We start from the raw sequence: 46,151 nt of genomic DNA, 5'->3' as shown, positions 1-46,151 counted from the left end.
CGCGGCCCGCCTGCGCCTGGCGACGGTCCCCACGCCCGGCACACCCGGCCTCGGGGTCGTCCCGTCGTTGACGACGGTACTGGCCGACCGGGTCGCGGCGGCCCGGGAGATCGCCGCGACCCTCACCTGATTCAGCCGGCAGCCGATTCGGGTTCGGTCTTGTCCGAGCTGCCCGTTGCCAACTCGTCCTCGACGTGGGCGACCGACGCATGCTCGATCTCGCTGAGGTGACCCAGGGCGGTGCGGGCATACACCTGCTGTTCGGTGACGGCCAGCTGGGAACGGCCGCGGGTGGTGAAGGAGAAGAACCAGTTGATGAGGGTGTTGAGGCGGTTGCGGAAGCCGACCAGGTACACCAGATGCAGCGCCAGCCAGCCGAGCCACGCGAAATAGCCCTCGGTCTCGAACTTCTTCTTGGTTCCGGGGATGGGTACCTGCATCACCGCGCTGAAGCGTGAGATGGTGGCCATCGACCCCTTGTCGTAGTAGCTGAACGGCTTACGCTGCTCGGGAGTCTGGCCCTTGGACAGTTCGGCCTTGATGGCGTCGGCCGCGTACCGGCCGCCCTGGATCGCGCCCTGTGCCACACCCGGCACACCGTCGACGGCCATCATGTCGCCCACCACGAACACGTTCGGGTGCCCGGGAATCGACAGGTCCGGCTCGACCTTGACGCGGCCGGCCCGATCGAGTTCGACACCGGACTGCTCGGCGAGCTGCTTGCCCAGTGGGCTTGCCTGCACGCCGGCTGACCACACCTTGCACTGCGATTCGATCCGCCGCGTCGAGCCGTCCTTCTCCTTGACGACGAGGCCGTCGTAGTCGAGGTCGACGACCATCGCGTTCAACTGGATCTCGACGCCCATTTTCTCCAGCCGTGCCGCTGCCTTCTTGCCGAGCTTGTCGCCGAACGGCCCGAGCACGGCCGGTGCGGCGTCGAGCAGGATCACCCGGGCCTGGGTCGGGTCGATGTTGCGGAACGTGCCCTTGAGGGTCTTGTCACCCATCTCGGCGATCTGGCCGGCCAGCTCGACACCGGTCGGGCCGGCCCCGACCACCACGAACGTCAGCAGGCGTTCGCGTTCGGCCGGGTCGTCGGACAGTTCGGCCTGCTCGAACGCGCCGAGGATGCGTCCGCGGAGTTCGAGCGCGTGGTCGATCGTCTTCATGCCGGGCGCGTACTCGGCGAACTGATCGTTGCCGAAGTAGGACTGGTCGGCGCCCGCGGCGATGATGAGCTTGTCGTACGGGGTCGTGGTGATGCGCTCGAGCAGTCGTGAGGTGACGGTGCCGGCCTTGAGGTCGATCGTGGTCACATCGCCGAGCACGACCTTGACGTTGCGCTGCTTGCGCAGGATGACCCTGGTGGCGGGCGCGATCTCGCCCTCGGAGACGATGCCGGTGGCCACCTGATAGAGCATCGGCTGGAACAGGTGATGGGTGGTGCGGGCGATCAGCGTGATGTCGACATCGGCCTTGCGCAGGCGCTGGGCAGCGAACAGTCCGCCGAATCCCGAACCGATGATGACGATATGCGGGCGGCTCATATGTGGACGACTCCTGTCAGGTGGTGCATGGCGGTCGTGACGGGCACACGTGTGCCCTGTGTGCGAGGCGGGAGGTACCGACTCGCACAGTCGTTACGGTAGCCGCTTATCCGGCTTCGGTCGCGATGAAGGGAAACTCGGTGGTGGCAGCGCGGCGGTGACGGCCACCGGATACCGCATCCTTGGTGCTGTGACCTGTGGCGATGCGGCGAAATCGGACCGTCGGTGCCTGCCCGAGTTCCCACTGGGCACGGGAGAGTTCGTATTCGACGTCCGCGAGGTCGGGGTCGGCGCAGTCGTCGGGCATCGCCACCCAGGTCAGACACATGCCGAGCTTTTCCATCACCCGCCGCGAACCGACGTTCGCGGCGGTGGTCGTCGCGAACACCCGCTGGGTACCCAGCGTCCGGAAAGCCATCGTGATGAGCGCGCCGGAGGATTCGGTGGCCAGGCCCGATCCCCACCATCGCCGCCCCAGCCGGTAGCTCAGTTCCAGTTCGGACTGCCGGCTGTGCCCGGGGTGCCGCAAGGACACCCAGCCGACGAAGTGATCGCTTTCGCGCTGACGGGCCACCCACAGTCCGCCGCGGGAGGACCGCAGGTGCGACTGCGCGCGTGGCAGAACCCAATCAACGATCTCGCCGCGCGGGGTGGGCGCGCCACCGCTGACGTAGCGCATCACCTCGGGGTCGCTGTCGAGAAGCACCAGGTCATCGACGTCGGCAGCGCAAACCGGGAGCAGGCGGGTGCGCGGGGTCTCGATGATCACCGGTGGCCCCCTTCGCCGAGTCCTGCTCTCCGCAGCTCGAACCCGCGTCAGCACGCCGCCCGTGGCAGCCTCCGGGTGAGTCTACGTCTCCGCGCGCGCACCTGTGGGTGCGTTCGGGTGTATCTCGCGTCACGGAGACGATGAAGGGGTGACGGTACGACCGGCGGGCCGCAAGGTCGCACCGAGCCGTTAGGGTTTGCCGTGTGCGCGAGAACAGCCCTTCACAGGTAGACGGTGATTCGCAGATCGAAGAGACCGAGCCCACCGACGGTGGCCCCGGCGGTGAGATCGTCAGTGAGGAACGGGTCGCTATCCGTCGGGCACCCGACGGCGGGATCGACATTCCGGTGTCGCTGCGCTGGGGCGACGTGGATCTGAACAACCACGTCAACAATGTGGTGATCGCCCGGATCTTCGAGGAGTCCCGCATCCGGGCGCTGGCCACCTGGTTCCGCAACGACAGCGGTCTGCGGCGTCCGGTCACGGTGGTGGCCCGTCAGGACATCGAGTTCCGCGCACCACTGATGTACAGCTTCGCCCCGGTGCGGGTGGTCGTCTCGGTCGGCCGTATCGGCGGCAAGTCGGTCACCATCGGGTGCCGGCTGTACTCGGCCGATGGGGAGCTGTGTGCGATCGCGCGCACGGTTCTGGTCGGCATCGAGCGGTCAACCGGGGCGTCGCTGCCGTTGTCGGACGAGGTGAAGGCCATATTCGGGAACTGGCGTGGTCCGATGCCGGATCTGCAGAGCATCTAGCGGCGGCAGGGGGAACCGACACCGATGCTGATCGTCCACCGCGCCGAACGCACCGATGTACTGGCCGACGTGCTTGCCGGCGTCCTGTCGGCACCGACTGCACCGGCCGATCCGTTCGCGCCCGAGATCGTCAGTGTGCCCGCACGCGGCGTGGAGCGCTGGTTGCAGCAGCATCTGGCCCGCCGACTCGGCACCGGTTCCACCAGCGACGGGATCTGCGCGAACATCGATTTCCCGTCGCCGGCCGACCTGGCCGATCGGATCGTGGCGGCGGTCCATTCGGGGTCGTCGTTCACCCTGACCGGCACCGGTCGGGTGGACGATCCGTGGCGTCCGGGCCGGCTGGTCTGGCCGGTGCTGCGTGTTCTCGACGCGAGTGTCGACGACGACGCGTTCCGGGTCATCGCCCGGCACGTCGGAGCGCACACGACCGGGCGCGACGGTCGCAGTGGGCCCGGCGGTGCGCAGGCTCTCGCCGATGCCGAGTACCGACAGGGCCGCAGGTACGCCACCGCGCGACAGATCGCCGACCTGTTCACCCGCTACGCGACGGCCCGGCCGGCCATGCTCGCCGCATGGGCCGCCGGGCCTACTGCCGGCGGTACCGACCTCGACGGCACCGGCGAACCGGTCGCCAAGGGTATGATCTGGCAGCCCGGCTTCTTCCGCGCGGTGCGCGCCGAGATCGGGGTGCCGCATCCGGTCGAGTATCTGGACCAGGTGTGTGCCCGTCTGCGCGAGGATCCGCAGGCAGGCGACCTGCCCGCACGGTTGTCGGTGTTCGGGCCCACGCGCATCTCCGAGTCGCTGCGCCGGGTTCTCGCCGCCGCCGCCGAACATCACGACGTGCACCTGTACCTCGCACATCCGAGTCCGGTGCTGTGGGAGCGTGGTCCGTCGTCACTGCGCACCGCGGGCGCTCCGCGACTGCTCACGCCGCCGGTGCCGCGCGGACAGTGGAAACGGTGCGTGCCACGGCATCCATTGCTGGCCAGTCTGGCCCGCGATGTCGGCGAGTTGCAGGAGCGGCTCGCCGGACTCGCCGACCGCGACCTGCACCACGCGACGGCCGACGGCCCGCGCGAGTCCCTTCTCCACACCCTGCAGGCGGGGCTGCGCGAGGATCGCCCGCATCCGGGCAGCGCCGCAGACGACGGCACCGTCGAGGTGCACTCGTGTCACGGTCCGCAGCGACAGGTGGAAGTCCTTCGCGACCGGTTGCTGCACCTGTTCTCGGCCGACCCCACCCTGCAACCGCGCGATGTGCTGATCATGTGCCCCGACGTGGAGACCTTCAGCCCGCTGATCCGCGGTGCCTTCGGCCAGTCCGGACTCGGCCATCCGGCGTTCTCCCTGCGGGTGCGTATGGCCGATCGTGGTGTGCGGCAGGTCAATCCGGTGTTGGAGGTGATCGCGCACGTCGTGGCGCTGGCCGCGGGCAGGGTCACCGCGAGCGAGGTTCTCGACCTCGCGTCAGCCGAACCCGTGCGGGTCCGGTTCGGTTTCGCCGACTCCGACCTGGACACCATCCGGGAGTGGTTGGGCCGCAGCGGTATTCGTTGGGGTCTGGGGGTCCGGGAACGACAGCGATTCAGTATGGGGGCGTTCGCGCAGGGCACCTTCGCCGCAGGTCTGGACCGGATCGCGCTTGGGGCCGTGGCCGACGAGACCGACGGGCAGTGGCTGGGTGCGGCGCTGCCGCTCGACGCCGTCGAAAGCACCGCCATCGACCTGTTCGGCCGGTTCGCCGAATTCGTCAACAGGCTTGATCATGTTCTGTCGCAGATGGACTCGTCTGCGACCCCGGCGCGCTGGGCAACTATCCTGGCCGACGGTGTACGTGCCCTGACCGCCGCGGTCCCCGGCGAGGACTGGACCACCACCGCGGCGCTGCGAACCATCGGCAGGGTTCTCGACGATGCTCCCGCCGAACACGGTGCGCTCGCTGCGACTTCATGCGAGTTGCGTCTGGCCGATGTGCGTGACCTGATGTCGGGGCTGCTGGTCAGCCGTGCCGGGCGCTCGAACTTCCGTACCGGCGAACTCACGGTGTGTTCGATGGTGCCGATGCGTTCGGTTCCGCACCGGGTGATCATCCTGCTCGGCATCGACGCCGATACCTTCCCGCGTGCCACCCGCATCGACGGCGACGATGTCTGCGGAACCCGGCCGCTGGTCGGGGAACGTCATCCGCGCGACGAGGACAGGCAGGCCTTTCTGGACGCCATCTGGGCGGCGACCGAGACTCTGCACGTGTACTTCACCGGTGCGGATCCGATCACCGGTCGCGCGATCCCGCCGGCAGTCGTCGTCAGCGAACTGGTCGATACCCTGGATACTCTCACCGGCGCCGACGGCCCGGCCGCAGGTGCGGGTGTGGTGCGCCGGCATACCCTGCACGCCTTCGATTCCCGCAATTTCACCGACGCCGCGGTGCGCGGTATCGCAGGTCCGTTCAGTCACGACACCTCGTTGCTCGACGGGGCGCGTGCCCTGCGATCAGCGCATGGTGAGCACGCCGTGGCAGTCCCGGCACGGTGCGTCTTTGCCGAGCCCACGCACGAGCCCGTCGCGACAGGTGCCCGGGACATCGACCTGGCCGATCTGATCGCCTTCCACAACTCGCCGATCGAGGCATTCTTCCGGCAGCGCTTGCAGATCTGGATTCCGCAGGAGGAGCAGGCGCACGCGGACGAGCTGGACATCACCCTGGGCGGACTCGACGAGTGGGGTGTCGGCGACAGGCTGCTTCGGCGCATGCTCGACGGTGCATCGTTGCTGGACTGTCAGGCCGCGGAGCTGCGCCGGGGTACGTTGCCGCCCAGGATGTTCGGTTCCCGGCAACTGCGCACGATTTCGGACGCGGTCACCGACGTGCACGACGCGGTGGTCCCGTTGCGTCGGCACGCGACCGGCGACGGCGGCCACAGGACTGCCGATGTGCTGGTCCCGCTCGCCGATGGCAGACGCATCCACGGCACGATAGCCGACGTGTTCGGTGAGAACATCGTCACTGCAACATTTTCCAAACTCCGCCCCAAACAGCGGTTGGCCGCCTGGATCGGTCTGCTCGCCCTCGCCGCGACGCCGACGGTCGGTTCCGGCTCCGCGGCGCCGTCGGTCACCTCGGCGGTGGTGGTCGGCCGCCGCAGGAGCAGGACCGGAGGGGTTGCCCTGTCCCGGTTCGGTGTTCCCGACGATCCGGTACCGATTCTGGAAGAGCTTGTCGCGGTGCGTGATCTGGGACTGCGGAAGATCCTGCCGGTCACCGCGGACCTGGCCGCCGAGTTCGTCGAGTCCGGCCGCCGTTCCGGCGGGCTGGTGGGGCTGTCGGCCGCGCGGCGATCGTTCGGGCACGAATACGGCGAGTCGTGGAACCGGTTCGTGCGGATGGCCTTCGGCGGGGATGTGTCGGCGACCGTCGACTTCGATGACCTGCTCATCGACCGAATCGGCGATCGCGACGACATCGATTGGGGTGCAGTAGGTCTGGAACCGGATCCCGATCTCGGTGATGACGCCGGAGCCGTGTTCTGCGCACTCGCCCGGAAGCTGTGGATTCCGTTGCTGAACCACGAGGTGGACGCATGAGCAGAACAACCGGTGCCGGCGGACCCCGGTCGTTCGACATCACCGCACCACTGCCGCCGGGCACCACAGTGCTGGAGGCGAGCGCCGGTACCGGCAAGACGTACGCCATCGTCGGCCTCGCGGCCCGTCATATCGCCGAGGGTACGGCGATCGACGAGGTCCTGCTGGTGACTTTCAGCCGCGCGGCCAGCGCCGAACTGCGCGAGCGGATGCGGGAACGGGTGCGCGGACTGTGCGTCGCACTCGCCGACCCCGCGTCGGCATTGCGCTCACCGGACCCGCTTGAGCGGTTCCTCGCCTCGGGCGATCCGGCGCAGGTGGCCGGGCGGCGCGACAACCTGCAGCGGGCACTGTCGGACTTCGACGCATCCACCATTGCCACGACCCACACCTTCTGCAACCGGATGCTGGAAGCGTTGGGCTTTCTCGGGGAACGGGACCTGGTGGCCGCCATCGTCGAGGACGTCGACGAGATGGTCGCCGAGGCCGCACGCGACCTGTACATGGATGGTTTCAAAGACGCAGACAGCCCCGAATTCGGTTTCGGCGCCGCCGAGGACATCGCCCGCGATGCAATGCGCAATCCCGCGGCCGAACTGTCCCCGGACGAGTCCGAACTGGCCGATCCCGGCTCCCCGGCAGCGCAGGCCGTGCTTCGCCGGGTGCGATTCACCCGCAAGCTCCGGACAATCGTCGAACGGCGCAAACGGGCCTCGCGGGTCCGCACCTACGACGATCTGCAGGCCATCCTCTACCGGATCGTGTGCGACAAGGACGTCGGCGCGCAGGCATGCGCGCGTATCCGTGAGCAGTTCGGGGTGGTGCTCATCGATGAGTTCCAGGACACCGACCCTCAGCAGTGGGAGATCGTGCGGCGCTGTTTTCACGGTCATCGGCCGCTGGTGCTGGTGGGCGATCCCAAGCAGTCGATCTACGGCTTTCGCGGCGCCGAGGTCCTGAGCTATCTGTCCGCGGTCCGGTCCGCCGATCAACGGCTGGCACTGGATACCAATCACCGCTCCGACGGTGATCTGGTGGCCGCGCTCGCCCGAATCTATGGAGGTGCACAGCTCGGCCACCCGGAGATCGTCGCGCGTGCGGTCGGCGCCGCCCGTCCGGGCAGCCGATTGCACGGCGCGGCACCGCTGCGGATCCGCGCACTGGTCCGCGCCGACTTCACCGTGTTCGGCGACAGCGGATTCCCGTCCGTCGACTACATCCGGCCCCGGGTGATCGAGGATGCCGCCGACGACATCGCCGCCCTGCTCTCATCGCCGGTGCGCCTCGGCGATGAGAGTCGTCCGGTGCGACCCGGCGACATCGCCGTGCTGGTCCGGACCAACAAGACGGTTGAGCCGCTGCGGCGTGCGCTCGCCGAACGCGGTATCGCCGCCGTCGTGGGTTCGGGCGCGAGCGTGTTCCGGACCGCCGCTGCCCGGCACTGGTTGTGGGTGCTGACCGCGATCGAGTCGCCCGCCCGCACCAACAGTGTCCGGCTGGCCGCGACCACTTCGCTCATCGGCTGGTCGGCGGCCGATCTCGCCGACGCCGACGACCAGCGGATCTCGGCGTTGGCAGCGCACATCGCCGAATGGGGCAGGGTGTTCGTCGAAGCCGGCTTCTCGGCGATGGCCGCGTGCATCGTCGACCAGATGGCGGTTGCCGCGCGGGTGCTCGCGGCCCCGCACGGCGAACGCGCGATGACCGATCTGTTGCAGGTCGCGGCGATCTGCAACAGACAGGTGATGGATCAGGGCTGGGGCATCAGCGAACTCACCGAGTGGTTGACCGATCGGGTCGCCGACGTCGTCTCACACGCCCGCACCGAGGATCAGACCCGTCGTCTCGAATCGGATGCGCAGGCGGTACAGATCATGACGGTGCACGCCAGCAAAGGACTGCAATTCCCGATCGTCTACCTGCCCTTCGCCTGGGACAGCCTCCACATGCCCGACGACAAGACGATCATGTATCACGATCCGGACGGCGTTCGTCGCCTCGACGTCGGAGGCAAGAGTGCCCCGGGCCGGGCACGCCGGTGGGCGCAGGCACAGGCCGAAACGGTCGCCGAGGAATTGCGGCTGCTGTACGTCGCCGCGACACGGGCACAGTCGCAGGTGGTGATGTGGTGGGCACCCGCATTCGGTACCCGAAACGCACCACTGCACCGGCTGACCTTCGGCGGGCCTACGGCCGGTTCCGGGCCGCGCACCCAGGCGTGGCCGGTGCCCGATTCGGTCGATGTCCCCGACGACGGCGCGGTGGTGGCCATCTTGCGTGGCGTGGCCGCCGGCACCGCGATCTCGGTCGAACCTGCCCGCGCGGCGCACACCACGTGGACCGATCCCGCCCGCGATCAGCCTGCCGGTGCGCTGTCGGCCGCGACCTTCACCCGCGAGATCGACCAAACCTGGCGCCGCACATCCTATTCCGCGATCACGGCCGGGGCCCATGGCGCGGCGTCACCGGTCACCGCCGGCAGCGAACCCGACGGTGACATGCCGGGGGACATGCGCGTGCACACCGACGACGATTCGGGGCAGGCCACCGATCCGGTCGCCGAGCCGGTGGCGGTCGGTGACTCGCCCACGGCGTCGCTGATGAACGGCCTGCCGTTCGGTGCGGCGTTCGGCACCGTCGTGCACGAGGCCTTGGAATACGTCGACACGTCCGCCCCCGACATCGACGCACACGTACGCGAGCTGGTCGCCGAATCGGTGGGGGCCGCCGACATCGACATCGACGTCCTGACCCGGGCGATCGTCGGAGTGCTGACGACGCCGCTGGGTTTCGGTGACCTGTGGTCGATTCCGCCGCGAGACCGGCTCTCCGAGCTCGACTTCGAGTTCCCGCTCGGCGGCGAGGACGGCGCGGATGGCGGCTTCACGGTGGCCGTGGTCGCCGACTTGCTCGATCGGCACCTTCCGGCGGCTGATCTGTTGGCCGGGTACTCGGCTCACCTGCGGGAGCTGCCCGCTCAGACCTATCGCGGATTCCTCACCGGCAGTATCGATTCGGTGCTGCGCCGGCCCGACGGCCGGTTCACGATCGTCGACTACAAGACCAACCGGCTGCGGCCGGGTGATCTGCTGGCCGAGGATTTCACTGCCGAGGCCATGGCCGCCGAGATGATGGCCAATCACTATCCGCTGCAGGCACTGATCTATTCGGTTGCGCTGCACAGGTTTCTGCGCTGGCGGCTGCCCGGGTACGAGCCGCGGACACACCTTGCCCCGGCGCAGTATCATTTCGTGCGCGCCATGATCGGACCGGAAACACCCCCTGGATGCGGAGTGTTCGAATGGGAGATCCCGGTGGAGTTGGTTGTGGCCCTGTCCGATCTGATCGCCGGATCCGAACTGATCGCCGGCGCCGCGGAGGTTGCCCGATGACCGACGGTACCGCCGGGCAGGACCGGTTCGCCGACGACCTGGTGTTCGGTGCCGATCCGGTGCTCGAACCGTGGAACCGGGCCGGTGTGCTCTCGGCCGCCGATCTGCACGTCGTCGACCGGCTGGGCAGATTGTCGGGGGAACGGATTACCGATGACGCCAAACTCGGTGTGGCGCTGGTCGTGCGGGCGGTGCGGCAGGGGTCGACCTGCCTGGCGCTGGACGGCGTCACAGAATCGATTGCCGGGTCTGCCCCCGAGGACGTGCGCGTGCCGTCGGCTCAGGCTCTTGCCGACGCGCTGGCGAGGTGCCCGCTGGTGGCCGGTGCCGGCACCGGACCGTTGCGTCCACTGGTGCTGGCCGACTCCGACGACGGTCCGCTGCTGTACCTGCACAAGTACTTTCGCCAGGAACACGTCATCCGGTCGGTGCTCGACGACCGCGCCGCACGCGCCCCCGAGGTCGACCCGGATGCGTTGCGGGAGGCCGTGTATCGCGCTTTCGGCGAACCTGGCGCCGCGGATGCGGATGGTTCCTCAGATGATGTCGCGACGGTCGACGCACGGCAACGACTGGCCGGTTTCGTCGCGGCGGGCCGCTGGATCACCGTCCTGGCCGGTGGTCCGGGAACCGGCAAAACCTTCACCGTCGCAAGGATTCTCGCGACCCTCGAACATCTCGCCGAGCATCGTCTGCGGATAGGACTGTGTGCGCCGACGGGCCGCGCCGCCGCACAGTTGGAGTCGTCGGTCGCCTCCTACCGTCGCGATGCCACTCCTATCCGCGCGGTCACCGTCCACTCGTTGCTGTCGTGGCGGCCGGGTGCCAACCCGCGGTACAACCGGACCAACACCTTGCCCCACGACGTCGTGGTGGTGGACGAGACGTCGATGCTGTCGATGACGGCGATGAGCTACGTGCTCGACGCGATCCGCCCCGACGCCCGGATCATCTTTGTCGGCGATCCGCATCAGCTCGAATCCGTCGACGCCGGTGCCGTTCTCGCCGATCTCGTTGACAGGGTCGAAGCGGGGGCTGCCACCACGACCGCCGACGCGCGGGTGCGGGCCGCCGAGGCGGCCACCCTGGCCGGTATGCGCGTGTCCGACGACGCCGGCGGGCCCCCGGACCCCGACGCGGTGGTCGATGACACGGACCCCGACGCGGTGGTCGATGACACGGACCCCGACGCGGTGGTCGATGACACGGACCCCGACGCGGTGGTCGATGACACGGACCTGTCCCGGATCAGCGCGGGCGTGATCACTCTCCGCCGCGGCCACCGCAACAGTCCCGGCATCGCCGCGCTGGCCACGGCCATCAACGACGGTGACGCGGACCGGGTCGCCGATCTCGTCCAGTCGGGTCTGCCGGGTGTCGCGCTCGTCGACCCGACACGTCCGGACCCGGTGCAGGAGGCCGTGACCACCTGGGGCCGTGACCTCCTCGTCGCCGCGGATCAGGGTGACGAGGTCACAGCGCTGGCCGCACTCAACCGGCACCGCGTGCTGTGCGCGCACCGGGAGGGCCGGTGGGGTGTGCAGGGCTGGACCGACCAGATCACCGACTGGATCGCCGGCGGCCACACATACCTTCCGCTGACACCGGCGACGGCGATGTCGCGTCCGGGCCGTCCGATCCTGGTGACCGTCAACGACAAGGAGACCGACACCTCCAACGGCGACTGCGGCGTGGTGATCCGGGATGTGCGCGCGACACCGGGACCGGGTGACCTGACATCGGGTGCGGAGTTGCCGCTGACCGTCGCGTTCGCGCGCGGAGATTCAGGTGTGCATCGGGTGCATCCGGCGCGTCTGTCGGATGTGGTGCCCGCCTACGCAATGACGATCCACCGCAGCCAGGGCAGCCAGTACGGGGCCGTGACGGTGGTGCTTCCGCCGGTCGGTTCGGAACTGCTCACCCGAGAGCTGCTGTACACCGCCATCACCCGCGCCCAGGAGCAGGTGTGGATCGTCGGCACCCTCGACGTCCTCAAGGCAGCGGTCAACCGGCGTGTCGCCCGGGCCAGTGGTCTGCGTTCGCGTATCCGCCAGGTCAGTCAGTGAGCCGGGTCGCGGTCTACCGGGAGCGCTCGGCGAGTGCGAACTCCGGATCGTAGAGATCGTTGCGCTGCCCGGTCACCAGGTCGGCGGCCAGTTCACCGTAGAACGGCGCGAACTTGAAGCCCCGGCCCGAGAACGCCGTCAGGAGCACCATCCCCGAGTCCTCGTCGAGGTCGATGATGGGGAAATCGCCTGGTGCACAAAGATCGTGGTGCATCGAATGACGCACCGGCTCGGGATTGAGATCGGGCAGATACCGGGCCGCCCACCGCCCGATCTTGCACAGCTCCGGACGGTCGAACTCCGGGATCTCGTCGGGATCACCGATGGCTGCCCACTGCGGATCGCTGGCGACCTTGACGCTGTACGAGTCGTGGGTGGGTGTGCCGTACAGGTGCACCCCGTCGGAATCGCGGATGAACACCGGGAACCGGTCGGAGGTGAACATCTCCGGATGATGCGGCATGAACCACGTCAGCGCGAACGGCAGCACATGCAGGTAGCCCTGCAGGTCAGGGCGCAACCGCATGGTCCATGAGCCGGTGGCGACGACCACCTTCTCGCAGGTGATCGGTCCGCCGGAGGTATGCAGTCGCAGCCGGCCGCCCTCCTCGTCGAAGTCGAGCACCTCGGTGTTGGTGGCCACTTGTGCGCCATGGGTTTTGGCGGCCTGCACCGCGGCGAACACGGAGGCCTCGGGGTAGAGGCTGCCCGCCCGCAGATCGAGGACGGCGGCGTCGGTGTCCTCGACACGATGCTGCGGATACCGGGCCCGCAGGGCGTCGGCGTCGAGTAACGCGTACGGCAGCCCGTACTGCTGGGCGCACGCGAGCGAGTTGGCGAGCGAACCGGATCCGGCGGGACCGATCTGCAGCGCGCCGCATTCGTCGTACAGGTGACGGCCGGTTTCGGCCTCCAATTCAAACCACAGCTCGCGGGCCCGTTGCAGCATCGGTACATAGCGGGGGCCTTCGTGCACGGTGGAGCGGAACAGCCGCGAATCGCCGGCATAGGAGCCGCGTGCGTGCCCGATGCCGAACTGTTCGACACCGAGCACCTTCACTCCGCGTTTGGCCAACTGCCACAATGCCATCGAGCCTGCGGTACCGAGCCCGACCACCACGACCTGGGCGTCCATGTATTCCTTTCGTTACGAGTGGGGGACCGGCCGGACAGGTCAGGCCATCGCCGGTGACTGCCAGAGGTTCAGCGGGGTTCCGATACCCTTGGCGCGCGCGGTGCGGTAGAGAGTGGTTCCCCACGCGACGTCCTCGACCGGCAGGCCACCGATCCCGAAGATGACGATCTCGTCGTCGTTGCGCCGCCCGATCTGCGCGCCGGCCGCAACCGCACCCAGATCGACGAGCTCGTCGCGGGTCATCTTTCCGTCGTGGATCATGTCGGTGAACTTACAGCCGATGATCGGGACCAGGTTGTGCGTCGGATAGCCCTCCTCGGCGGCCCACGCGTCGAAGACGCCGATGTTATCGACGACCTTGCGCACGTCGGGGGCCTGCAGGCCTTCGTCGATCTCCAGTCCGGCGGGCATCGACAGCATCGCGCCCGGCTTGACCCATTCACGTTTGATCAGCGGATAGGTCGAAGGATCGTCGGGAACGGTGGTGGTGCAGAAGGTGATCAGGTCGCTGTCGCGGACCGCTTCCTCGAACGTGTCGACCTCGGTGATCGTGGTGATCCGGGGATGGTTCTGGCGTACCCAGGCGATGAACTTGTTCATGCTGGCCCGGCCCCGGCCCTTGACCTTCACGGTGTCGATGTTCGGGCAGGTCGCCAGGAACGCCTCCAGCGTGGTCCGGGCCATCACGCCCGGTCCGGCAACGCCGACGGTCCTGGCGTCGGGACGGGCCAGCAGACGGGCACCCACGCCGGGGACGGCGCCGGTCCGGTAGGCCGAGAGCAGGTTGGCCGACATCAGCGCAAGCGGTGCTCCGGTGTCGACGTCCGAGAGCATGAACATGAGAATCGAACGGGGCAGGCCTCTTTCGCGGTTCGCGACGTTCGAGCCGTACCACTTGACGCCGAAGGTGCCGAACGAACCGCCGAGGTAGGCGGGCATCGCCATGAGCCGTCGGTCGGGTGTGTTGAGCGGCATCGTCGGGAAGGGCGGCGGATCGGGGAATGTGATCATCGCGCCGTGCGAGTCACTGTTGGGGCCGGCCATCCGGTAGTCACCGGCGTAAAGCAGCTTGAACATCTCGTGCATGGTGTCCACGCACGCGGCCATGTCGGTGACCCCGGCGGCGATCATGTCGGGTTCGGACAGATAGATGAAATCGATTGCGGTGTCCATGATGTGCTCCTCGTGGTGTCAGCTGAGCAGGCGGTCGCGGATACCGGTGGTGACCGCGGCGTCGATGAGGGTGCCGGCCAGCGCGATCGCGCCCTGCCCGATCGCTTGTTCGGCGGCAGGAGTGAGCGTGGCGGCGGCGAACTCGGGTTGATGATTCACCGCGGGCAGTGAATCGATACCGATGTACGGATGGATCGCGGGCAGGGTCTGCGACACATTGCCCATGTCTGTCGACGCCCGCGCCATCGTCGCGTCGGCGCCCGACCCGAACGTGCGGCCGACCGCCGTCGCACGCCGCTCATAGCAGGCGAGCAGTTCGTCGTCGGTGCGGAACTCGGCGTACGGCTTGGATTCGGGGGTCACGGTGAGCCGCGCACCGGTGGCCAGGGCACCGGCCTCGAAACACCGCATCACCCGTGGTTCGACCTCGGCGAGTTCGGTGAGCGTTTCGGCCCGGACGTACCAGCGGCCCTCGGTGCGTTCGGCGATCGAGTTGGGCGCCTCACCGCCGCGGGTGAGCAGCCCGTGCACCCGCACCGACGACGGCAACTGCTGACGCAGCAACCCGATGGCCACCTGGGCGAGGGTGAAGGCGTCGGCGGCATTGATACCCCGATCGGGGTAGGCCGCAGCATGCGCGGACTTGCCCTGATATTCGATATGGCTGTGCGACACCGCGAACGGCCTGGCCCGGGCGACGTCGACAGGGCCAGGATGGACCATCGCCGCCGCGTGCAGGCCGTCGAATCCGCCGCGTTCGAGCATCTCGATCTTGCCGCCGCCACCCTCCTCGGCCGGGGTGCCCAGCACGTGCAGGGTGATGCCCAGGTCGTCGGCCAGGGGGGCGAGTGCGGTGGCCGCTCCCACAGTGATCGCCGAGATCAGGTTGTGCCCGCACGCGTGCCCGAGGCCGGGCAGCGCGTCGTATTCGGCGCACAATCCGAGATGCAGCTCACCCGATCCGACGGTGGCGGAGAAGGCGGTCGGCAGGTCGCAGTAGCCGCCGGTGACGGTGAACCCGGCGTCGGCGAGTTGATCGGCGACGCGCCTCGCCGACCGTTCCTCCTCCCAGGCGATCTCCGGGTGGTCGAACAGGTCGCGGGACAGTCCCACGAGTGCGCGATGGGCCCCGGTCACCGTGGTGGTGACCGCCGTGTCGAATTCGATGGTGTTGTCCGGCATGGCTATTCGTCTCCCGGGACACCGTAGGACGGCGCGCTCGTCGGGTCGACGCCACGCACCCGGTAATCGTTCTTCTGTGGTTTCCACACGTCCCACAGCGCGGCCAGGTCATCGAGCGGGGTGTCGCTGTGGTCGACGCGCAGGTCGGTGACCGGCCACGGAACGTCCTCCACCACAAGCATTCCCGCCGAATGCAGGGGACCGGCCTCGCCGCCGGCGGCCAACGCGGCCCGGAAACCGTCGAGCAGGCGTTCCTCCATAGCCGCAGCGGTGCTTGCCGCATACCCGCCGAGCAGCTCGGCGATCACCCGTTCGTCGGCGAGGAGATTGCCCGCGGCCACCGCGTTCTCACCCTCCAGGTGCGTGTTGATGCCGAGGCTGTTGGCTCCCGAGTGGACCGCCGTCGCGCCCGCGGCGTCGACGACGGTCACCTGGCGGTACTCGCCGAACTTCTCGTCGGCCAGGACCTGAGCCAGCGCGGTGGGGGCGTCCGCGCCCGCTGCGAGGGCGTCGAGAACCGAGGGCCCCAGCGCCGGGTTGGTGACGTTCTGGGTGGCCACCACGCCGACTCCGGCGCGGGCGTGGGCGCAGCGGGAGGCCACCGCCGGACTCGATGAACTGATGATGATCCCGAACGCGCCGGTCTCCTCGTCGCGAACCACCAGGGAGAATGTCACGGTGCCGTCGCCTCCGGTGTGCTGAGTACTGCCGTCGCGTCGATCTCGACGAGCCACTCGGGACGGGCCAGCGCCTCCACGACCAGCCCCGTCGACACCGGGTACACCCCTTTGAGCCAGCGGCCCATGATCCGGTAAACGGTCTCGCGATAGCGGATGTCGGTGAGGTACACAGTCACCTTGACGATGTCGGCGAGCGAACTGCCGGCCTCGTCGAGCAGCATCGCGATATTGCTCATCGCCTTCTCGGTCTGCACCGCCACATCGCCGATACCGACCGATTCGGGGGTGTCGAGGTCCTGGCCGATCTGGCCGCGCAGGTACACCACACCACCGGCGACGACGGCCTGGCACAGGTCGTTGTCGAGGTTCTGCTCGGGGTAGGTGTCCTTGGTGTTGAACGGCCGGATGCGGCGGTGGGTGCCAGGCATGTACGTGAATCCTTGTCTGCCCGTGTGGGGCTCGCGGAGGGTGATTGAGACGGTAGGCCCGATCGGGGCCGGGTCAGGCGAGTTCGGGAACCGGATCACCGATGTTCTGGAACTTCGAGCGCATGAGCACGTAGTAGAGCGGGCAGATCACGGCCAGACCCACCAGCCAGGAGATGTCGACACCGTCGATGGCCTCGGCCGCGAACCCGGTGAAGATCGTCGTCGACAGGAACGGGATCTGGATGGCGATGCCGAGGAAGTAGCACGCGATCGCGATCCAGTTGAAGGTGCCGTACACGCCACCGTCGCGCTCGAACAGCGACGGGATGTCGTACTCGCCGTGCCGCAGGACGTAGTAGTCGACGAGGTTGACCGCCGTCCACGGGATCAGCACGCACAGCAGCAGGGCCAGGAAGTTGGCGTAATTGGCCAGGAAGTCGTCGGCGCTGAACAGTGCCGGGATCATCGCGATGCCGAACAGGATGACCGCGGTGATCGCGCGGCTGACGGCGCCGGCCTGCCATCCCGGGAAGATGTTCTGGCCGATGGTGATGGTCGAGAGCGACCCGCAGTACAGGTCCATCGAGTTGGTTGCTGCGACACCGACGGCGAAGACGATGAAGACGCCGGTGGTGACACCCTGGGTCAGGGTGCCCATGCCATCGAGGGTGTCCGAGTTGGGCAGGGCGGCGCCGACTAGTGCGCCGAGCAGCATGGGCAGGGTCGAGCCCAGCACGCAGCCGGCGTAGGTGGCCCAGAACGCGGCGCGCACCCCGGTGTCCTTGGGCATATATCGGGTGTAGTCGGAAACGTAAGGGGCATAGGCGATTTGCCACAGAGCTGCCACCGAGACCGTGGCCATGAAGCCGGCGACACTGAATCCGTCGGAATGGAAGGTGTGCTCGGGCAGTCCGTTCACCCACACCATCCAGATGAAGGCCACGATCAGCGCCCCGCCCGCGACGACCGACAGGAAGGCGGCCAGACCGTGGATCAGCTTGTAGCCGACCATCGTGGCGACGACGCTGACACAACCGATGAGGAAGGTCGACAGGTTGACTGGCATGCCGCTGACCTTGGCGAGCGCCTTACCGCCGAGGACGGCGTTGGAGGCGAAGAAGCCGAGGTACATGAAGACCACGAGAACGACGACGAGAAGGCTTCCGTAGGAACCAAATTGGGCGCGCGTCTGCAACATCTGCGGCACGCCCATCTGCGGCCCCTGCGCGGCGTGCAGAGCCATCACGACCCCGCCGACGATATTGCCGACGAGGACGGCGATCACACCTGCCCACAGCGGCAGACCGAACACCGTTGTCGACAGCGCACCGGTGATGATGGTGAGCAGCATGATGTTCGAGCCGAACCACACGGTGAACAGGTCGCGGCCCTTGCCGTGCCGCTCGTCCTCCGGAATGTGATCGATGGTGCGCTTCTCGACTTGCGGAGGGGCGGAGGTAGCCGGGGTGGGTGTGCTCATGTGCGTGGGCTTTCGTTCGGTGAGACGTGACCGCCGCAACATCGAGGCGATGAAAACGAGTTTGACCGATGGGCAAAGAAAGATAAATCAGAAATATTGGTTCCACTGCATCAATTCTGTTGATGCCTTGATTACGGGTCTGTACCCAGACAAAACGGACAGATGAATCTAGAAAAGTGATGCACTGAATCCAGAAGATCACGCCAGATTTTCGTACCGGTTTGCCCACTCCGGCCCGATATCCAGTCACGATAGGAGGATGACCGATTCCACAGAACTCACCGTCGACGACTGGCGCTCCCGCGCCGCGCAGGTGTCGTTACCCACCGGGTCCTACATCGGGGGCGAGTGGCTGCCCGCGGCGTCCGGACAGACCTTCACCGTCGTCAATCCCGCCACCGGTGACCCGCTCACGGAGGTCGCCGCCGGCGACGCCGAGGACATCGACACCGCCGTCGCCGCAGCTGCCTCGGCGTTCGGCGCCTGGTCAGGCCTGTCGGCGACCACCCGCGGGCAACTGCTGTGCCGGTTCGCCGACCTGATCGCCGAACACACCGAAGAACTCGCACTACTGGTCACACTGGAAATGGGCAAACCGATCTCCGACGCGATGAGTGTTGAAGTGGCCGGTGCCGCGGCGGTGTTCCGGTACTACGGCGAGGTCATCGACAAGATCCCCGGCGAACTGCCACCGACCGCCGACGGCAGCGTCGCGATGGTACGGCGGGTTCCACTCGGTGTGGTGGGCGCCGTCGTGCCGTGGAACTTCCCGCTCGATATCGCGGCGTGGAAGGTGGCCCCCGCGCTGGCAGCCGGCAACACCGTGGTGCTCAAACCCGCGGAGGAATCACCGCTTTCGGTGTTGCGGATGGCCGAACTCGCCGTCGAGGCCGGGTTGCCGCCGGGTGTGTTCAATGTGGTTCCCGGCCTCGGTGCCACCGCGGGCAAGGCACTCGGTCTGCACCCGGACGTCGCGTGCCTGACCTTCACCGGATCGACCGCGGTGGGCAAGATGTTCCTGAGCTACAGCGGCGAATCCAACATGAAGCAGGTCTGGCTCGAATGCGGCGGCAAGAGCCCCAACCTCGTCTTCGCCGACTGTGCCGATCTTGACAAGGCCGCCGAGATGGCGTGTTTCGGAATCTTCGGCAACTCCGGTGAGGTCTGCTCGGCCAATAGTCGGCTGCTGGTCCAGCGGGAGATCGCCGACACCTTCGTCGCGAAGGTCGTCGAGCAGGCGGCCCACTACTATCCGGGTGATCCGCTCGATCCCGACACCACGGCCGGTCCCATCGTGTCCGGCAAACAACTCGAACAGATCCTGAGCTATGCCGCAGTCGGGGCCGGAGAGGGACAAATCGCACTGGGCGGCAACAGGATCGGGGACGCCGGGTATTTCATGGAGCCCACCGTGGTCACGGGGCTGGCCACCGATTCGGCTGTGGTGACCGAGGAGATCTTCGGTCCCGTCCTGGCTGTTGTCGTCTTCGACACCGAGGACGAGGCGATCGCGCTGGCCAACGACACCCCCTACGGTCTGGCAGCCTCGGTTTGGACATCGAACCTCGATCGCGCACTGCGGGTTTCGGATGCGCTGCATGCGGGAACGGTGTCGGTCAACACCGTCGACGCTCTCTCGATGGGCACACCGTTCGGCGGATTCGGCGCATCGGGATTCGGTCCGGACCTGTCGGTGCACGCGATCGACAAGTTCACCGGACTCAAGACCACCTGGATCGCCAAGGGCGACTGACCTCGAACGGGACCGCGACGAAGAACCGCCCCTGGTGACCAGGGGCGGTTCTTCGTGAACAGCGGATCAGGCCGGTTCGTAGGCGGCGTAGGCGCGCTGGATGGTGATCTGGTCGGCGAGGTACTTGGCGTCGTGCCACACGCCCCAGATGAAACTCGATCCGCGCCGGGACAGCCACGGCAGCCCGAGGAAGTAGACGCCCGGTTCCGACGACACACCGCGCTGATGACTGGGCCGTCCGGCCTCGTCGAAGGCGTCGACCTGCAGCCAGTCGTAGTCGTTGCCGAAGCCGACCGCCCAGATGATCGAGGTGATGCCCGCAGCGGCCAGATCGAGTTCGCGAATCGGGTTGCTGACGCAGTCCGGATCCGGTCCGATGTCCCGCGCGGATGGCTCCTCGGGCAGGTCGAGACCGTTGCGTTCGATGTAGTCGTCGGCCGCGTCGAGCATGCCGAGGTAGTTGGCGTCACCGTCGTCGATGTTCGCCTTCAGGTCGGCCCCGAAACGCATGATGCCGCCATCGAATTCGTCGGCGCGCCCGACGAGGGTGACGCCCTCGGCCGCCAGTTGCCGGAAGTCGACGGTGTGGCCGCCGTGGGCGCCGCTGACCGCGATGGTGACGTGTTCGGCACCGGCGGGCGGGGTGGCCGCGTCCCAGAGCCCGAGAACCCCGAGCCACCAGCAGAAGTCGCGGTCGCGGTAGCTGCGCGGCGGACGGTCGTGCGGACCGACGGCCAGGTAGACCTGTTTGCCGGTGCGGTTCAGTTCGTCGGCGATCTGCACACCGGACGATCCGGCGCCGATGACCAGCACCGCACCGTCGGGCAGTTGCCCGGGATTGCGGTAATCACTGGAGTGGATCTGCGTGATGCCGGCCGACTCGGGTACCAGCGTGGGAATGATCGGCTTCTGGAAGGCGCCGGTGGCCGAGACGATGAACCGGGCGTCGATGGTGCCGCCGGAGGTCTCGACGTGGAATCCGGTCCGGCCCTCGTTCTTGCGGACCTTGGTGACCTCGACGCCGGTGCGGATCGGTGCGCCGACCTTCTCGGCGTGCGCGGCGAGGTAGTCGGCCACCTCTTCTTTGCCGGCGAATGCATCAGGCGCGCAGTCGAAGTCGGATCCGGGGAAGCGATCATGCCAGGCGGGGCCGTTGGCGACGAGGGAATCCCAGCGCCATGACCGCCAGCGCTCGGCGACCCGGTCCCGTTCGAGAACCAGGTGCTCGATGCCCTGCTTGCCGAGATGTTCGCTCATCGCAATACCGGCCTGTCCGGCACCGATGACGAGCACCTCGACTGTTTCGTCGCTCACCACAACCTCCACCGCACTTGTTCGTGTTTGACCGTCTTCCATGATCCGGACATGCAAAGCATCTGTAAAGAAGATAGAATCTATATTCTAGATTGATAAATCAGATGAACCAATGCGTGAAGTCGCTACCGACTTTGTTACTCGTCGGTACGTTGTTCGATGGTATTCGCGCACCCGATCAAGGAGGTTGATGACCATGTCGGCCAAGGAGCCCTCCTTCACTCTGGTGCAGCTCCGGTACTTCGCCGCGGCCGCCGATCTCGGCAGCATGACCGCAGCCTCGAAAGTCCTCATGGTCTCGCAGTCCGCGGTGTCGACGGCGATCGCGCAGCTCGAAAAGGAACTCGGCGTGCAGTTGCTCATTCGCCAGCACGCGCGCGGACTGGAACTGACCCCCGCCGGCCGCAACTTCCGGCAGGAACTGCGCAGTTTCCTGGCGCACTCTGTGGAACTGGCCGACTCGGCCGCACGGCTCGGCAACTCCCTGATCGGGGATCTGACGGTCGGCTGCTTCTCGACGATCGCACCGTTCGGGCTCCCGACACTGCTGTCGGCGTACGAACAGCGCTTTCCGCAGGTGCGGGTGGACGTCATCGAGAGCGAACACGAGAACCTGACGCGCCTGCTGCGTGACGGCCGATGCGAGCTGGCGCTGATGTACGGCTTCGACCGCCACGACGGCATCACCTACCAACCGCTGACGATGAGCAGGCCGTATGTGATCGTCTCCGTCGACCACCCGATCGCGCGAGCCGGCCGCCGTGACGCCACGCTCAGTGAGTTCGCCACCGACCCGATGGTGCTGCTCGATCTGCCGCACAGCCGTGACTACTTTCTGTCACTGCCCAGGCGGGCCGGGTTCACCCCGCAGATACGTTTCCGCAGTACCGGTTATGAAACGGTGCGCTCACTCGTCGCCCACGGTTTCGGCTTTTCCATCCTCAACCAGCGGCCGGCCCACGACCTGACCTACGACGGGCGCCGCGTAGCCGCACTCGAACTGACCGACAGCGCGCCTGCGCTGGAGCTGGTGATCGCCCATCTGACGGGGGTGCGCCTGACCAATCGTGCGTCGGCGTTCAAGGAACTGTGCAAACGTCACTTCACGGCCGCCGAACGTACGGACGACACCGCTCACTGACGGGCGAAAACGATCTCACCGCCTGCCATGGTCGTCTGCACGGACAGTTCGCCGATGTCGTCGGCGGTGGTGATGTCGGCGTCGAGCACGATCAGGTCGGCGTCCTTGCCCACTTCGATGGTGCCGGTGCGGTCTGCGCAGTGGGTGACGCGGGCAGCGCCGGCGGTGTAGGCGTCCAGCGCGGTGCGCAACGAGATGGCCTCGTCGGCAAGCAGGGGAACGGTGCGGGCGTCCGGGCCGATCGCGTGCGGATCGGCCCGCGATCCGGTCCGGTGGACGGCGGTGTGGATGGCCCACAGCGGATTGGGGTCGGTGACCGGCCAATCACTGCCCATCGCGATCCGGGCCCCGGCGCGGACCAGTGAACCGAACGGAAAGTGCCGGGCGTCGCGGTCCGGGCCGAGCAGGGGCAGCTTGCGTTCGACGATCTCGATGTCCCGCCGGGCCCACAGGGCCTGAATGTTGGCCGTGACACCGAGCGCGGCGAATCGGGGGATATCCTGCGGGTCGACCACGTCCAGGTGGGCGATCTGATGGTTGGCGGTGGTATCGCCGCGGGCAGCAACCGCGGCGGCCAGTCCGTCGAGGCATTCGCGGACCGCGCGATCACCCACCGCATGCATGTGAACGTCGAAGTCGTTGCGCGCCAATAGTGCACACACCGTGGCGAGTTCCTCGGGGTCGATGAACGACAGGCCCCGCGGGTGTACGCCCTCGGGAGTGTTGCAGTACGGCTCCAGCATGGCGGCGGTGCAGTTCTCGCAGATCCCGTCCTGCATCACCTTCACGGTGTCGATGTGCAAGCGCGGACCGCGAGCGGCTGCGCGCCGTTCGAGGATGGTGTCGATCTGTGCCGGACCCTCCTCCGCGGTCCACCAGAGTGCGCCACACACATGTGCCACGAGCTCGCCGGCGGCGTCGGCGGCGAGATAGGTGTCGAGCGTGTCGGTCAGACCGAAGGCCGGGATGCCCACCCCCGCGTCCTGCCAGCCGGTGATGCCCACCGACAGCAGCCGCTGCTGCGCCAGGAGCAGCGCGTCGCGCAGCCTGCCGGGTCCGTACGCGGGGATGAGGGCGTTGACGGCATCGAAGGCGCGTTCGAACAGCACCCCGGTCGGTTCACCCGCGCTGTCGCGCTCGATCCGGCCGCCCTCGGGATCGGTTGTGTGGGAATCGATCCCGGCGCGCCGCAGGGCCTCGGAGTTGGCCCACACCCCGTGGCCGTCGTGGCTGGACAGAATCACCGGCCGATCGGCGACCACCGAATCAAGATCGTCCTTGGTGGGTAGTCCACCGGGGAAGGCGTCCCCGTACCATCCGCTGCCGCTCACCACCGGCTCGTCCGGGTGGGTGCGGGCATACTCGGCGACCGCGTCCAGGTATCCCCGGCGATCGTGGGGGAGTTCGGACAGGTCGCACCGCAGTGCGGCCAGACCCCCGGCCACCGGATGAACGTGCGCGTCGATGAACCCGGGCAGCAGGCTTGCACCGCGCAGGTCGTGAACCTGCGTTCCCGGTCCGAGGAGATCGGTGTCGACGCCGACACCGACCGCGGTGATACTCCGGCCCGTGACCGCTACCGTATCGGCGAATGTTGCCGTTGACGGCTGCCAGAGAGAAGCATTGGTGAAGACGTGATCGGCGGGCATATCAACCCCTGATGATCGGTGGTAACTGATGGATCCACCGTATCCCTCATAGGCCGTGCGTTACTGCCGTTCTATGCGACCGCTTCGGGCATCGCAGTCCGGGTGATCTGCCGCAGGGTGTCGGCGATCGCGAACAGGTCGTCGTCCTCGAACGGGGTGCCGTGGTCTGTGTACGGCGACTCGAAGAGCCGGCCCGGCTCCATGACCCCGTTGCGGGTGAGTTCGTCGACGATATGGCCCACGAACCGCACCTGCTCGACGGTGAACGATGTGCCGCCGAGATAGTGCTCGAACGCCTCGGTGGCGGCGGCGCGGTCGAGGCCGACGAGGCTGCGGACGAACAGGCCGAGCCCACCGGTCTGCTGCTGCGCCCACACGATGTCGTTCTCACCTCCGCCGGAGGCCAGCAGCATCTGTTCGAGCTCTCCGAGGTCGTCAGTGGTCAGTTGCCGATTACGGCGCAGCCGTTGCAGCGCGATGTTGTCGAGGTGTTCGCGCAGGTAGGCCTCCGCTTTGGAACGGAACCGCTCGAAGTTGGTGCCGGGGGTGATGCCGGGCAGATGAACTTCGACACTCTCGCCGAGGGTGTCCTCGAAGTCGGTGTACACCGGGTTGCGGCTGGTCTTCTCGATGAGCCGCACCAGGCTCCGCATTTTTCTCCGGGCTTCTTCGAGCATCGGGAGTGTGACATCGATCCACCATTCGTCGCCGGCCACCGATTCCAGCAGCACGGCCTGCTCGGCCACCGACGGGATCGTCGCAAGTGCGAGCAGGTCGGCTGCCACCTGCTGAACCGTTTGCCGGAGTCGTTCGGCGGCAAGGGTATCCGATTCCAGTTGGGCGAGTTGGCGGCGCAGCACGATGAGATCGAAACGTTTGGCCTCCTCGTCCTCGTCCCGTACCGACGAGGGCAGCCCAGCCAGCGTGCGCGCGGCCTCGGCGTCATCGGCGGTAAGCGTCTGCCACACGCCGGCCTGGGCAAACCGTTCGACGGTCTGCCGGTGTTTGCGGACGACGAAGTTGTCCAGGTTCATGCCGGCGACGATCTCGTGCAGCGTCGCGGTGGTGGCGGTGCGCAGCTCGGATTCGTTGTCGCCGAGTGCGGTCACCAGACTCAGGCGGGCCTCGAACAGTCGCTGCGACAACGACTTCTGGATATTTCCTTCTGATCCGGGCAGATTCTGGCTGAAATACTCGAGGTTGCCGCAGAAGTCGAATACGAAGAAGTCCTGTTTGTCCTTGCCGGGCTCGAACAGATCGGGGCACAGGCGGGTACCACGGCCGATCATCTGCCAGAACTTCGACTTGGACCGCACCTGTTTGAAGAACACCAGGTTCACCACTTCGGGCACGTCGATGCCGGTGTCGAGCATGTCGACGCTGATCGCGATATGCGGTGCTTTGTCCTTGATGGAGAAGTCGTCGATGAGCGACTGCGCGTACGGCGTGCCGTGGGTGATGACGCGCGCGAACCGCCCGGCGTGTTCGGGATAGGCCTGGTTGAACCGCTTTTCGATGAATTCGGCGTGCTTCTGGCTCTTCGCGAAGATGATCGTCTTACCGAGTCTGTCTCCACCGGCGACCCGGTAGCCCTGCGTCATGAGCGTCGACAGCACCTTGTCGACGGTGTCCTCGTTGAACAGGAACCGGTTGAGTTCTTCGGCGCCCACTTCGGCGGGCGGTCCGTCGTCGCCCCAGTCGAGGGCATCCCACTGGTCCTTCTCGTCGTCGGTGAGGTCGTCGTACTTGATGCCCGACCGCAGAAACTGGGTACCCACACTGATGCCCTTGGGCGGCACCAGGTATCCGGCGTCGACGGCCTCGTCGAGGCTGTACGCGTCGGTGGGGACGCCGTCTTCGAGATGGAACAGCCGGTAGGTGTTGTGGTCCACCTCGTCTTTGGGAGTGGCGGTCAGGCCCACCAGCAGCGAATCGAAGTACTCGAAGATCGCGCCGTACTTCGCGTAGACGGACCGGTGTGCCTCGTCGATGACGATGAGATCGAAATATCCTGGCCCGAAACGCTTCTGGTCGTCTACCGTATCGTCGATGAGGTTCATCATCGTGGGATAGGTGGATACGTACATGCGGCCGTCGGTGACCTTCTCGGTGACGAGATTGACGGTGGTGGAGCCGGGCAGATGCTCTTTGAACGCATTGGCGGCCTGGTTTACCAGGGCGGTACGGTCGGCGAGAAACAGCACCCGTTTGACCCAGTTGGCCTTCTGCAGCAGGTCGACGAGCGCGATGACGGTGCGGGTCTTGCCGGCGCCGGTGGCCATCACTAGCAGCGCCTCGCGTTGTTTGCTGTCAAAGGCGTCGCCGACCGCCTTGATGGCGCGGACCTGATAGGGGCGTCCGGCGATGCCGCTATTGACCGGGGTGGTGGCCAGCGGAATCCTGGTGTGGCGGCGCTGGATCAGTAGTTCGAGTTCGGCGGCCGTGTAGAAGCCGTCGATCTCGCGGGGCGGGTAGCCGCCTGCGTCATCCCAGATGCGATGTTCGTAGCCGTTGGTGTAGAAGATGACAGGCCTTCGGCCGAAACGTTTTTCGAGGCAATCGGCGTACAGTTCGGCCTGCTTCTGCCCGACCTCCGGCGACTTCGTGGTGCGTTTGGCCTCCACCACAGCCAGCGGCAGACCGTCGGCACCCCACAGCACGTAGTCGACGAAGCCTTTGCCGGTCGCGTTCGGCATGCCGGTGACTTCGTATTCACGATCGCGGTCCTGGTCGAGTGGCCAGCCCGCTTCGAGTAACAACTGATCGATGAACCGGTCGCGCGTGTCGGATTCGGTGTAGTCGCGGTCATCGGGTTTCGCGTCGGCCTGTGCGGCGGCGATCTTCGCCTGAAGGTCGGCGATCTCGGCGTCACGCGCCGCGAGCAGTTCGTCCTTCTCCGCCAGCGCCTTCGCACGCGCCTCGTCCTGTGCCCTGAACTTGGCCGCGATCTGGGCGAACTGCTCGCGCGACAACGGTGCGGCTCGCGCTGCCAGTTTCGGGTCGAACTGCGCGTGCAGCGGCACCGAATCCGGCTGTGCTGAATAGTGATACGACACCCACACCACAACATGGAACACTTCCCGCACGACGGCCAGTGACACCTCGGGCCGAATCTGCCGGTTCTCGTGCACCGCAGTATTGGCCGTCTTCCGGATCATCGTCATCTTCTGCGTAATACCTTGCGGTACTTTCGCTTTGAACGCCGAATCGCCGATCCGCGCAGCAAGATCGTCCCGGTAAGGAATGCGCAGCGACAGCACATCGTAGAGATACCCGACGACTTCCTCAACGACGCGCCGCGAGTAGAAGCACGCCGACCGCGGATCGGAATGCAGATACGACTCGGCCCGCGCACAGTCTTCGTGGACCGACGGCAATGTCTGGCGGACAAACGCGAAGTTACTCAAGACCGCAGAAGTCCCCGGTGAGTCGTTCCATCGGCTGGCCGATCATCGTTGCCGATGTTGTCGTCCGGAACGCCGGTCATTGCCACCACCTCCATGGGCGTCGATACTATCCGGCATGGGCTGATGCCGATGCTTTGACCTCGGGGTTCCTGCTGTGGAGGAGGCGCTTGAGATTTCCGCGCAGACGGCAGTGGCCACCAGTCTGAAGAGCAATCGAGCGTCACTCTCGGCGCGTTCTTCATGGCCGCCGCTGGGGACCGCTGTTGTCGATGATGGCGGTGTGGTGGTCGGGGCTCGTCCGTATACGGTGTTTGGCGCTATCAGGTGAGCAGATCCTCGACGGTCGGTACGGATGCTGCTCGTGTCAGCCAATTCTGGATCTGTTGGCCGTCGTCGCATCCGAGGATCCGCGCGCGGTCGGTGTCGGTGATCGTCAAGCTGCGGGATTCCAGGACCGTCAAAAGCGCCTCGGCTTTCCCTTCGGCCTTCCCTCGGGCCTCGCCGCGGGCCCGCTGTTCTTGGGCGTATTCGGTGTCGTCCGCCCAGGGGAAGTTGATGGTTGTCATGAGTTCCTCCAGATATTCTCGGGCGGATTTGGGCAGGATGAGTCGGCTCAGTACATCGTACAGTTCGTGGTCGGGGATGTCGGCGGCAAAGATCCTGGTCAGAGCCCTGAGGACGGCCCGGTTGTGGTGGTGGACCATCGCCGAGAGCATCATCAGGTCGGGCAATTCTCGTGCGGTATCCGGCTCGGCGATCGCTGGGATTGTGTCGGGTCCGATGACGGTTGGGGTGAGTGTTCCGGCTCCGAAGTCGATGGGGGTTGCCGCCCAGCGGGCGACTGTCGTGGTCGGGCAGAGCACGAGCAGGTGGACCGGGCAGGCGAGTCGTCGGTAGAGGGCGATGACGTAGTGCGGCCAAGTGAGGTGTTTGCTGTCACCGGCGCCGAGTTGGTGTAGACGCCGTAGTGCGCGGTATTGGGATTTTCCCAAAATACCAGTACGATCGACCAGGTGGACAACTCGATTGGCGACCGTGTAGCACGTCTGATTCCGCGGGGCGAGCAGGGGCGTGTGGCTGCTGCTGTCGGGATGACGCCCGACGCGTTGTCGCGGGCAATTCACGGTCAGCGCGGTTTCGGTGCCGCGGAGCTGATGAGGATTGCGGACCACTTCGACGCTGATCTGCACACCCTCATCTCGGGCGAGCCCGATCCGAGGCGGCCGCGGCTGGTGGCCCGACACGACTACGACCAGAGCACGAGAACCCGATCGATCCCTGGTCATAGCGCCGATCGGCCGATCCTTGATGACATCACGCTCGCATACCGCCAGGCGTTACTCGCACCGCGCGAAGGCTGGAGCGCACCGTCCGACGTCGAAGCCGCGAGAACGCAGCTCGGTGCCGGGTTTGTGCGGCCATTCGTCGAACGAATCGAGGAGAGGCTGGGTATCGAGGTTGTACGAGTCGGTGAACTGTCCACCGCCTACAGCTTCATTGTCGACGGCCGGCCTGTGATTGCGATCCCGGCCACGGCGAGCTGGTTCCGTGAAAATTGGAGCATCGCACACGAACTCGGCCACCTGGTGCTCGGTCATCACGCCAACCCGGAAACCCGCGATGCCGACGAACGAGCGGCCCACGGATTCGCGGCCGAACTTCTCCTGCCCGCCGCCGATATGCGTTCCCTGGACTGGCAAGGTGTCACGCCGGCCGATCTGGCTGCGTGGATATGGGATCTTGGGGTCTCAACCGAAGCGCTCGCCAATCGCCTTGAGTCGCTGGGCATCGAGTCGCCGGTTGTTCGTGATTGGAGCGGGTACACAACTCAACGCTTACTGCGCCATCATTGGGTGCCGAGCGAAGCCGACGACCCGATCACAATCCGGATGGACGCTGCGGCTGTTCGGCGATTCCCGGTCGCACTACAGACCGCCCACCTAGACCGCATCGCACGGGGTGAGGTCGGCAAGGGTATCCTGGCTTGGATGCTCGGCGTAGCTGACGACTCACTGGAGGTGGAAGAGCCGACGCCGCGCCCCGGGGTGTCGACGTCAGATCTGCTTGACGCACTCGGGATCTGATCGGCGCGGATGGTGATCGTCTTCCCGGATAACACTGCCCTCATCAACTTCGCAGTCATCGGTCGGATGGACCTACTTGAGAGACTGGTCGGGCGCAACGGAAGCTGGTGTCGGACCGTGTCGGAGGAGTGCGACGATTGGTCACGCAAGCCGAATCTTGCGGATATGCGGCGAGCGCACGATATCTTCGGTGAGCCACTCACGCCGGAGAATCCGCGTGAACATGCGACAGTGCTGCGGTATCGGGACATGCTTCGAACACCGGGGCAGCCACGAACTCAGAACCTGGGGGAGGCTGAGACGCTGGCCATCATTGAATGCCGAAACATTCGCGCGCTGTTCGTCACCGACGATCAGTCCGTCGGTCGGGTGGCGCCACCTGGCAGTCCGAAGGTCGTAGGAACGTGGGAATTGCTCAGAGCATCTCATCGGCGTGAGTGCGTGACAGCAGACGAGCTGTGGGACTACTCGCGCCGCCTGCATGAAGCAGAGCGGCATACACCACCGACCGGCCCATTCGACCGCGGTGCATTCAATTCCTGGCTGCGAGGCTGACGTACTGCGGCGACGATGGGGCGTCCGTGGGGCAGTTGCCCCGAACCAGCTCACCTTCATTCGAATCGACACGCCATGAGGAGAGTGCCAACAATTGATGCTTCTCAAGTTCCAAAGTAGATCAACTGGCAGTCGAGGCACGTGCTCGCGAGTCTCTGACTCACGGCGAGAGCGGTGTCACATCAGCAGGTTTCAGTCGTTGTTAGCGATCCCCACACCTCATAGCTGGCGGTGTGGGGGCTCCCTGACATGTTGGAGGGCGAGAGTGAGGTCCCGGAGACTCGGTCGAGCGTAGAATCGACTTGTGACTGTGGCATGCCTCCCGTGAACCGGTCCGGGGTGTTTTAGAGTCCTGATTGCCCTGATGAGGGCACAGAAGGGACGATGAAGGACATGGCAGGACGCAAACGCCACACGGCCGAGGACATCGTGCGCAAGCTGCGGCGCGCCGATGAGCTCGCGGCCGAGGGTAAGACCGGTGAGCAGATCGCGAACGAGTTGGAGGTGTCGGCGGCCACCTTGTACAACTGGCGCCGCACCTACGGCGGCATGGACACCGACGCCGCCAAAGAGCTCAAGGAGTTGCGCGAGCAGAACGGGCGCCTCAAGCGGCTGCTGGCTGATGCGGAGTTGGAGAAGGACGCGTTGCGGGAGATCGTCAAGGGAAAATTCTAGGCCCGGCCGCCAAACGCGCCGCCATCGACATACTCAAAGAGGTGAAGGGTATGTCAGAGCGTATGGCGTGCAAGGTGGTTGGGCTTTCCCGCTCAGCGTATCGACGCCTTCCGCAAGCACAGACCCCCGCTGATCCGGATGCGGATCTGCGCTCTGATCTGCGCACGTATGCCGACAAGAATCCCCGGCATGGGTCCCGGCGGGCGTGGGCGCATCTGCGGTTCGACAAGGGTATGACGATCAACAAGTAGAAGGTGCACCGACTGTGGAAGGAGGAAGGGTTGCAGGTTCACCGGGCGCCGCGGCGCAAACGTGCCGGGCAGTCCTCGGTCCCGGTGATCGAGGCGGATGCTCCGAATGTGGTGTGGGCTTTGGATTTTCAGTTCGATGCCACTGTTGGTGGGCGTAAGATCAAGATTGCGTCGATGGTTGATGAGCACACGCGGGTCTCGTTGCTGGACATCGTGGATACCTCGATCCCAGCTGAGCGGCTCGTTGCCGAGCTCGAGCAGGTGTTTGCGGCCGTCGGCGGAGCGCCGAAGGTGTTGCGGATGGACAGTGGACCGGAGTTCATATCGCATGCGTTGCAACAGTTTTGCGACGGGAAGGTAGGTATCAGCTACATCCCGCCGGGCACGCCATGGAACAACGGGTTCGTCGAATCGTTCGGGCAGTCGTCTTCGGGATGAGTGTTTGAACCGCAACTGCTGGACCAGTGTGTTGGAGGCCCGGGTGGTGATCGGGGATTTCAAGGACGATCACAACCGTCGGCATCGGCACTCGGCGTTGGGTTACAAGACCCCGGCCGAGTACGCTGCCGGATGCACCTGCACCCACCACCCGGTGGTGTGTGAGATCGCGTGAGCGATCACCTGTAGGAACTGGCTCTACAACGGCCTGGACCGACTATCGGGGACCTGCCAGGACGAAGTCTGCAGCACGGGAATGGTGTCGGATTCGGGCTTGTGGAAGGCGAACGCCACGCCTACGGCCGCCGGCGGTAGCCCTCGGTGCGAGTGACGTGGTTTTCGAGACGAAGGGGCGTGGAACTGGCAGGACTTGGCGGCCGACCTCGTAGCAATCACAAGGTTACGGTGAATGAGCAGCAGCTCGTATCGTCTCGACGGCGTCGAGCATCCCGTATCGTCGTCCGAGTACATCGAGTACATACTCGAAGGTTTCCGGAGGATTGGTGCGGCGTCTGATCATCGTCTGCAGCGCACGAACCGCAGCGTCAGGCGACACCGCGACAATGTCGGCGACGAACAGGGCAGGTCTGACAACGCGGATCCGATCGGGTACTTTCCCTCGGGGAAGATCTGAGATGTTGTCGGACACGATGGCTTCTGCACCACCGACAACCGCTGCTGCCACAAGGTGCTCATCGTCTGGGTCCGGCAGCCCGAACGAGCCGTCCAGCACCCGGAGACACAGGCGTCACTGAATGCGGCTGCCATCTGCTCGACAAGGTGCGCTGCGCGCGCCGCGGCATCGCCAGGATCGATGCCGCGGTCAACGAGTTTGAGCGTCTCGTGAAACTCGAGTTCTTCCAGGACGGCATCTGACCATACGGGGCGGTATAGACTCTCGGCTGCGAGCGAGAGAAGAAGGTCTCGTTGCAAGCTTGGCCACAGGACACAGGTATCGAGTACGGCTACAAACATGGCTGATCGTGTCAGCCGACCTTCTTCGACGTCTTGCGACGTGCCGCGACGGCCTTACGGACCTCACGCAACTGCTTGCGGACGACCGCTGGGTCGTCTTCGGCGTCGATGGCCACCGATGTCGCGGCGATGGCATCGTACTGCTGTGTCCGGCGAGCATCCCGGTAGGCGAGCACATCATCGAGCAGCAGCCGATGCCGATTGCCGACCCGCTCAGCATTGATATGTCCGTCGTTGATCAATCGGACGATGGTCGGCCGACTCACACCGAGCAGGTCGGCGGCCTGCTGCGTCGTGAGAGTCATGCTCTGCGGCGCCACGGTGACAGCTCGACCCTGTGACATTGCCTCGACCACCCGCTTGAGAACCTGGTGAAGGTTCCCGGGAAGCTCGATTCGATCGTGCCCGTCGTCCCCGACCAGGGCATACGAAGACGAGGCGGTCATCCCCGCTGAACGTTCATGGGTCTGTAGGAAACTCAGCACTGGCGCGAGCTGATCAACATGCTCGGGCAGGAACGTCTCAGACGAGAGCTGAGATTGCGTTGTCATGCCGGACCACCTCTCTGAACGAACAAAACGAAAACTATTTCGATACGTTCGAATATTTCAGATTGCGGCGAAGAAGTCCACTACAGCGGTGCATGAACTGTCGATACGAGCACCTTCGCGCGCATGGGGGGTCAGGCTACGAGGATGGCGAGTCATTTGGCGGGCGACGATACGGGACCACCGAAACGGACTGACCTGGCTATCGCTGTTGTCGCCAGCCGTGATGCCGATATTGTGGACAACTGCGCAGTCGCCCACATTTCGGTGCGGTCCTATGCAGTTCGCCCGGACGGGCTATTTGTGGAGGTTGCCCGGCTGAAATAGTGTCGGGCGGTGGCCAACTACTCCTTCGGCGACCAGCATCAGGCTCCGGGCTTCGTCGAACCGCCGAGCCGAGAATCCGACGGCCGGCGAAAGTCGTGGATACGGCTCATCGTCGGAGCCTTCGCAATCCTGCTCGTCGGGGTGGCCTCCGGAGCGCTGATCGGCGGCCAGACCGGGGACGACGGCGGGACCCGGCAGGCAGCCCAGGCGATGACCGTAACGGTCACTCAGACCGTGCACGAGACCGAAGCCGTCGAAACAACCAAGCGGGTGACCGAGACCGTCACCGCCACGCCGACCACAACGGAAGACGAGGATTCGGGCGACACCTTCGGTGACGGCACCTGGATGGTTGGCGAGGACATCAAGGCCGGAACTTACCGGACCAAAGGTGATCCTGATGGCTGCTACTGGGCTCGGCTCAGCGGAACCAGTGGCGAGTTCACCGATCTCATCGCGAACGGCAACCCCACGGGACCGACGACCGTCACCATCAGCGCAACTGACGTTGCGTTCGAGACGCGTGGATGTGCTGCCTGGCGGCCGGTCTCGTAGTTAGCGGACCTGCCATCGACGTCCGCTCCTCCCGTGGTCTGGCGCAGGTCAAATGGAAGAGCGGGGCCACACGTCTCCCAGACGTTCAGAACCTTGTGGGCGCACACGGCACTGGCTCAGACGAGCTCGTCTTCTTCAGCGCGTCCGGCTGCAGCACGCAAGCTCTGGACTACGCCGACGAGGTGGGCGTGGCACTGTTCACGTACGACCCAGCGGGCGCGGCGGAGGCCGCGAACCCCGAGGCGAAGCGTATGTTGGAGCGAGCGCGCCCACGACGGGGACGAGATCGTGGACTGGGTGTTCGTGCTGGTGCTCGGAGGTCCTACTGTGTGGCTGTGGGTCGGAGCATCGTTCCTAAAAGTCTGACCGAAAGCTACGTCTGAGAGTAGAGTTTCGTGACACAAGACCCATAGCTGAGGGGAACACATCATGCCGACCGTTTCGTACAAGATCCGCAAGGACGACACTGAAGGTGAAGCCAGGTTGCAGGCAGCCGGGTGGACAGAAACTGATCTGGTTCGTGACGGTGAAGACGATTACGTGATCTATCTGCTCGAGTTTGAATCTTGGGCGGATGCCGCGGCCACGGTGGCAGCTATTCCAGACGCAGCGATTCTAGTGGATTCGAGCAAACGACCGCTACCACGAGACGGCCTCCAGGCTTTCATGACGCAGGAGCCGCACAGTGCTGTTAGCACGCTCTCTTCCGTCTTTGAGAAGATTCCAGAGTCGGATGCGAAGATCCGTCGCAGATACTTACGAGCCGTTGCCTTGATGGCGGAGAAGCTAGTTGAGCAGGCGGAGGCTTGGAAGAAGCTAGCGTTTTTTGCCGCCGGGCTTTCGGTAGCGTTACTCGTATTTTCAGGTTTCGTGATCCGGGACGTGGCCGGGAAGGTGCAGGCGAGTGCAAGTGTTGGCTATCAGCTAATTGGAGTCATCTTTGCGCTCACGGTATTTGTCGCTTCTCCGGGCGTACTGTTTCTCTTAGGGCGTCCACTCAAGGGGGTTGATGAGTGGACACCTGACGGCGTTATGAAGAGCGAAAAGGGTGGTAAGGGTGACGATGTTGACAAGGCGGACGAAGAGAAGAAGTAGGATAGACAACCCCCCGACGTGATTTCTGGCGGTAGTTAAAAAGAGCGGGCAGTGCCGTACCGTGGTAGCAACAGCGCAGTCGTCGGCTTGCCCGACCAGGGTGTCGGTCCGTTCAGCTGGTCGGTGCCTCATCAAATCTACAGCTCTTGCCAGTCAGTTGACGGGCTCGGTGTCGCCATTGATGGCTAAATAGTGATCCATTGTGACCCGCGATACGAACACTGGTGGCAGAACTACGAACGCTTCACACGTTGGTCAATCCAGTCAATGAATTCGACTGCTATACATGCGCACTTCCTTACGTCCTCGGCGCTTCCAGATATCAGTCCATCCGTCACAGTGAGGCCTGAGCGCTTAATGTTTGCCCGGACCTCTTGATTCTGGAGCTGGCGCTTTGTCAGTTTCCCTTGGCCGTGTGCCCACGCATTCCTTGCCTCGACGAAACCCATCCACTCCTTCCATGAATCGGTGCTGCCATATTCCGGATCCAACCAGATTTTAATGAACTCCAGCCTTCCCTTCCATGTGCTCTCGAGGGGCTTTCGAACAGATTCTCGAACGATCTTCGGTATCGGTTCTACACACATCGACGAAACAGTTTCGGCGTGATCAATGAACGATTCGGCAGCGAAGGCTTCTACGTAACTGGCGATCTCACATATTGCGGACAGTACTGCTCTCGAAGGTTCATTGCCAGTTTGCTGCCAATCTGCAATATTTGAAGTAGTCCTCTGTGTCCTATCGTAAGCTGCCAATGCCAGCCAAACGAATTCGCACACATCCTCGGCGTACTGCGATCTTACGCCACTTTCATTCATAACGACTGGGCCCATTTCCGCACTATGGCATCGAACTGGTCCCCACTGTCATTGTTTTCTTTGTTCGTGTTTCTGAGTTTTCCGAGTGTCGCAGCTGTATACTGCTGGCTGTAAGGCCCTTGTTTAGAGTTGAGGCGTATCCAGTCCTCCTTGGTTAGGGCTCCGTTAATTGCCAATGCCCAGGTGGCATGGGAGGAAACGACCGCATCGTTGTGCCATGTTAGAGTCCTAATCCAGTCCCTCACCTCTGGATTTATATCGTCAGATCCCCAGGGAAGTGAAGCGTGTTCGCTCGCAGGGTTGCTCAGTCCGTGGCACAGCCACAATGATGTCCATTTACTCAGGGATGCGTTCTTTATGATCTGAATTACCGTGTTATCGACTGCTTTTGCGTGTGTTTCCGACATCACATAGAGGTAGTCAGCGACTTGGTGTGCCATCTGAGGTTCCATTAGTAGAAGGTCGGAGATATAGACCAGTGCTGCGGGGTCTTTAGCTATGGTGACGACAGCCAGTGCGAGTCCCAGATCGAGTCGGACGGGCTGTGGTATTTGATCATTGTCGCGGTTGTGCGCAATGTCTTTGGCCCACGCATCCATCTCGTCCAAAGCGACCCCGCAGAACACGGATATATCTGCCGGTTCATGCACCTCGAAGCTGTAGAAGTCGACTGTTGTCAATTCTTCCCGCTTCTGTTCCCATGCTTCGGTGAGGAAAGCGTGCTGTCGACCTCGACTTTCTACGTATCTGTCTCTACTCATGACGTATGTCTTGCGCTCGTTGACGAATAGCCCCATCGATCGAACCTCTTCATCGAAGATCTCGAGTGAGTTGATCGCATTCTGATAGCTAGACGCACCAATGCGGAAGTCGTCGGAGTATCTCCAGACGGATAGGCCGCGGCGGCGTAATCTGCGTAAGAGCGTATCTGCGTAAGTGTCAGCGAGCCTATCGCTAACCGTACTTCCTTGAGGGAGACCACCTACGTCAGGAGAGATTCCGTGTAGAAAGTCATTTAACCAGTTGATAGTCGACCACTCGCCGGTCCTGGATAGAAGAACGCGGGAAAGTCTATCAATTTGAATTGAGGAGTAGAAGTTTGCGAGATCTGTGACAATTACGAAGTCGTCGCCATTTTCGACTGGCGCGCTAGTGAACGACGAGAAGTCGCCTTTTCCTCGCTCTTTGGCGAGTCCTGCGTCAAGGAGTCTAGCAGCTGATCGATAGAGGACGCGCTCTGGCAGCGGTATCGCGGCTACGGGCCGCCGTCCGTGACGCCATTTGCTGGCCGCGAGTACTGGTGCAGCCTCAGTGCCCACGTTACCCTCTTTGGCTCGGGTATCAATGATCTGAGCAACCTCGTCGAGATGGTTCTCGGCGGCCAGATCGCCGACTTGGACGGGCAGGAGGTCTCGCTGTGCGCTGGAGATTTCGGTTTCGAGTGCCGCACGGACGTCCATCCGTTCGAGGAGACTGGGATCAGCTTTACGCATGCGTCTACCGTAGTGCATCGGGTAGCCATGTCTGACTACAGGGCTCCACGGAAGGCGCGGGATTGGAGTGATATGAAGAGATCGTTGTCGGCTTCCAAAACATGCTCAGTCTCTATCCGTTGATAGTGGATTGATTCCAGTATAGATTGGAAGGATTTGCGAACTGATGCCGGAAACTGCGCGATCGCTATTCTTTGCATCTCGGTTGCGTTGATGTTGGCCTGGTTTACTGCAGTTTTCGCTAATTTCTTCCGGACTGCTTTCCCGTGTGGGCTCCTCAGATACGCCGACACAAACTCGGCAGATGCGGAGTCGTCGAAGCGAACTCTGACGAGGTACCCCGCCAGGGCAAGCGGCTCGTCCGTCCGAATCACCGCGGCTTTGCCGACTTTCTCCTTGCTATTGGTTCGGTTGAACACCATGTCACCACGCCTCACGGTGTACTTGGGGATCTCTGCAGGTGTGAGGTCGATGTACTTCAGATCGGAGAGGTCGAGGTGGCCGTCATCGGTGACATTACCCATACGAAGAATCGGCCATTCACCGGTGTCGCCCGCCTTGCCGGACGTTCCGTAATCGACGTTTGTGGCAAGTTCACCGATCGTTCCCATCGACCAGTGGGTCGGCCATAGCTGGGGAGGTCCGAACGTTTCGAGGAAAGTCGCATCGGCCAGCGAGTCGAGGTGGGTGAGGACTTGGCGGCGTTTGGTGCGGAGGGTGTCGGCGTGGTCGAGGATTGTGGCGATGCGGCGTTGTTCGGGGAGGGAAGGAAGGGGGATCGGCCACGCCTTGAGATCTGCTTGGCCGATATTCATTTGCGTTCCGCCGCGGCCCAAGGCTTGCAGCCTTGGGCGCTGGGCAAGTAAGTAATGGAACAGATAACGTCGGTCAACTAGGTCTTCCCGGGGCTTCGCGAAGGCGATTGCTTGAGACGTTGCCATCTCGGTCGCGGCAATACCGAGTTTGCCGATTGAGCCGTACATTGCGACGAGGAGTGTTCCGGGTGGAACGATCTTGGCTGCGCTGTTGGCAATCCCGTCGGCAGTGAGCGACTCTTTGGCACTCGTGACGATGCCATCGTTCAAGTCTGCGATCGACAGCCACGGTGTCCCGTCGCCGAAGTATTCGGGGATACTTCGTTTTGGCGTGCCGCCACTGCCCCACTGAGCGACATCTCCAAGTGTTACCTCTGTCGACACAGCATCGCTTTCAGCTCGGCGATGCCCTGTGTGATTTCGGCATCTAACTTTTCGATGTCGGCGATGATGTCCAACGGTGGGCGGTGCTCAACTTCGTCGTATTCGATCTCTTTGTAGCGGTTGAGGGACAGGTCGTAGCCCTGGGCGATGATGCCGGCTTTGGGGACGAGGAAGGATTGGGCGGTGCGGGGGCGGTCGGCCTCGGCGTTGAGGTTGTTCCAGCGGGTGAGGACGTCGGGGAGGTCGTTGGCGTCGACGGGGTTGCGTTTGTCGTCGAGGGAGAAGCCGTCGGCTTGGACGTCGTAGAACCAGACGTTGTCGGTGCCGCCGGAGTTGGTTTTCGTGAAGAACAGGATGGCGGTGGAGACGCCGGCGTAGGGGCGGAAGACGCCGGAGGGGAGTTTGACGACGGCGTCGAGTTTCTGGTCGTCGACGATGATCTGCCGAAGAGTCTTGTGCGCCTTTGAAGATCCGAACAGGACACCGTCGGGGACGATGACCGCGGCCCGGCCGGCCGGCTTGAGGAGTTTGAGGAACAGGGCCAGGAACAGGAGTTCGGTCTTCTTCGTTTTTACGACGCGTTGGAGGTCTTTGCTGGTGGCTTCGTAGTCGAGGGAGCCGGCGAACGGGGGATTGGCGAGGATCAGGGTGTACTTCTCGGCGTCGTCGCTGGCGCCTTCGGAGAGGGAGTCGCGGTAGCGGATGTCGGGGGACTCGATGCCGTGCTGGAGCATGTTCATCGAACCGATCCGCAGCATCGTCGAATCGAAGTCGTAGCCGTGGAACATCGAATTGTGGAAATGGTTGCGCTGCTTGGCATCGAGAAGGGCGTCGGTGTGGGTGTCGCGGATGTACTCGCTCGCCGCGACCAGGAAGCCCGCGGTGCCGCATGCCGGGTCGCAGATCTCGTCGGCCGGGCCGGGCGCGGTCATCTGCACCATCAGGTCGATGATGTGGCGGGGAGTGCGGAATTGGCCATTCACGCCGGCGGCGGCGATCTTCGACAGCAGGTACTCGTACAGGTCTCCGTTGGTGTCGCGGTCGGCCATCGGGATGTCGTCGAGCATGTCGACGACCTTCGACAGCAAGGCCGGGGTGGGGATGGTGAAGCGGGCATCACGCATGTGGTCGCTGTAGGTGGTGCCGTCACCGAGCGACCGCAGGAGTGGGAAGACGTGGTTGGCGACGGTGTGGTGCATGACCTCGGGAGAGGCATTCTTGAACTGGGACCACCGCAGGTGGGTTTGGTCTGGGTCGAAGACCGGGTTCTCGAGGGGTTTGCCGGTGATGTTCGCTTTGCGTTCGGCGAGCGTCTGGACATCGTCGAGGCGGCGGATGAACAGCAGGTAGGTGAGTTGTTCGATGACTTCGAGGGGGTTGGAGATGCCGCCGGACCAGAAGGCGTCCCAGATGCGGTCGATCTTGCTTTTGAGCTCACCGGTGATCACCCGGACAACTCTAATGGACACCACCGACACCGCCGGTCTCAGAGCCAACACATCGACCACTCCCGCGACCGAAACTTCGTCCCGCTCTTCCGATATCGCGACATCCGAAGAGCGGGACGAAGTTTTGGTCGCGGGAAGGCTGGTCAGGTGGGTGAGTCGAAGGGGTTGATGATTGGGGTGCCGGCACCTTGGAAGTCCGCGACCTTGCGGGTCGCTATCGGGTAGTTTGACACCTTGCAGATAGCAGCGGTCATGGTGTCTTCGACGCCGACGTGGACACCCTTCGATTCTCGCTCTGCGCGAATGGCGGCGTAGTGCTCAGCAGCGGCAGGGCCGAAGCTGAGTAGACGATCACCGGCCTGCGTCACGAGTGCGGTGACCGCCGCATCCAGTGCGTGCCGCCGACGTCCGACGGGAAGCCGGTACACCCCATAGCGAAGCTCCGCGACCGTGAAGGTCGTAATCGCGAGTTCAGGTGCGTGCGCCGCAAGCCAACGGATCACACGGTGATCCGGCTGAGGTCGCAGAGGTTCGGACAGGATGTTGGTGTCAGCAACAATCATCAGGCGAGATCGACGTGACGAGCGGCGGAGCGGTCGGGCAGGGTGAATTCACCACGAAGGCTCTCAGCACTGGCAAGCCATCCCGTGATGAAGTCCTGCTCCGAGGCGACGGCGTTCTGCAAGATGTCACGCACCTCCGCTTCCATGGATCGGTCGTTGCGGGCGGCCCTGGCTTTGAGGGCACGTTGCGTCTCGTCCGGGAGATTGCGAATCGTCAGCGTTGCCATGGTTACCTCCAGCTAGCAACGCTAGCAAGAGTGGGCTCGCCTGTGAACGGGTTAACGCGGTGTCGTTTGGGAGCCTCGGGTCGCCGGACCCTTCGTGACCCTCGCTCCTTCGTCGCTTCGGCCTCAGGGATCAAGATGGTTGGTTCTTCGCTCCTTCGTCGCTTCGGCCTCAGGGATCAAGATGGTTGGTTCTTCGCTCCTTCGTCGCTTCGGCCTCAGGGATCAAGATGGTTGGTCCTTTGCTCGTTTTTTGCTTCGGTTTCGGGGATCGAGACGGTTGGTCGCTCTGGTCGTGGGGATCGAGAAGGTGCTCGATGTGGTGGTGTATCTCGTCAGAGGAGGTCGATGCCGCCGGGGGTGAGGTCGCGGCGGCGATAGCATTCGGTGGCCAGGAGGGTGCGGCGGATCTCGGGGGGCAGAGTCATCAGGGCTTTCATGGCGAGGCTGCGGTCCATCTCCGTGTGGTGGGCGCTGATCGCGGACTCCTTGCGGTCGACGATCGCGGCGGACTCGATGTCGACGCGGAGATCGACCTCGTGGTCCGGGGTGCCCTGTAGCCGTTCTACCGGCATGTCGTCGAAGACGTGCTCCCAGAGGATGTCGATCATCCATGCCGTGGCAGTGACCTCGTAGATGGACTTGACCTGCCACGGATCGCCCAGGCGTCGATAGATGTTGGGGACTGCGGCGGCGCGGGCGGCGGCGTCGGCGAGGCGGTGGGTGTGGATGTGGTCCTGATGGCCGTACACACCGATCGGGTCGTAGGTGACCACTGCGTCCGGGCGCAGCCGGCGGATGTGCTCGACCATCACCCGGACCTGCGAATCGAAGCGGGCCTCACAGAAGCGGGGCGCGCCCGGCGCCGACTCGGGGATCCTGTCGTCGGCATAGCCGAGGGCGATCGGCTCGCGCGGCAGGCCGAGAATCCGGGCCGCGTCCACCACCTCGGCGTGCCGGCTCGTACCGGGCGCCCACGTACATACGATGAGATCGGCGTCCCCACCTGCGGCGATATGCCGCGCGATCGTGCCGCCCGTCCACAACGACTCGTCGTCGGGATGCGCGTGCACGAACAGCAGTCGGGGGGCCACCCAGCCACCATAGAAGGACCGGGCCCGTGCTGACAGGGCCTTCGGCGTCGTGTCGGCACCGCCAAGTAGAATTTCGGCGCGTTCGCGATCGCGAACACGTGGTGAACAGCGTCCCAGAACAGGACGCCAGAGTGAGAACAGCGGAGGTATTTCGGTGAGTGCGCAACCAGAGGTCCACGAGTTTCAGGCGGAGTCCCGTCAGCTGCTCGACCTGATGGTCCATTCGATCTACTCCAACAAGGACAGCTTTCTGCGGGAGCTGATCTCCAACGCATCGGACGCGCTGGACAAGCTGCGCCTGGCATCGTTGCAGGACAAAGACCTCGACGTCGATGCCAGTGACCTGCACATCCAGCTCGTGCCGAACACCGACGACCGGGTGCTGTCCGTCGTCGACAACGGCATCGGCATGAACCGCGACGAAGTGATCGGGCTTATCGGCACCCTCGCGCGCTCCGGCACCGCCGAACTGCGCCGCAAACTCGCCGAAGCCAAGGACTCCGCTGCCTCCGAAGAGCTGATCGGCCAGTTCGGCATCGGTTTCTACTCGACGTTCATGGTCGCCGACAAGGTCACCCTCGTCACCCGCAAAGCCGGCGACACCACCGGCACCCGCTGGGAGTCGACCGGCGACGGCACCTACACCATCGCCGACGTCGATGACGCCCCGCAGGGCACCTCGGTGACACTGCAACTCAAGCCGGTCGACACCGAAGACCACCTGTACGACTACGCCGACCAGCACAAGCTGCGCGCCCTGGTGAAGAAGTACTCCGACTTCATCTCCTGGCCCATCCGCATGGACGTCGAGAAGACCACGACCACCCCGGCCGAGGAGGAGGACGCCGAACCGGTCACAACCACGACCGTCGAGGCCGAAACCCTCAACTCGCGGAAGGCATTGTGGGCCAAGTCCAAGGATGAGGTCAGCGACGAGGAGTACAAGGAGTTCTACCGGCACGTCGCACACGCCTGGGACGACCCGCTCGAAACCATCCCGTTCAAGGCCGAAGGCACCTTCGAATATCAGGCGTTGCTGTTCATCCCGACGCAGGCGCCGTTCGACCTGTTCATGCGCGAACGCACCACCGGGGTGTCGCTGTACGTCAAACGCGTCTTCATCATGGACGACTGCGAAGAGCTGATGCCCGAATACCTGCGGTTCGTCAAAGGTGTGGTGGATGCGGCCGACCTGTCGCTCAACGTCTCCCGCGAGATTCTGCAGCAGGACAGGCAGATCCGTGCCATTCGTCGTCGTCTCACCAAGAAGGTCATCTCGACCGTCGCCGACATCCAGTCGACCCGGCCCGACGACTACAAGACCTTCTGGCAGAACTTCGGCCGTGTGTTCAAGGAAGGCCTCGTCAACGACTTCGACAATCGCGACGCCATCCTCAAGGCGTCGTCATTCGAGTCCACCAATTCTGACGAAGCGCTGACCACACTCGCCGACTATGTGGGCCGCATGGTGAGTGGACAGAAGTCGATCTACTACATGACCGGCGAATCGCGCAAGCAGATCGAGAACTCGCCGCATCTGGAAGCGTTCCGCGCCAAGGGAATCGAAGTTCTGCTGCTCAGCGACCCGGTCGATGAGATGTGGTCGGCGTCGGGAATCGAGTTCGAGGACAAGAGCTTTGTGTCGATCGCCAAGGGTGCGGTGGACCTCGACGAACTCGATGACGCCGACAAGTCAGAATCCGAGGACGCGAAGGCCAAGGACGCAGCCGAATACGGCGATCTGCTGACCTGGCTGGGTGAGGCGCTCAGCGACGACGTCACCGAGGCGCGTATCTCGCACCGGCTCACTGAGTCGGCGGCCTGCCTCGTCGGCGACACCTTCTCGATGTCGCCGCAGCTGGAGAAGCTGTATCGGGCATCAGGTCAGGACGTTCCCAAGACCAAGCGGGCGCTGGAGATCAATCCCGATCACGCGTTGGTCAAGGGGCTCAACGAGGCGTTCGCGGCGTCGGCCGATCACTCCGAACTTGAGCCGACGGCTCAACTGATCTACGGGATGGCGGTGCTTGCCGAGGGCGGTGACCTGCCCGATCCCGCCGGGTTCGCCAAGCTGCTCGCTGCGACGCTCACCGCTGCGATCACGACGTAGGGTACGGCCCGCCGGTTGAGGTGAGACGAGCGCGCTCGTTGCTTGCGCTCGTCACACCCCAACCGGCAGAGCCGGGGCACCTCAACCAGCAGCGGTGGGGCAGGTTCGGGGCTTACCAGCCGCCGACGGCGCGGACTGTGGTGTTGTTGGCGCGGTGGGTGGGGCGGATGTGTACCCCGTGTTCGCGCGCGGCGAGGCTGAGCAGGCGCGCCCACTCGGTGTCGGTGGCGGAGACATCGTCGTCCTCGCCGGGTCTGACGAGGAGGAATGCGACGGAGGTGTCATCCTCGCAGATCTCGGCGATCGTGCGCATCAGCAGATTGATTCCGTGCGGATCGGGGCGGATCGCGAGGTCGACGGTGTTGTGGGCGGGGATCGTCCGATTGTCCGAATCGAGAAATGTGAACCAGAGCGCGGTGTAGGTGAACGTCAGGTCGCCTTTGCGGCGTAGCCAATCATCGCGGAGATCGGCGACCGTGGACAGCGTCCGGGTGAGTTGATGTGGCCGGGCGTGCAGGGTGTTTTGTTCCATGGGCGAATAGTGCGCCGTGCGGCTCGATTGCGCGATCACGGTATCCACAGCCCAGCGGTTGTGGATGACGGAGTTGACGGCGCTGATGGCACACTGTCACGCATGGGAGTACGCAAGCGACTGGCCGTCACGATCGGATCGATCGAATGGATGCCCCGGTATCTGCCGCAGATCGTCAAGTGCGACAGCGCTATTCAGAAGGTAACCGGTCAGCGTTACAGCCTGCTCGACATCGCCGACCTGCCCAACATCACCCTCGATGTGCCCGGGCGTAAGAGTGGCATCGTGCGGCGCACCCGGCTGTTGTCCGCCCCGGACGGTGCCGATCGACTGATCGCCGGATCGTATTTCGGTGCCGCCTCCATGCCGCAATGGGTGTACAACGTGCGTGCCGCCGACACGATCGGTGTCTCGCACGGCGGCAGGCAATGGGATTGTGTGCCAACTGAACTCAGCGGTGACGAACGCGCCCAGGCGTGGCAGGTGCTGCGTTCGGTATGGCCCAACTTCGATCTCTACGAGCAGCGCACGCAGCGGCAGATCCCGGTGTTCAGGCTGCGGCCGCGTTGATAGAGCCCGTCCGTCCGGGAGGTAGGCCCGGACGGACGGATCGGCTCAGTCGCCGATGAAATTCGGCTTGCGCTTTTCGAAGATGGCCGTGATCGCCTCGGACAGGTCGTTGGACGGCAGGAACGCGGCATTCCAGGCGGCGACGAACCGCAGGCTGTCGTCGACCGCGGCGCTGCGTGCCCGGTCGAGGACCTGCTTGATGCCGTGCACCACCAGCGGCGGATTGTCGGCGATCTCGGTCGCGGCCGCGCGGGCGGCGGCGAGGGTGGCCTCCGCGTCGTCGAACACGTCGTTGACCAGGCCGATGCGCTCGGCACGGGCGGCGTCGATGTCGCGGCCGGTCAGTGCCAGTTCACGGAAATGGCCGTCGCCGATGATCGCCGGGATCCGGGCCAGAGTGCCCATGTCGGCGACCATGCCCACCTTGACCTCGCGGATGCTGAACTTGGCGTCGGCCGAGGCGTACCGGAAATCCGCGGCGGTGATGAGGTCGACGCCGCCGCCGATGCACCAGCCCCAGATGGCGGCGATCACGGGTTTGCGGCAGTCCGCCACGGCGTTCACACCCGACTGCATACGCAGGATCATGTCGTGGAAACGGGTGCGCGCGGCGGCCCTGGAGTCAGGGGCCAGGGCAGGGGCCAGATCACCGGCCATGCCGGGCAGGTCGAGGCCGTAGGAGAAGTTCTTGCCCGAACCCGAGAGGACTACCACCCGCACCGCGTCGTCGCGGTCGAGTTCGGCGAACACCGCAGGTAATTCGTTCCAGAAGTCCGGGCCCATCACGTTGCCCTTGCCAGGACCGATGAGGGTGACCTCGGCGATGCCGTCGGCGATGGTGACCGTGAACGCTTTCCACTGATGCTCGCTCATGGCACCTGAGATTACCCCGCGGTAGCGGCCGCGGTCCGCGGGGTCAGACCGGGGCCAGCCCGGGCCCGGTGATCAGCGGCAGATCCAGTGCCGTGAGCACGCCGGGTGCGGCATCGACAACTGCGGGGATGGCGTTGACCACACGTCCGACGCCCGCGACGATCGCCGCGTGGTTGTGGTCGCCGACGCTGCTGGTGGGGCAGATGTCGACGCGGTAGGACGGCTCACCGACGATCTCCACCCGGTACGAGCCACCGTCCTG

34 protein-coding genes and 2 pseudogenes are annotated in these 46,151 nt (G+C 64.7%); 14 read left to right on the top strand and 22 right to left on the bottom strand.

Going from position 1 to position 46,151, the window contains the following annotated elements; genetic code table 11:
• Positions 1-131: 131 nt before the first annotated feature.
• Both KDB67_RS09490 and KDB67_RS09485 read right to left on the bottom strand, forming a co-directional pair.
• Positions 132-1,547, bottom strand: coding sequence for an NAD(P)/FAD-dependent oxidoreductase (locus KDB67_RS09490; RefSeq protein ID WP_291015213.1), 1,416 nt, complete (start codon positions 1,545-1,547; stop codon positions 132-134).
• A gap of 106 nt (positions 1,548-1,653) precedes the next feature.
• Entirely contained in the window at positions 1,654-2,316 is a 663-nt protein-coding gene (locus KDB67_RS09485) for a GNAT family N-acetyltransferase (protein ID WP_291015211.1), read from the bottom strand.
• 203 nt (positions 2,317-2,519) lie between these two features.
• Here KDB67_RS09485 and KDB67_RS09480 point away from each other — a divergent pair, with 203 nt between their 5' ends.
• From KDB67_RS09480 to KDB67_RS09465, 4 genes are read left to right on the top strand one after another with little or no spacing between them, the layout of a single operon-like run.
• Positions 2,520-3,071, top strand: coding sequence for an acyl-CoA thioesterase (locus KDB67_RS09480; protein ID WP_291015209.1), 552 nt, complete (start codon positions 2,520-2,522; stop codon positions 3,069-3,071).
• Positions 3,072-3,095: 24 nt separating this feature from the next.
• A complete protein-coding gene (gene recC / locus KDB67_RS09475; protein ID WP_291015207.1) occupies positions 3,096-6,662 on the top strand; it encodes an exodeoxyribonuclease V subunit gamma in 3,567 nt (1,188 codons plus the stop codon).
• Positions 6,659-10,054, top strand: coding sequence for a UvrD-helicase domain-containing protein (locus tag KDB67_RS09470; protein ID WP_291015205.1), 3,396 nt, complete (start codon positions 6,659-6,661; stop codon positions 10,052-10,054). The genes recC and KDB67_RS09470 overlap by 4 nt, the downstream gene beginning before the upstream one ends.
• Positions 10,051-12,120 carry an AAA family ATPase gene (locus tag KDB67_RS09465; protein ID WP_291015202.1) on the top strand — a complete coding sequence of 690 codons (2,070 nt, stop codon included), beginning with the start codon at positions 10,051-10,053 and terminating at the stop codon, positions 12,118-12,120. The genes KDB67_RS09470 and KDB67_RS09465 overlap by 4 nt, the downstream gene beginning before the upstream one ends.
• Positions 12,121-12,133: 13 nt before the next feature.
• Here the strand turns inward: KDB67_RS09465 and solA are convergent, their stop codons facing one another.
• The 6 genes from solA to KDB67_RS09435 all read right to left on the bottom strand — a co-directional run bounded on the left by solA (position 12,134) and on the right by KDB67_RS09435 (position 18,198).
• Positions 12,134-13,255 (bottom strand): N-methyl-L-tryptophan oxidase, encoded by a 1,122-nt coding sequence (solA, locus tag KDB67_RS09460; protein WP_291015200.1) that lies wholly within the window; start codon positions 13,253-13,255, stop codon positions 12,134-12,136.
• Positions 13,256-13,294: 39 nt separating this feature from the next.
• Entirely contained in the window at positions 13,295-14,428 is a 1,134-nt protein-coding gene (locus tag KDB67_RS09455) for a tyramine oxidase subunit B (protein ID WP_291015198.1), read from the bottom strand.
• A gap of 18 nt (positions 14,429-14,446) precedes the next feature.
• A complete protein-coding gene (locus KDB67_RS09450) occupies positions 14,447-15,610 on the bottom strand; it encodes a M20 family metallopeptidase (RefSeq protein WP_291015196.1) in 1,164 nt (387 codons plus the stop codon).
• A gap of 2 nt (positions 15,611-15,612) precedes the next feature.
• Positions 15,613-16,287 (bottom strand): DUF1028 domain-containing protein, encoded by a 675-nt coding sequence (locus tag KDB67_RS09445; RefSeq protein WP_291015194.1) that lies wholly within the window; start codon positions 16,285-16,287, stop codon positions 15,613-15,615.
• Positions 16,284-16,718, bottom strand: coding sequence for a RidA family protein (locus KDB67_RS09440; protein WP_291015192.1), 435 nt, complete (start codon positions 16,716-16,718; stop codon positions 16,284-16,286). Before KDB67_RS09440 ends, KDB67_RS09445 begins: the two co-directional genes overlap by 4 nt.
• A gap of 73 nt (positions 16,719-16,791) precedes the next feature.
• On the bottom strand, positions 16,792-18,198 hold the full coding sequence (locus KDB67_RS09435; RefSeq protein WP_291015190.1) for a cytosine permease: 1,407 nt from the start codon (positions 18,196-18,198) through the stop codon (positions 16,792-16,794).
• A 259-nt stretch (positions 18,199-18,457) separates the two neighbouring features.
• Between KDB67_RS09435 and KDB67_RS09430 the strand changes: the two genes are divergently transcribed.
• Positions 18,458-19,951, top strand: coding sequence for an aldehyde dehydrogenase family protein (locus tag KDB67_RS09430; RefSeq protein WP_291015188.1), 1,494 nt, complete (start codon positions 18,458-18,460; stop codon positions 19,949-19,951).
• 66 nt (positions 19,952-20,017) lie between these two features.
• On the opposite strand, the gene KDB67_RS09425 is transcribed toward KDB67_RS09430, so the two are convergent.
• On the bottom strand, positions 20,018-21,265 hold the full coding sequence (locus KDB67_RS09425) for an NAD(P)/FAD-dependent oxidoreductase (protein WP_291015186.1): 1,248 nt from the start codon (positions 21,263-21,265) through the stop codon (positions 20,018-20,020).
• Positions 21,266-21,455: 190 nt separating this feature from the next.
• On the opposite strand from KDB67_RS09425, the gene KDB67_RS09420 reads away from it, so the two are divergent.
• Positions 21,456-22,406 carry a LysR family transcriptional regulator gene (locus tag KDB67_RS09420; RefSeq protein ID WP_291015184.1) on the top strand — a complete coding sequence of 317 codons (951 nt, stop codon included), beginning with the start codon at positions 21,456-21,458 and terminating at the stop codon, positions 22,404-22,406.
• On the opposite strand, the gene KDB67_RS09415 is transcribed toward KDB67_RS09420, so the two are convergent.
• The 3 genes from KDB67_RS09415 to KDB67_RS09405 form a co-directional block, all read right to left on the bottom strand.
• A complete protein-coding gene (locus tag KDB67_RS09415; protein ID WP_291015182.1) occupies positions 22,400-24,055 on the bottom strand; it encodes an amidohydrolase in 1,656 nt (551 codons plus the stop codon). The genes KDB67_RS09420 and KDB67_RS09415 overlap by 7 nt on opposite strands.
• A gap of 71 nt (positions 24,056-24,126) precedes the next feature.
• Positions 24,127-27,462: a DEAD/DEAH box helicase family protein gene (locus KDB67_RS09410; RefSeq protein WP_291015179.1), complete on the bottom strand. Its 3,336-nt coding sequence runs from the start codon at positions 27,460-27,462 to the stop codon at positions 24,127-24,129.
• A gap of 320 nt (positions 27,463-27,782) precedes the next feature.
• Positions 27,783-28,454 (bottom strand): hypothetical protein, encoded by a 672-nt coding sequence (locus KDB67_RS09405; RefSeq protein WP_291015176.1) that lies wholly within the window; start codon positions 28,452-28,454, stop codon positions 27,783-27,785.
• Between the two features lie 21 nt (positions 28,455-28,475).
• On the opposite strand from KDB67_RS09405, the gene KDB67_RS09400 reads away from it, so the two are divergent.
• The 4 genes and pseudogenes from KDB67_RS09400 (at position 28,476) to KDB67_RS09385 (ending at position 32,099) form a co-directional block, all read left to right on the top strand.
• Positions 28,476-29,546 carry an XRE family transcriptional regulator gene (locus KDB67_RS09400; RefSeq protein WP_291015173.1) on the top strand — a complete coding sequence of 357 codons (1,071 nt, stop codon included), beginning with the start codon at positions 28,476-28,478 and terminating at the stop codon, positions 29,544-29,546.
• Positions 29,547-29,555: 9 nt separating this feature from the next.
• The gene (locus KDB67_RS09395; protein ID WP_291015171.1) at positions 29,556-30,101 is read left to right on the top strand and encodes a hypothetical protein; all 546 of its coding nucleotides are present in this window, start codon (positions 29,556-29,558) and stop codon (positions 30,099-30,101) included.
• Positions 30,102-30,494: 393 nt separating this feature from the next.
• Positions 30,495-31,640: pseudogene (locus tag KDB67_RS09390) on the top strand (IS3 family transposase).
• Between the two features lie 234 nt (positions 31,641-31,874).
• On the top strand, positions 31,875-32,099 hold the full coding sequence (locus KDB67_RS09385; protein WP_291015168.1) for a hypothetical protein: 225 nt from the start codon (positions 31,875-31,877) through the stop codon (positions 32,097-32,099).
• Between the two features lie 352 nt (positions 32,100-32,451).
• Here KDB67_RS09385 and KDB67_RS22375 read toward each other — a convergent pair whose 3' ends face one another.
• Positions 32,452-32,745 (bottom strand): helix-turn-helix domain-containing protein, encoded by a 294-nt coding sequence (locus KDB67_RS22375; protein ID WP_324384037.1) that lies wholly within the window; start codon positions 32,743-32,745, stop codon positions 32,452-32,454.
• Between the two features lie 579 nt (positions 32,746-33,324).
• Between KDB67_RS22375 and KDB67_RS09375 the strand changes: the two genes are divergently transcribed.
• Together KDB67_RS09375 and KDB67_RS09370 are read left to right on the top strand one after the other, a co-directional pair.
• Positions 33,325-33,870 (top strand): hypothetical protein, encoded by a 546-nt coding sequence (locus KDB67_RS09375; protein WP_291015162.1) that lies wholly within the window; start codon positions 33,325-33,327, stop codon positions 33,868-33,870.
• Between the two features lie 429 nt (positions 33,871-34,299).
• Positions 34,300-34,965, top strand: coding sequence for a hypothetical protein (locus KDB67_RS09370; protein WP_291015160.1), 666 nt, complete (start codon positions 34,300-34,302; stop codon positions 34,963-34,965).
• Positions 34,966-35,779: 814 nt separating this feature from the next.
• Here KDB67_RS09370 and KDB67_RS09365 read toward each other — a convergent pair.
• From KDB67_RS09365 to KDB67_RS09340, 6 genes are all read right to left on the bottom strand, one after another.
• Complete coding sequence (locus KDB67_RS09365) at positions 35,780-37,276, bottom strand: RNA-directed DNA polymerase (RefSeq protein WP_291015158.1); 1,497 nt, start codon at positions 37,274-37,276, stop codon at positions 35,780-35,782.
• Between the two features lie 35 nt (positions 37,277-37,311).
• Entirely contained in the window at positions 37,312-38,475 is a 1,164-nt protein-coding gene (locus tag KDB67_RS09360; RefSeq protein WP_291015156.1) for a restriction endonuclease subunit S, read from the bottom strand.
• Entirely contained in the window at positions 38,460-39,923 is a 1,464-nt protein-coding gene (locus KDB67_RS09355) for a class I SAM-dependent DNA methyltransferase (RefSeq protein ID WP_291015154.1), read from the bottom strand. The genes KDB67_RS09360 and KDB67_RS09355 overlap by 16 nt, the downstream gene beginning before the upstream one ends.
• A 143-nt stretch (positions 39,924-40,066) precedes the next feature.
• Positions 40,067-40,486, bottom strand: a complete 420-nt coding sequence (locus KDB67_RS09350; RefSeq protein ID WP_291015153.1) for a type II toxin-antitoxin system VapC family toxin — start codon at positions 40,484-40,486, stop codon at positions 40,067-40,069.
• Complete coding sequence (locus KDB67_RS09345; protein ID WP_291015152.1) at positions 40,486-40,713, bottom strand: antitoxin; 228 nt, start codon at positions 40,711-40,713, stop codon at positions 40,486-40,488. The genes KDB67_RS09350 and KDB67_RS09345 overlap by 1 nt, the downstream gene beginning before the upstream one ends.
• A 332-nt stretch (positions 40,714-41,045) precedes the next feature.
• Positions 41,046-41,804: a PIG-L family deacetylase gene (locus KDB67_RS09340; RefSeq protein ID WP_291015150.1), complete on the bottom strand. Its 759-nt coding sequence runs from the start codon at positions 41,802-41,804 to the stop codon at positions 41,046-41,048.
• Between the two features lie 154 nt (positions 41,805-41,958).
• Here KDB67_RS09340 and htpG point away from each other — a divergent pair, with 154 nt between their 5' ends.
• Positions 41,959-43,914: a molecular chaperone HtpG gene (htpG, locus tag KDB67_RS09335; protein WP_291015149.1), complete on the top strand. Its 1,956-nt coding sequence runs from the start codon at positions 41,959-41,961 to the stop codon at positions 43,912-43,914.
• 112 nt (positions 43,915-44,026) lie between these two features.
• Here the strand turns inward: htpG and KDB67_RS09330 are convergent, their stop codons facing one another.
• The gene (locus tag KDB67_RS09330) at positions 44,027-44,446 is read right to left on the bottom strand and encodes a hypothetical protein (protein ID WP_291015147.1); all 420 of its coding nucleotides are present in this window, start codon (positions 44,444-44,446) and stop codon (positions 44,027-44,029) included.
• A 102-nt stretch (positions 44,447-44,548) separates the two neighbouring features.
• Between KDB67_RS09330 and KDB67_RS09325 the strand changes: the two genes are divergently transcribed.
• On the top strand, positions 44,549-45,016 hold the full coding sequence (locus tag KDB67_RS09325) for a nitroreductase family deazaflavin-dependent oxidoreductase (RefSeq protein WP_291015145.1): 468 nt from the start codon (positions 44,549-44,551) through the stop codon (positions 45,014-45,016).
• 45 nt (positions 45,017-45,061) lie between these two features.
• On the opposite strand, the gene KDB67_RS09320 is transcribed toward KDB67_RS09325, so the two are convergent.
• Positions 45,062-45,889: a crotonase/enoyl-CoA hydratase family protein gene (locus KDB67_RS09320; protein ID WP_291015143.1), complete on the bottom strand. Its 828-nt coding sequence runs from the start codon at positions 45,887-45,889 to the stop codon at positions 45,062-45,064.
• A gap of 43 nt (positions 45,890-45,932) precedes the next feature.
• Positions 45,933-46,151 (bottom strand): annotated as a pseudogene (locus tag KDB67_RS09315) (diacylglycerol kinase); the annotation flags it as partial.

It is taken from the genome of Gordonia sp. (in: high G+C Gram-positive bacteria), assembly GCF_020438995.1.
Classification (GTDB): Bacteria; Actinomycetota; Actinomycetes; order Mycobacteriales; family Mycobacteriaceae; genus Gordonia.
The sequence above is the reverse complement of the archived record's forward strand: the minus strand, read 5'-3'. Positions and strand labels throughout refer to the sequence as shown.

What these genes read in the sequence shown, in the direction of transcription:
- KDB67_RS09330 (WP_291015147.1), bottom strand. Translation starts at nt 44,446, where the DNA reads ATGGAACAAAACACCCTGCACGCCCGGCCACATCAACTCACCCGGACG.
- KDB67_RS09440 (WP_291015192.1), bottom strand. Translation starts at nt 16,718, where the DNA reads ATGCCTGGCACCCACCGCCGCATCCGGCCGTTCAACACCAAGGACACC.
- KDB67_RS09350 (WP_291015153.1), bottom strand. Translation starts at nt 40,486, where the DNA reads ATGATTGTTGCTGACACCAACATCCTGTCCGAACCTCTGCGACCTCAG.
- KDB67_RS09435 (WP_291015190.1), bottom strand. Translation starts at nt 18,198, where the DNA reads ATGAGCACACCCACCCCGGCTACCTCCGCCCCTCCGCAAGTCGAGAAG.
- KDB67_RS09455 (WP_291015198.1), bottom strand. Translation starts at nt 14,428, where the DNA reads ATGGACACCGCAATCGATTTCATCTATCTGTCCGAACCCGACATGATC.
- solA (WP_291015200.1), bottom strand. Translation starts at nt 13,255, where the DNA reads ATGGACGCCCAGGTCGTGGTGGTCGGGCTCGGTACCGCAGGCTCGATG.
- KDB67_RS09430 (WP_291015188.1), top strand. Translation starts at nt 18,458, where the DNA reads ATGACCGATTCCACAGAACTCACCGTCGACGACTGGCGCTCCCGCGCC.
- KDB67_RS09345 (WP_291015152.1), bottom strand. Translation starts at nt 40,713, where the DNA reads ATGGCAACGCTGACGATTCGCAATCTCCCGGACGAGACGCAACGTGCC.
- recC (WP_291015207.1), top strand. Translation starts at nt 3,096, where the DNA reads ATGCTGATCGTCCACCGCGCCGAACGCACCGATGTACTGGCCGACGTG.
- KDB67_RS09465 (WP_291015202.1), top strand. Translation starts at nt 10,051, where the DNA reads ATGACCGACGGTACCGCCGGGCAGGACCGGTTCGCCGACGACCTGGTG.
- KDB67_RS09420 (WP_291015184.1), top strand. Translation starts at nt 21,456, where the DNA reads ATGACCATGTCGGCCAAGGAGCCCTCCTTCACTCTGGTGCAGCTCCGG.
- KDB67_RS22375 (WP_324384037.1), bottom strand. Translation starts at nt 32,745, where the DNA reads ATGACTCTCACGACGCAGCAGGCCGCCGACCTGCTCGGTGTGAGTCGG.
- KDB67_RS09325 (WP_291015145.1), top strand. Translation starts at nt 44,549, where the DNA reads ATGGGAGTACGCAAGCGACTGGCCGTCACGATCGGATCGATCGAATGG.
- KDB67_RS09370 (WP_291015160.1), top strand. Translation starts at nt 34,300, where the DNA reads ATGCCGACCGTTTCGTACAAGATCCGCAAGGACGACACTGAAGGTGAA.
- KDB67_RS09490 (WP_291015213.1), bottom strand. Translation starts at nt 1,547, where the DNA reads ATGAGCCGCCCGCATATCGTCATCATCGGTTCGGGATTCGGCGGACTG.
- KDB67_RS09365 (WP_291015158.1), bottom strand. Translation starts at nt 37,276, where the DNA reads ATGCGTAAAGCTGATCCCAGTCTCCTCGAACGGATGGACGTCCGTGCG.
- KDB67_RS09395 (WP_291015171.1), top strand. Translation starts at nt 29,556, where the DNA reads ATGGTGATCGTCTTCCCGGATAACACTGCCCTCATCAACTTCGCAGTC.
- KDB67_RS09415 (WP_291015182.1), bottom strand. Translation starts at nt 24,055, where the DNA reads ATGCCCGCCGATCACGTCTTCACCAATGCTTCTCTCTGGCAGCCGTCA.
- KDB67_RS09320 (WP_291015143.1), bottom strand. Translation starts at nt 45,889, where the DNA reads ATGAGCGAGCATCAGTGGAAAGCGTTCACGGTCACCATCGCCGACGGC.
- KDB67_RS09470 (WP_291015205.1), top strand. Translation starts at nt 6,659, where the DNA reads ATGAGCAGAACAACCGGTGCCGGCGGACCCCGGTCGTTCGACATCACC.
- KDB67_RS09450 (WP_291015196.1), bottom strand. Translation starts at nt 15,610, where the DNA reads ATGCCGGACAACACCATCGAATTCGACACGGCGGTCACCACCACGGTG.
- KDB67_RS09385 (WP_291015168.1), top strand. Translation starts at nt 31,875, where the DNA reads ATGAGCAGCAGCTCGTATCGTCTCGACGGCGTCGAGCATCCCGTATCG.